The 54,051-nt window shown below is 57.2% G+C and carries 62 protein-coding genes and 1 pseudogene (2 of these 63 cut by a window edge); 19 read left to right on the forward strand and 44 right to left on the reverse strand.

Translation table 11 applies throughout. The annotated features are described in order from the left end of the window. On the forward strand, window positions 1-1,698 hold the 3' portion of the coding sequence (locus A3L02_RS08665) for a helicase-related protein (protein ID WP_237268599.1). The gene continues 1,314 nt to the left of window position 1, outside the view; 1,698 of the gene's 3,012 nt are visible here — the last part of the coding sequence; the start codon falls outside the window, past its left edge; it ends in the stop codon at window positions 1,696-1,698. 111 nt (window positions 1,699-1,809) lie between these two features. Here A3L02_RS08665 and acs read toward each other — a convergent pair whose 3' ends face one another. After that, complete coding sequence (gene acs / locus A3L02_RS08670; protein WP_088863532.1) at window positions 1,810-3,204, reverse strand: acetate--CoA ligase alpha subunit; 1,395 nt, start codon at window positions 3,202-3,204, stop codon at window positions 1,810-1,812. Window positions 3,205-3,448: 244 nt separating this feature from the next. On the opposite strand from acs, the gene fen reads away from it, so the two are divergent. Then, window positions 3,449-4,474, forward strand: a complete 1,026-nt coding sequence (fen, locus tag A3L02_RS08675) for a flap endonuclease-1 (protein ID WP_088863533.1) — start codon at window positions 3,449-3,451, stop codon at window positions 4,472-4,474. Between the two features lie 40 nt (window positions 4,475-4,514). On the opposite strand, the pseudogene A3L02_RS08680 reads toward fen, so the two are convergent. The 5 genes and pseudogenes from A3L02_RS08680 to A3L02_RS08700 all read right to left on the reverse strand — a co-directional run bounded on the left by A3L02_RS08680 (window position 4,515) and on the right by A3L02_RS08700 (window position 7,052). Beyond that, a pseudogene (locus A3L02_RS08680) lies at window positions 4,515-5,413 on the reverse strand (transcription initiation factor IIB). 38 nt (window positions 5,414-5,451) lie between these two features. Then, the gene (locus tag A3L02_RS08685) at window positions 5,452-5,730 is read right to left on the reverse strand and encodes a hypothetical protein (RefSeq protein ID WP_088863534.1); all 279 of its coding nucleotides are present in this window, start codon (window positions 5,728-5,730) and stop codon (window positions 5,452-5,454) included. Window positions 5,731-5,745: 15 nt separating this feature from the next. After that, window positions 5,746-6,084: a DNA-binding protein gene (locus tag A3L02_RS08690; RefSeq protein ID WP_088863535.1), complete on the reverse strand. Its 339-nt coding sequence runs from the start codon at window positions 6,082-6,084 to the stop codon at window positions 5,746-5,748. Window positions 6,085-6,180: 96 nt separating this feature from the next. Continuing rightward, window positions 6,181-6,633: a 30S ribosomal protein S19e gene (locus A3L02_RS08695; RefSeq protein WP_088863874.1), complete on the reverse strand. Its 453-nt coding sequence runs from the start codon at window positions 6,631-6,633 to the stop codon at window positions 6,181-6,183. A gap of 2 nt (window positions 6,634-6,635) precedes the next feature. Then, window positions 6,636-7,052: a YhbY family RNA-binding protein gene (locus tag A3L02_RS08700; protein ID WP_088863536.1), complete on the reverse strand. Its 417-nt coding sequence runs from the start codon at window positions 7,050-7,052 to the stop codon at window positions 6,636-6,638. An 89-nt stretch (window positions 7,053-7,141) separates the two neighbouring features. Here A3L02_RS08700 and A3L02_RS08705 point away from each other — a divergent pair, with 89 nt between their 5' ends. Further along, entirely contained in the window at window positions 7,142-7,738 is a 597-nt protein-coding gene (locus A3L02_RS08705; RefSeq protein WP_088863537.1) for a DUF7411 family protein, read from the forward strand. A gap of 66 nt (window positions 7,739-7,804) precedes the next feature. Here the strand turns inward: A3L02_RS08705 and rpl18a are convergent, their stop codons facing one another. The 8 genes from rpl18a to A3L02_RS08745 all read right to left on the reverse strand — a co-directional run bounded on the left by rpl18a (window position 7,805) and on the right by A3L02_RS08745 (window position 14,970). Beyond that, window positions 7,805-8,035 (reverse strand): 50S ribosomal protein L18Ae, encoded by a 231-nt coding sequence (gene rpl18a, locus A3L02_RS08710; RefSeq protein WP_054833898.1) that lies wholly within the window; start codon window positions 8,033-8,035, stop codon window positions 7,805-7,807. Window positions 8,036-8,051: 16 nt separating this feature from the next. Next, on the reverse strand, window positions 8,052-8,738 hold the full coding sequence (locus A3L02_RS08715; RefSeq protein ID WP_088863538.1) for a translation initiation factor IF-6: 687 nt from the start codon (window positions 8,736-8,738) through the stop codon (window positions 8,052-8,054). 25 nt (window positions 8,739-8,763) lie between these two features. Further along, window positions 8,764-9,033, reverse strand: a complete 270-nt coding sequence (locus A3L02_RS08720) for a 50S ribosomal protein L31e (RefSeq protein ID WP_088863539.1) — start codon at window positions 9,031-9,033, stop codon at window positions 8,764-8,766. A gap of 10 nt (window positions 9,034-9,043) precedes the next feature. Then, a complete protein-coding gene (locus A3L02_RS08725; RefSeq protein WP_088863540.1) occupies window positions 9,044-9,199 on the reverse strand; it encodes a 50S ribosomal protein L39e in 156 nt (51 codons plus the stop codon). Window positions 9,200-9,306: 107 nt separating this feature from the next. Next, window positions 9,307-10,995 carry an acyl-CoA mutase large subunit family protein gene (locus tag A3L02_RS08730; protein WP_088863541.1) on the reverse strand — a complete coding sequence of 563 codons (1,689 nt, stop codon included), beginning with the start codon at window positions 10,993-10,995 and terminating at the stop codon, window positions 9,307-9,309. A gap of 89 nt (window positions 10,996-11,084) precedes the next feature. Then, window positions 11,085-13,244, reverse strand: a complete 2,160-nt coding sequence (locus A3L02_RS08735) for a COG1470 family protein (RefSeq protein ID WP_088863542.1) — start codon at window positions 13,242-13,244, stop codon at window positions 11,085-11,087. Between the two features lie 2 nt (window positions 13,245-13,246). Then, window positions 13,247-14,035, reverse strand: a complete 789-nt coding sequence (locus A3L02_RS08740) for an ABC transporter permease (protein ID WP_088863543.1) — start codon at window positions 14,033-14,035, stop codon at window positions 13,247-13,249. Further along, the gene (locus A3L02_RS08745; protein ID WP_088863544.1) at window positions 14,032-14,970 is read right to left on the reverse strand and encodes an ABC transporter ATP-binding protein; all 939 of its coding nucleotides are present in this window, start codon (window positions 14,968-14,970) and stop codon (window positions 14,032-14,034) included. The genes A3L02_RS08740 and A3L02_RS08745 overlap by 4 nt, the downstream gene beginning before the upstream one ends. 65 nt (window positions 14,971-15,035) lie before the next feature. Here A3L02_RS08745 and A3L02_RS08750 point away from each other — a divergent pair, with 65 nt between their 5' ends. From A3L02_RS08750 to A3L02_RS08765, 4 genes are all read left to right on the forward strand, one after another. Next, window positions 15,036-15,902 (forward strand): MBL fold metallo-hydrolase, encoded by an 867-nt coding sequence (locus tag A3L02_RS08750; RefSeq protein WP_088863545.1) that lies wholly within the window; start codon window positions 15,036-15,038, stop codon window positions 15,900-15,902. A gap of 259 nt (window positions 15,903-16,161) precedes the next feature. After that, window positions 16,162-16,446 (forward strand): hypothetical protein, encoded by a 285-nt coding sequence (locus A3L02_RS08755; RefSeq protein ID WP_088863546.1) that lies wholly within the window; start codon window positions 16,162-16,164, stop codon window positions 16,444-16,446. A gap of 113 nt (window positions 16,447-16,559) precedes the next feature. Beyond that, on the forward strand, window positions 16,560-17,045 hold the full coding sequence (locus A3L02_RS08760; RefSeq protein ID WP_088863547.1) for an Hsp20/alpha crystallin family protein: 486 nt from the start codon (window positions 16,560-16,562) through the stop codon (window positions 17,043-17,045). Window positions 17,046-17,149: 104 nt separating this feature from the next. Next, the gene (locus A3L02_RS08765) at window positions 17,150-19,540 is read left to right on the forward strand and encodes a CDC48 family AAA ATPase (RefSeq protein ID WP_088863548.1); all 2,391 of its coding nucleotides are present in this window, start codon (window positions 17,150-17,152) and stop codon (window positions 19,538-19,540) included. Window positions 19,541-19,649: 109 nt separating this feature from the next. On the opposite strand, the gene A3L02_RS10260 is transcribed toward A3L02_RS08765, so the two are convergent. After that, window positions 19,650-19,805, reverse strand: a complete 156-nt coding sequence (locus tag A3L02_RS10260) for a hypothetical protein (RefSeq protein WP_157895758.1) — start codon at window positions 19,803-19,805, stop codon at window positions 19,650-19,652. A gap of 189 nt (window positions 19,806-19,994) precedes the next feature. Then, window positions 19,995-20,144 carry a hypothetical protein gene (locus tag A3L02_RS10355; RefSeq protein WP_204247192.1) on the reverse strand — a complete coding sequence of 50 codons (150 nt, stop codon included), beginning with the start codon at window positions 20,142-20,144 and terminating at the stop codon, window positions 19,995-19,997. Window positions 20,145-20,208: 64 nt separating this feature from the next. Between A3L02_RS10355 and A3L02_RS08770 the strand changes: the two genes are divergently transcribed. Then, window positions 20,209-20,628: a M67 family metallopeptidase gene (locus A3L02_RS08770; protein ID WP_088863549.1), complete on the forward strand. Its 420-nt coding sequence runs from the start codon at window positions 20,209-20,211 to the stop codon at window positions 20,626-20,628. A 265-nt stretch (window positions 20,629-20,893) separates the two neighbouring features. Here the strand turns inward: A3L02_RS08770 and mobB are convergent, their stop codons facing one another. Continuing rightward, window positions 20,894-21,628, reverse strand: coding sequence for a molybdopterin-guanine dinucleotide biosynthesis protein B (gene mobB / locus A3L02_RS08780; protein WP_088863551.1), 735 nt, complete (start codon window positions 21,626-21,628; stop codon window positions 20,894-20,896). Window positions 21,629-21,637: 9 nt separating this feature from the next. Next, window positions 21,638-21,853 carry an LSm family protein gene (locus tag A3L02_RS08785; protein WP_088863552.1) on the reverse strand — a complete coding sequence of 72 codons (216 nt, stop codon included), beginning with the start codon at window positions 21,851-21,853 and terminating at the stop codon, window positions 21,638-21,640. A 63-nt stretch (window positions 21,854-21,916) separates the two neighbouring features. On the opposite strand from A3L02_RS08785, the gene A3L02_RS08790 reads away from it, so the two are divergent. Beyond that, on the forward strand, window positions 21,917-22,744 hold the full coding sequence (locus A3L02_RS08790; protein ID WP_088863553.1) for a hypothetical protein: 828 nt from the start codon (window positions 21,917-21,919) through the stop codon (window positions 22,742-22,744). Here A3L02_RS08790 and A3L02_RS08795 read toward each other — a convergent pair. After that, entirely contained in the window at window positions 22,728-23,435 is a 708-nt protein-coding gene (locus A3L02_RS08795) for a 6-hydroxymethylpterin diphosphokinase MptE-like protein (protein ID WP_088863554.1), read from the reverse strand. The genes A3L02_RS08790 and A3L02_RS08795 overlap by 17 nt on opposite strands. 14 nt (window positions 23,436-23,449) lie before the next feature. Next, window positions 23,450-23,911 (reverse strand): Mut7-C RNAse domain-containing protein, encoded by a 462-nt coding sequence (locus tag A3L02_RS08800; protein ID WP_088863555.1) that lies wholly within the window; start codon window positions 23,909-23,911, stop codon window positions 23,450-23,452. Between the two features lie 66 nt (window positions 23,912-23,977). Between A3L02_RS08800 and A3L02_RS08805 the strand changes: the two genes are divergently transcribed. From A3L02_RS08805 to A3L02_RS08820, 3 genes are all read left to right on the forward strand, one after another. After that, window positions 23,978-24,244 (forward strand): HEPN domain-containing protein, encoded by a 267-nt coding sequence (locus A3L02_RS08805; protein WP_257789357.1) that lies wholly within the window; start codon window positions 23,978-23,980, stop codon window positions 24,242-24,244. 164 nt (window positions 24,245-24,408) lie between these two features. After that, window positions 24,409-25,158: an MBL fold metallo-hydrolase gene (locus A3L02_RS08815; RefSeq protein ID WP_088863557.1), complete on the forward strand. Its 750-nt coding sequence runs from the start codon at window positions 24,409-24,411 to the stop codon at window positions 25,156-25,158. 41 nt (window positions 25,159-25,199) lie between these two features. Beyond that, the gene (locus A3L02_RS08820; protein WP_088863558.1) at window positions 25,200-25,763 is read left to right on the forward strand and encodes a nitroreductase family protein; all 564 of its coding nucleotides are present in this window, start codon (window positions 25,200-25,202) and stop codon (window positions 25,761-25,763) included. Here A3L02_RS08820 and A3L02_RS08825 read toward each other — a convergent pair. Both A3L02_RS08825 and A3L02_RS08830 read right to left on the reverse strand, forming a co-directional pair. Then, entirely contained in the window at window positions 25,750-26,202 is a 453-nt protein-coding gene (locus A3L02_RS08825; RefSeq protein WP_204247193.1) for a protein-tyrosine phosphatase family protein, read from the reverse strand. The genes A3L02_RS08820 and A3L02_RS08825 overlap by 14 nt on opposite strands. Before the next feature lie 4 nt (window positions 26,203-26,206). Continuing rightward, a complete protein-coding gene (locus A3L02_RS08830; RefSeq protein WP_088863560.1) occupies window positions 26,207-26,878 on the reverse strand; it encodes a carbon-nitrogen hydrolase family protein in 672 nt (223 codons plus the stop codon). 355 nt (window positions 26,879-27,233) lie between these two features. Between A3L02_RS08830 and A3L02_RS08835 the strand changes: the two genes are divergently transcribed. Continuing rightward, on the forward strand, window positions 27,234-28,043 hold the full coding sequence (locus A3L02_RS08835) for a GNAT family N-acetyltransferase (RefSeq protein WP_088863561.1): 810 nt from the start codon (window positions 27,234-27,236) through the stop codon (window positions 28,041-28,043). Window positions 28,044-28,358: 315 nt separating this feature from the next. Here A3L02_RS08835 and A3L02_RS08840 read toward each other — a convergent pair whose 3' ends face one another. From A3L02_RS08840 to A3L02_RS08855, 4 genes are all read right to left on the reverse strand, one after another. Beyond that, entirely contained in the window at window positions 28,359-30,107 is a 1,749-nt protein-coding gene (locus A3L02_RS08840; RefSeq protein WP_394335146.1) for an ABC transporter ATP-binding protein, read from the reverse strand. Continuing rightward, on the reverse strand, window positions 30,091-31,833 hold the full coding sequence (locus A3L02_RS08845) for an ABC transporter ATP-binding protein (protein ID WP_088863563.1): 1,743 nt from the start codon (window positions 31,831-31,833) through the stop codon (window positions 30,091-30,093). The genes A3L02_RS08840 and A3L02_RS08845 overlap by 17 nt, the downstream gene beginning before the upstream one ends. A gap of 91 nt (window positions 31,834-31,924) precedes the next feature. Further along, entirely contained in the window at window positions 31,925-32,485 is a 561-nt protein-coding gene (locus tag A3L02_RS08850) for a nicotinamide-nucleotide adenylyltransferase (RefSeq protein ID WP_088863564.1), read from the reverse strand. 18 nt (window positions 32,486-32,503) lie between these two features. Beyond that, window positions 32,504-33,277 carry an SAM hydrolase/SAM-dependent halogenase family protein gene (locus A3L02_RS08855; protein WP_088863565.1) on the reverse strand — a complete coding sequence of 258 codons (774 nt, stop codon included), beginning with the start codon at window positions 33,275-33,277 and terminating at the stop codon, window positions 32,504-32,506. Between the two features lie 49 nt (window positions 33,278-33,326). On the opposite strand from A3L02_RS08855, the gene A3L02_RS08860 reads away from it, so the two are divergent. From A3L02_RS08860 to pgsA, 3 genes are read left to right on the forward strand one after another with little or no spacing between them, the layout of a single operon-like run. Beyond that, complete coding sequence (locus A3L02_RS08860) at window positions 33,327-34,928, forward strand: transglutaminase domain-containing protein (protein ID WP_088863566.1); 1,602 nt, start codon at window positions 33,327-33,329, stop codon at window positions 34,926-34,928. Continuing rightward, window positions 34,928-35,461, forward strand: coding sequence for a tRNA (cytidine(56)-2'-O)-methyltransferase (locus A3L02_RS08865; protein WP_088863567.1), 534 nt, complete (start codon window positions 34,928-34,930; stop codon window positions 35,459-35,461). The genes A3L02_RS08860 and A3L02_RS08865 overlap by 1 nt, the downstream gene beginning before the upstream one ends. Before the next feature lie 5 nt (window positions 35,462-35,466). After that, window positions 35,467-36,033: an archaetidylinositol phosphate synthase gene (pgsA, locus tag A3L02_RS08870; RefSeq protein ID WP_088863568.1), complete on the forward strand. Its 567-nt coding sequence runs from the start codon at window positions 35,467-35,469 to the stop codon at window positions 36,031-36,033. Window positions 36,034-36,102: 69 nt separating this feature from the next. Here pgsA and A3L02_RS08875 read toward each other — a convergent pair whose 3' ends face one another. Then, entirely contained in the window at window positions 36,103-36,810 is a 708-nt protein-coding gene (locus tag A3L02_RS08875) for a TIGR02253 family HAD-type hydrolase (RefSeq protein ID WP_088863569.1), read from the reverse strand. A 150-nt stretch (window positions 36,811-36,960) separates the two neighbouring features. Here A3L02_RS08875 and A3L02_RS08880 point away from each other — a divergent pair, with 150 nt between their 5' ends. After that, window positions 36,961-37,230, forward strand: coding sequence for a hypothetical protein (locus A3L02_RS08880; protein WP_237268600.1), 270 nt, complete (start codon window positions 36,961-36,963; stop codon window positions 37,228-37,230). Here the strand turns inward: A3L02_RS08880 and A3L02_RS08885 are convergent. Both A3L02_RS08885 and A3L02_RS08890 read right to left on the reverse strand, forming a co-directional pair. After that, entirely contained in the window at window positions 37,211-37,780 is a 570-nt protein-coding gene (locus A3L02_RS08885; RefSeq protein ID WP_088863570.1) for an ASCH domain-containing protein, read from the reverse strand. The two genes, A3L02_RS08880 and A3L02_RS08885, sit on opposite strands and share 20 nt — an antisense overlap. Next, entirely contained in the window at window positions 37,777-38,115 is a 339-nt protein-coding gene (locus A3L02_RS08890) for an ASCH domain-containing protein (protein ID WP_088863876.1), read from the reverse strand. Before A3L02_RS08890 ends, A3L02_RS08885 begins: the two co-directional genes overlap by 4 nt. 92 nt (window positions 38,116-38,207) lie before the next feature. On the opposite strand from A3L02_RS08890, the gene A3L02_RS08895 reads away from it, so the two are divergent. Then, entirely contained in the window at window positions 38,208-38,372 is a 165-nt protein-coding gene (locus A3L02_RS08895) for a class III signal peptide-containing protein (RefSeq protein ID WP_088863571.1), read from the forward strand. A gap of 9 nt (window positions 38,373-38,381) precedes the next feature. Continuing rightward, window positions 38,382-39,599 carry an A24 family peptidase C-terminal domain-containing protein gene (locus A3L02_RS08900; protein ID WP_088863572.1) on the forward strand — a complete coding sequence of 406 codons (1,218 nt, stop codon included), beginning with the start codon at window positions 38,382-38,384 and terminating at the stop codon, window positions 39,597-39,599. Between the two features lie 139 nt (window positions 39,600-39,738). On the opposite strand, the gene A3L02_RS08905 is transcribed toward A3L02_RS08900, so the two are convergent. The 15 genes from A3L02_RS08905 to A3L02_RS08975 all read right to left on the reverse strand — a co-directional run. Continuing rightward, window positions 39,739-40,374, reverse strand: a complete 636-nt coding sequence (locus tag A3L02_RS08905; protein ID WP_088863573.1) for an HAD-IB family phosphatase — start codon at window positions 40,372-40,374, stop codon at window positions 39,739-39,741. Between the two features lie 39 nt (window positions 40,375-40,413). Beyond that, window positions 40,414-41,067, reverse strand: coding sequence for a protein-L-isoaspartate(D-aspartate) O-methyltransferase (locus A3L02_RS08910; protein ID WP_088863574.1), 654 nt, complete (start codon window positions 41,065-41,067; stop codon window positions 40,414-40,416). A gap of 48 nt (window positions 41,068-41,115) precedes the next feature. After that, window positions 41,116-43,077: a COG1470 family protein gene (locus tag A3L02_RS08915; protein ID WP_088863575.1), complete on the reverse strand. Its 1,962-nt coding sequence runs from the start codon at window positions 43,075-43,077 to the stop codon at window positions 41,116-41,118. Further along, window positions 43,074-44,804, reverse strand: coding sequence for an archaellar assembly protein FlaJ (gene flaJ, locus A3L02_RS08920; RefSeq protein ID WP_088863576.1), 1,731 nt, complete (start codon window positions 44,802-44,804; stop codon window positions 43,074-43,076). Before flaJ ends, A3L02_RS08915 begins: the two co-directional genes overlap by 4 nt. A gap of 12 nt (window positions 44,805-44,816) precedes the next feature. Continuing rightward, window positions 44,817-46,460, reverse strand: coding sequence for a type II/IV secretion system ATPase subunit (locus A3L02_RS08925; RefSeq protein ID WP_088863577.1), 1,644 nt, complete (start codon window positions 46,458-46,460; stop codon window positions 44,817-44,819). A 1-nt stretch (window position 46,461) separates the two neighbouring features. Then, window positions 46,462-47,160, reverse strand: a complete 699-nt coding sequence (locus A3L02_RS08930) for an ATPase domain-containing protein (RefSeq protein ID WP_088863578.1) — start codon at window positions 47,158-47,160, stop codon at window positions 46,462-46,464. A 51-nt stretch (window positions 47,161-47,211) separates the two neighbouring features. Next, window positions 47,212-47,691 (reverse strand): flagellar protein G, encoded by a 480-nt coding sequence (locus A3L02_RS08935; RefSeq protein WP_088863579.1) that lies wholly within the window; start codon window positions 47,689-47,691, stop codon window positions 47,212-47,214. Continuing rightward, entirely contained in the window at window positions 47,691-48,164 is a 474-nt protein-coding gene (locus A3L02_RS08940; protein WP_088863580.1) for a flagellar protein, read from the reverse strand. Before A3L02_RS08940 ends, A3L02_RS08935 begins: the two co-directional genes overlap by 1 nt. A gap of 32 nt (window positions 48,165-48,196) precedes the next feature. Next, entirely contained in the window at window positions 48,197-49,627 is a 1,431-nt protein-coding gene (locus tag A3L02_RS08945) for a FlaD/FlaE family flagellar protein (RefSeq protein WP_088863581.1), read from the reverse strand. Between the two features lie 3 nt (window positions 49,628-49,630). After that, the gene (locus A3L02_RS08950; RefSeq protein ID WP_088863582.1) at window positions 49,631-50,107 is read right to left on the reverse strand and encodes a flagella accessory protein C; all 477 of its coding nucleotides are present in this window, start codon (window positions 50,105-50,107) and stop codon (window positions 49,631-49,633) included. A 13-nt stretch (window positions 50,108-50,120) separates the two neighbouring features. Further along, window positions 50,121-50,909 (reverse strand): flagellin, encoded by a 789-nt coding sequence (locus A3L02_RS08955; protein WP_088863583.1) that lies wholly within the window; start codon window positions 50,907-50,909, stop codon window positions 50,121-50,123. A gap of 9 nt (window positions 50,910-50,918) precedes the next feature. Further along, window positions 50,919-51,581 (reverse strand): flagellin, encoded by a 663-nt coding sequence (locus A3L02_RS08960; protein WP_088863584.1) that lies wholly within the window; start codon window positions 51,579-51,581, stop codon window positions 50,919-50,921. A gap of 54 nt (window positions 51,582-51,635) precedes the next feature. Beyond that, on the reverse strand, window positions 51,636-52,343 hold the full coding sequence (locus A3L02_RS08965; protein ID WP_088863585.1) for a flagellin: 708 nt from the start codon (window positions 52,341-52,343) through the stop codon (window positions 51,636-51,638). Between the two features lie 10 nt (window positions 52,344-52,353). Further along, window positions 52,354-53,037, reverse strand: a complete 684-nt coding sequence (locus A3L02_RS08970) for a flagellin (protein WP_088863586.1) — start codon at window positions 53,035-53,037, stop codon at window positions 52,354-52,356. Between the two features lie 221 nt (window positions 53,038-53,258). Next, on the reverse strand, window positions 53,259-54,051 hold the 3' portion of the coding sequence (locus A3L02_RS08975) for a class I SAM-dependent methyltransferase (RefSeq protein WP_088863587.1). The gene runs 161 nt beyond the window's last position; the window shows 793 of its 954 coding nt (coding positions 162-954); its start codon lies off the right edge, out of view; it ends in the stop codon at window positions 53,259-53,261.

Raw genomic sequence — 54,051 nt, forward strand, 5'->3', positions numbered from 1 at the left:
CACCTTTCAAGGGAGGATATCTCTTTTCTTCACGGGGGGATGAGCAGTAATGACATCGAGGAAGGGATGGCCCGGTTTGAGAAGAGAGGAAAGCTCCTCATCTCGACGGACGTGGCCTCTGAGGGGCTGAACCTTCAGGTTGCGAGCGTTCTCATAAACTACGAGGCCCCATGGAGCCCTATAAAGCTGGAGCAGAGGGTGGGGAGGATATGGCGGCTGAGCCAGCCACGGGAAACAACGGCTTACACGTTCTTCCTCGCTGCCGAAACCGACCTGTACGTTCTTGAAAACCTCTACCAGAAGATAATGAACATAGCGGACGCACTCGGAAGTGGACCTAAGCTGGGTAGGCCCATCTTTGGCCAGAGAATGCTCTCCGGGGACTTTGAACACCTCTGGAAGGAGGAACCGGTGGAAGGGACGTTTGAACGGGAGAAACCCTCTGAGTACGAGCTGGTACTCGCCTCGATTAAAAGGGAGCTGAGCGGATACGCGGGGGCGATAATAAACACCCTGAAGTCTTTAAGACAGAATATCGAGAAGGTCGTCCCACCAGACACCGCCGATCAGGTTCGGAAAGGGCTCGAAAGCATTCTCTCACCCCGGGACTTTGACTCAAACTTTATTTACGAGGTTCTCGAGGGGTACCTGGAGATAGTCCTCAAAAAGCCCAGCGTTCCGGAGATTCGACCGTTACTTTACAGAATCTTGGAAAACGGAAAGGACGTTGAGACCCCCCTCAGGATTGGGGTTAACAAGAAAGTGGGAGAATACCGGCTTTACTCCATCCGGCTTGTGGACTCGGAGAGCGGAGAGGAGTTGCACAGGTATCCCGTTCTCGTCAAAACGGGTAAAAGCGGCATTAAAAAGGTCTTCTATGGGACGGAATTACTTATGGAAATCACGAAGATACTCTCAAATGAACACCTCATACTGGGGCCCCTTCGTAGAGACGACCCGAACGGAATTCATATAGAAGGAAAGTTAATGACACTCGCAAGGGATAGATTTTACAACATCAAATCAAAGTACAGGGATTATGATACGCAACTCAGAAGGAAGTTGAGGAAGAGGCCACTTTTTAAGGAGACGAAAATCCTGGTCAAAGAGCTCGTAAGGATAGAAGGCATAACCGAGGGTAGATTCGCCATATTGAAGCACGTCCCCCAGGGCCTCATCGAGCTCTACGGTCTCGGTGAAAACGATATTGAAATTCCCACAAAAGAATATGAGAACATCGTTGAAAGAAACTTCGTTCCCCTGAAGGATATCCTCGAAAGCGAGCAGAGGGCAATGGGAATCGTTATGGAGCTTGAAAGGAGGCGCCTGGAGCAAGAATACGGGCTGAACGGTGACTGGAAGGTTGAGGACGTTTCTCTGAGGGAGCACTACGACATCAAGGTCACGGAACCTGAAAATGAGAGATACATTGAGGTCAAGGGGCATAAACCCCTAATCTTAACGGCCGAGATTACTTCCGCGGAATACGAGTTCGCAAGGGCCCACAGGGATAGGTACTGGCTTTATATCGTCGCGAATCTCGGAAAGAACCGGCCGGTGATTCTGAAGGTGTTCAGGCCCTTTGAGGATAAGAGGAAGATCTACGCGGTCTTGGAAGACGGAAGGGAGGTGGACGTAACGACCGAAGTAACGGTTCACACACGGGAAAAAACGAGGAGGGTCATCAGCCTTAAGTGATTCCCCAGCGTTTCTTACGACTTTGTTTATCTGAGCAGATAATTCTGACAGAGGCATTATGATGCAGGATGTTAGACTCAAGAACAATAACAGAGAGAATAAAGAAGGAAATCACTCCCTCTTCTGCGTGGCCTTCCACCTGCTCCACCTGTAGAGCGCCGAAAGGGACTTGATGGCCCTCTCGGGCTCGGGGTAGGCGGGTATCCCCTCCTCGTTGAGCATGTCGATGGCTTCCTTGGCCTCGATACCGCCGACTATGGCAACCACCAGGGGCTTCTTCCTGCCGCTCTCGTTGTACTCGCGGATGACTATCTTGGCGAGGTCGCGCGGATCGAGCACGGCGGTCTGGCAGTAGAGGACGGCCACCGCGTGCATGTTCGGGTTGGCGAGCGCGTCCCTCACGGCCCCCTCGTAGGCTTTGCCGTCGGCCATACCCGTGAGGTCAACCGGGTTCTTGTAGGAGCCGAAGGGCGGCATGTGCTTGGCGAAGACCTTGAGGTCGTCGAGGTTGTCGTAGAGCTTGAGGCCCTCCTCCTCGGCGGCATCGGTCGCCATAACACCTATTCCACCGCCGTTGGTGAGTATAACGACGTTCTCCCCTTCCGGCTCCGGCAGGTTGCTGAGGGTTCTCGCCCAGTCGAAGGCCTCGCCGATGGTCAGCGCCCTGAGGACGCCGCTCTGCTTGAAGGCGGCCGTGTAGATGCTGTCGGCACCGGCGAGCGAACCAGTGTGGGACGCGGCGGCCTTGGCACCGCGCTCGCTCCTCCCGGCCTTTATGATGATGATAGGCTTCTCCATGCTGACCTCCTTGGCGGTTTTCATGAACTTCCTTCCGTCCTTGACGCCCTCCATGTAGATGAGGATGGCCTTGGTGTTCTCGTCCTCCTTGAAGAACTCCAGGAGGTCGGCGTCGTCGATGTCGCTCTTGTTCCCGATGCTGACGACGGCGGAGAGACCGACCTTCTCGAGGATGGTCCAGCCCATGAGGGCTATACCGAGGGCCCCGCTCTGGCTGATGAGCGCGAGGCTTCCGGGCATGACGTCGGTCGGGCCGAAGGTAGCGTTGAGCTTCTCCGGGGTGTAGACGACGCCGAAGATGTTCGGGCCGAGTATCCTCATGCCGTACCTGTGGGCGGTCTCAACGAGTTGCTCCTCAACCTTCTTCCCCTCTTCACCGAGCTCGCCGAAGCCCGAGCTTATTATCGGGAGGACCTTGACGCCCTTCTTCCCGCAATCCTCAACCACCTGGGGGACGAACTTGGCCGGGACGACTATCACTGCCATGTCGACCTCGTCCGGAACGTCGAGGATGCTCTTGTAGGACTTGAACTTCCTTCCGTTGATCTCTATCTCGACACCCTTGATGTTGACGGGGTATATCTTACCCTCGTAGCCGTACTCCACGAGGTTCTTCATAACCGCGTAGCCTATCTTGCCCGGCTTCTCAGAAGCGCCGATGACGGCGATGCTTCTGGGCCTGAAAAGCGCCTTGATGTTCTCATCCATTTCCATCACCCCACTTCGATGAGAGTCACGATTTTACGTTCGTAAAAGAGGTTATAACCTTTCCCCTCTCTTTTCGACGATAACGGGCTCGACGGACGTTTAAAGAAGCGGATCGCCACCCGAGGATGAGAAGCCGGAAAAGTCCGCTAAGGCCTTTAAGCACTAAGATCTTCTCATCGGGCCGGGGGAAGTTCTTCAGAGAAAGGCTAAAATATTCCTTCCCCAACTCCCTCCAGGTGGTGTTATGGGCGTACAGATAGGTGAACTCGTGCCGAGGAAGGAGATAGAGCTCAACAACCTTTACGGCCGGAAGGTGGCGGTCGATGCCTTCAACGCGATTTACCAGTTCCTCTCGACGATAAGACAGCGCGACGGAACTCCCCTGATGGATTCCAAGGGGAGGATAACCTCTCACCTCAGCGGGCTCTTCTACCGCAACATCAACCTCATGGAAAATGGGATAAAGCTGGCCTACGTCTTCGATGGAAAACCGCCGGCGTTCAAAAAGAGGGAGATAGAGAAGCGCCGCGAGGTCAGGGAGGAAGCGGAGGAGAAGTGGTACGAGGCCCTTGAAAAGGGAGACCTCGAGGAGGCCAAGAAGTACGCGATGCGCGCCACCAGGGTAAACGAGGCGCTGATAAACGATGCCAAAAAGCTCCTCGAGCTGATGGGAATCCCCGTTGTCCAGGCACCGAGCGAGGGGGAGGCACAGGCCGCATACATGGCCGCCAGGGGAGAGGTCTACGCCTCCGCCAGCCAGGACTACGATTCGCTCCTCTTCGGGGCGCCGAGACTGGTGAGGAACGTAACTATAACCGGAAGGAGAAAGCTCCCGGGAAAGAACGTCTACGTCGAGGTCAGGCCCGAGCTGATAGTCCTCGAGGAGGTTCTGAAGGAGCTCGGGGTAGACCGGGAGAAGTTAGTCGAACTCGGCATCCTCGTTGGCACGGACTACAACCCCGGAGGGATAAAGGGCATCGGGCCGAAGAAGGCCCTGGCGATAGTCAAACGGGAGAAGGATCCGCTCAAAAAGTACCAGAGGGAGAGCGAGGTTGACCTCTACGCCATAAAGGAGTTCTTCCTCAACCCGCCGGTTACGGATGAATACGAGCTCAGATGGAGCGAGCCGGACGAGGAGGGGATCCTGAGGTTCCTCTGCGACGAGCACGACTTCAGCGAGGAGAGGGTGAAGAACGGTCTCGAGCGGCTGAAGAAGGCCGTGAAGGTGGGAAAACAGGCCACGCTGGAGAGCTGGTTCGGAAGGCGTTGACCCCCTGTTTTCTCTTTCCGTTAGTTTTCGGATGAAGCTCTCAAATCGGTATCTTCAGGTTGAGCTTGTCCACGAGCTCCTTGTAGCGGTTCCTGACGGTGACCTCGGTGACGCGGGCGACCTCAGCCACTTCCCTCTGGGTTCTCTTCTCGTCCTCAATCAGGCTGGCTATGTAGAGCGCCGCCCCGACGAGACCCGCCGGGCTCTTCCCGCTCGTCAATCCCTTCTCGTAGGCCTCTTCGAGGATCTTAATCGCCCTCCTCCTGACCTTTTCGCTCAGGTTCAGCTCGTCGGCGAACTTGTTGACGTAATCGGTCGGCTTGACGAAGAGCTTCTTCGGGGTCAGGTTGAGGTTCCTGGCTATGTAGCGGAAGCTCCTGCCTATTTCCTTCTTGTCGACGCGGGAGATGTCGGCTATCTCGTCGAGCGTCCTCGGAACCTTGAGGAGCCTGCAGGCCGCGTAGACGCAGGCGGCAATGACGCTCTCTATCGAGCGCCCCCGTATGAGCCCCTTCCTCACGGCCTCGCGGTAGAGCCTCGCCGCCTCCTCCTCGACGTGTCTCGGCAGTTTCAGCTGGCTGCCTATCCTGTCGAGTTGCTGAGGGCGAAGGCGAGGTTACGCTCGGCGGCGTCGCTGACCCTGAGGCGGGACTGCCACTTCCTAAGGCGGTACATCTTCTCGCGCATCAACCCCGAGAGGTTCCGGTCGATTCCAATGTCCGTTGAAAGCCCTTTATCGTGAAGAAGAATGCTCTCGGGGGCACCAACGCGGGCCCTCTTCTCCCTCTGGCCCGCGTCAAAGGCGCGCCATTCCGGCCCCTCATCCACAACGTTCTCCTCGATGACGTAACCACAGTTCTTACAAACTATCTCACCCCTACCCGGGTCGTAGATGAACTCGGTCGAGCCACAGACCGGGCAGACCCTGCGCTTGCTCACTCAAACACCCCCAACCGGCCGGCTATTTTATAAAACCCTTATAAACCTTCGCCTTTTTTCACCACATAGCGGAGTAACCAGGCGAGGTCCTCGCGCTTGAAGGTTATCCTCTCCAGAACGTGGACGTCCCAGTCTTCCTCTATCACGTTGGCGTAGATCCAGAGGAAAACCGGATCCTCCTCGGTCCCCACGTGCAGGTTCCTGTAGAGAACGTCAACGGTTCCGTCCCGGTTCTTCTTGACCGAGACGGCCCTCCAGGTCTCGAGACTAACCTCTCCCTTTTCGTCGAGTATCCTGACGATCTCGCGGGCGTCCATGGGGGCACCTTCTCGCTACCACTTGATCCTGAAGTCCCGCCTCGTCCTGGCGTCTATCTGCGCCAGAATCCTCTTCAGTTTGGCGTCGTCTATCCGTTCCGTAATCTGCCCCGCCTGGTACAGCTGAACGAGAACCAGCTGAACCTGTCTCGCGAGTTCGGGTTTGACGAGTTTGACCCTTCCGAGCCGTTCCCTCGCCTCCGGCGTCAGGATCCGCCTCATTATCGCGTCGAGCTGGGCCTCGAGCTCCATCTCCTGCTTCATGGCCTCTTCCTGCGCCTTCTGCTGTTCAAGGTACCTCTTCTGGAGCTCCATGAGCTTGCGCTTTCTGATCTCCTCTATATCCTCGGCCATTCCCTCACCCCCATGTTAAGGTTGGACGTCAGGTTAAAAATGTATTGGGCTGGACGGAACCAGAGGCAGAAACCAAATTGGAAGAGGGCCGGGCCCTCAGTACTTCTTGAGCTCGGGGAGCTGCTCCTCGAGCTCCTTTTTGAGCTCGGTGGCTATCCTATCGAGGAAGCTCTGCCCCTGCGGGGTCACGATTCTGCCCTCGCCCGGAACCTTCTGGACGAAGCCCGCGGCCTCGAGCTGCTGGAGGGCCTTCCTTATGATGCTTCCGCCGGCCTTGTAGAAGTGCTCGGGCGCGTGACCTCGGTTCTTCCTCCCGCCGTACCAGGTCCTGAGGCGCTCTATTCCAACCGGTCCGTCGATGTAGATCTTCCTGAAGATGCTGGCGACCCTGTAGTACCACCAGTCTTCCTGCTCCGGAATCCTCTCCTTGTGTCTCCCCGTCTTGACGAACGGGGCCCACTCGGGCGGTTTTATGGCCTCGACCTCTTTGAGCGCCTTTGCGGTCCTTTCAACGAGCAAATCACCGGGAACGTCGTAAACCGTCGCCACTTTCAATCCCTCCCCTTCTTGAATTTCCTCCTGAATTGAGCGATATCGAGCCTGACCTTCCTAACGGGCTTCTCCTCCCGTTTTTCCTTCGAAAGCTCCTTTCTCCCGAGCTTCCTTAAATACTTTTCCCAACCTTCCCTGGGCTTGAACAATATAAACCTTTTGCCGCGAACGTCGATTAGCTCGCTGTCCGTCGCCTCGGCCACCCTCTCGGCGAGGGTCCTCCTGTCGAGGCCCGTGGAGATGAGCGCCCCCTTCCTTATCTCGACTTTGAGGACACCGTCCTTCTCGAGCTGGGTGTTTATCTCCTCTATGACGGCCGCATCAAGCCCCCTCTTCCCTATCCACGCTCTCGGGGGGATATCGTAGTATCTCGCCCTCACCGCCCTTCTCACCTTTCCGGATAAGCGTTTCTCCATACCTCTCACCCCTCAGCCCTCGCGATGGAGGACTTAAAAAGGTTGGCCTTTTAAAGGTGTTGGCAAAGAGCATTGGAAGGTGTGAGGCCATGCTCGTCCACCATCTCTACTCCGGCGGCAAGGACTCGAGTTTGAGCGCGTGGATCCTGAAAAGACTCGGCTACGAGGTGGAACTCGTAACCGTCAGCTTCGGCACCCTCGATAACTGGCGCTTCGCCAGGGAGACCGCGGAGAGGCTCGGCTTCGAGCATCGCGTCCTTTACCTGTCGAAGGAGATCCTCGAGACGGCGGCGGAGATGGCCATCCGGGAAGGCCACCCGAACAACGCCATTCAGTTCATCCACGAGAGAGCCCTCGAGGCCCTGGCTTCCCTTCCCGAGGTCGAAAGGGTGAGCGACGGAACGAGGAGGGACGACAGGGTTCCGCTCCTCGATTTGCCGAAGGCCCGCTCGCTTGAGGACAGGTTCGGCGTCGCTTACATAAGACCACTCCTCGGCCTCGGCTACAGGACGATAAGGGAACTAACGGGAAAACTTTTCGTGGTTGAGGTAAGGGAGAGCGAGGAACTCGAGAAGGCCGATTATGAGGTCGAGCTCCGGCACCTGCTACGTGAAAGGGGAATCGACCCGCTCACGATATTTCCGAGGAGCCATTACCAGTCGAGGGTCCTCGGCTGGAAAGAATAGTCCGGCCAGTTCAGGGATCCGGATTTTGAGAGCATCCAGAGCCCAACGGGAGAATAGAAAAGGGGATCAGAGCCCGCTGAGCTTTCTGACTATCGGGTTTCTGGCCTCTTCGGGCTTTATCTCCTCGATGCTCTCGACCCATATCTTGCTCCTCGGAACGCGGTGCTTGCTACCGACTTCGGAGTAGAGTATCTCGACCACGTCCTCGGCCCTAAGGCCGCGGTACTCCCTCGTGAACCTCTCCTTCTTCCCGTTCCTCTCGAAAACGCCCTTAACGCGGAAGACCTTAACCTCCATCGCTCACACCTCCGTCTCAGTCAAGGAAGCCCAGGGCCTCCTCAATCTTCACAATCTCGGGTCCGGTTGTCAGGTGTCCGACAACGACACCGTGGGAGTTGGCCAGCATGCAGGAGCCGACGAAGGGAACGCCCATGTTGGCGGTTCCGACGTAGATATCAACCTTGAAGAGGTCGCGGAGCCACTCGAGCTCCTCGTCCGTCGCCTCGGGGTGAACGATTCCTCCCCTGTTCGTGACGACCCCGGCGCTCCCCACTGCATGGAAGTCGCCTATCATGCCCCTCTCGACCTCGACGCCGAGGATGTCCTCCAGCCTCTTTGCCTCCTCGCGGCTGAACTTCGCGCTCACCAGCGCCGCCTTATCGTTCGCCAGGATGAGGTTGCCGAGGGCCGTGAGGGTGCTCTGGAAGGGAACCACCTCGATGTCCACGCCGTGCTCCTCGAGTCCGGCCTTTATCCTCTCCAGCTCCGCGTCCCAGACGTACCACGGGACGACCATCGCGTTGGAGTTGCCGGCCGTGAATATTCCAACTATGCGGGACTTCATCACGCTCGTCTCGATGAGCGGAACCTTGAGAACCTCCCGGAGAACCTCGAGCTTCTTCTCGCCGAGGCCCTCCCTGATAAGGCCTACCTTATCCGTGGCGATACCGTAGACGCCAAGGTAGGGGGAGTTCTCAAAATCGAGCCTCTCTATGTGCATCTCGTCACCTCTTCAAATTAAAAGATCAGGCGAGGGAGACCTTCGCGATCCTCTTCCCTTCGCTCTCCTCGACGATGACCTTGACGCGGAGCTTGTTGGGCGGCTTCTCGGCCCCGCGCTCCCAGAGTTTCTCGTTGACGTCGGTGCCGATGAGCACCTCGTCGGCCTTGGCGTGCCTCGCTATCCACTCGCGGACAAAGCGGGCGGCCCTCGGTGCCCTCTTCCAGCGCGGAACGCGCTTCTTTATCTTCCTGATGGGAACGACGAATATGACCTCTTCTCCCGGCTTTATCATTCAAACCACCTCACTCCTTGAGCTTGGTCCTCCTCCACATCCTCCTCTTCGGGTGGGTCATTACTTCCCTGTTGGTTTTGACGATGACCCATACCGGAACGCGCCTGTTCTGCTTGGCGGCCTTGGCAAGTCTGAGCTTCTTCGCAAGCGGCTTGTTTCTCGCCATAACTACACCTCCCGGGGTTATCATGATGCCCGTTGATGCTTTGGCTATCCTTTTTTAAGCTTTTTCGTGGGGCCGAAGGGGAGACGAAAAGGGGAAGAAGAACGGCATCAGAACACCAGCGGGGCCCTGTACTCGCCCCAGACCTCACGAAGGACGTCGGTGACCTCCCCGAGGGTGGCGAGGTGGCGGTGGGCCTCGATGATGTAGGGCATGAGGTTCTCGTCCTCGGTCTCCGCCGCTTTCCTGAGCCTGTCGAGAACCTCCTCCACCTTTTTGTTGTCCCTCTCGGAGCGGAGCTTCTTTAACCTCTCGATTTGCTTGTCCCTGATGCTCGGGTCGACCTTCAGTATCTCGACGTCGAGGGGCTCGTCAACGACGAACTCGTTCACACCGACGATGATGCGCTTCTTCTCCTCTATCTCCTTCTGGACTTTGTAGGCACTCTCGGCTATCTCCTTCTGGATGTAGCCGCGCTCTATAGCGCGCATCATTCCGCCCATCTTCTTTATCTTCTCGATGTACTTGAGGGCCTCGTCGTATATGTGGTCTGTGAGCCACTCGATGTAGTATGAACCGCCGAGCGGGTCTATCGTGTCAACGACGCCGCTCTCGTAGGCTATTATCTGCTGGGTCCTCAGGGCAATCCTAACGCTCTTCTCCGTCGGCAGGGAGAGGGCCTCGTCGTAGCTGTTGGTGTGGAGGCTCTGGGTTCCGCCAAGGACCGCTGCCAGGGCCTGGATGGCGACGCGGACGATGTTGTTCTCCGGCTGCTGGGCGGTTAACGTGGAGCCGGCCGTCTGGGTGTGGAAGCGCAGGAGCATGCTCCTCGGGTTCTTTGCGTTGAACCACTCCTTCATTATGTAAGCCCAGAGCCTCCTGGCGGCCCTGAACTTGGCTATCTCCTCCAGGAAGTTGTTGTGGGCGTTGAAGAAGAAGCTCAGCCTCGGGGCGAACTTGTCGACGTCCATACCCCTGTCTATGACGGCCTTGACGTACTCGATGCCGTCCGCCAGGGTGAAGGCGACCTCCTGAACGGCGTTGGCACCGGCCTCCCTGATGTGGTAGCCGCTTATGCTTATCGGGTTCCACTTGGGGACGTTCTCGGCGCAGTACATGATGATGTCGGTGGTGAGGCGCATGCTCGGCTGGGGCGGGAAGATGTATGTGCCGCGAGCGATGTACTCCTTCAGGATGTCGTTCTGGACAGTTCCGCGGAGCTTATCGGGGGTAACGCCCTGCTCCTCCGCCACGAGGATGTACATGGCCAGCAGGTTCGCCGCGGTCGAGTTTATGGTCATGCTCGTCGAAACCTTGTCCAGCGGAATCCCGTCGAAGAGTATCCTCATGTCCCAGAGGGAGTCTATCGCAACTCCGACCTTCCCGACCTCGCCCTCGCTCATCGGGTGGTCGCTGTCGTAGCCTATCTGGGTCGGCAGGTCGAAGGCGACGCTCAACCCGGTCTGTCCCTGTGAAAGCAGGTACTTGTAGCGCTTGTTGGACTCCTCAGCGGTTCCAAACCCAGCGTACTGCCTCATAGTCCAGAACCTGCCGCGGTACATCGTCGCGTAAACGCCGCGGGTGAAGGGATACTCACCGGGAAAACCGAGCCTCTCGAGGTAGTCCCAGTCTTCACCGAGATCGGCGGGGGTGTAGAGACGCTTTATCTCGAAGCCATCGTCCGTGGTGAACTTCTCCTTTCTCTCGGGTCTCCTTTCAATGAACTTTTTAACGGTCGTGTCCTCCCAGCGCTTTTCTTCCTCCCTAATCTTCTCGAGCTTCTCCTTATCGAAGGTCATGAGTACCACCTACCACTATTTGGGCGCGGCCATATAAAAAGCTTTTACATAACTCAAGGGCGAGCTTGACTTTGGATAAATTATCCACCTCACCCGATTCTCCTCTCGAGCCATACGGCCGCGAGTAGGAGCAACAGAAGCCCGAGAACCGCCAGGTAAGCCGCCTTTGAGCTCACCTCGCCGACCCCGAGCTCACCACCCACCACGTTGAATTTCATCGTGACGTTTCCCTCCCCTATCACGGCGACCGCTACGAAATCCTCGTAGCTCCTCACCCCGATCTCTCCCTCTATCTTCCGCCCGCTGCCCCTGAAGGCCCCTTTAAAGCTCGCTGAGAGCGGGTCAAAGTCCTCCTTCTCCCTGTTGAGGGTGAAGTGATAGGCCCTGACCTCCACATCCCCGCTGGAGTTCACGAGGATTTTGAGCGTTTTGCCCCTCAGGGGGCTGGCGTTTATTACGAAAGTCCTCAGGCCCTCCCCAAATTCCTTCCTCCTGAGTTCAAACGTGATGTTCATCGGCCTCTCGAGGTAGTCCGCCACGAGGAGGATCGAGTTGAAGTAGCCACTCCCCTCCACCATGAGCATGAAATCGCTCTGGTTGAATACCAGGTAGTCGCTCTTCCCCTTCTCCTGGGTTGAGGAGGCCACTATCCTCCCTGAGGTGTCGAGGAGGTGCAGGCTCAGGTCCTTTCCCCTCCCCACGTAGTCCCCGTAGAGCACGGCGATTTTCTCCCCTTCCGAGGGCTCGAACACGAAGGGCGGGGTCAGGTCCCTCCCGACAACCCGGTAGGGCAGGCCAACGTGGTGATGCTCGCTCGTGTAGTTCATCTTCGCGAGCCAGTTGTCGCCGTAGACGGGCAGGATTCCGATCCCGCCCACCTCAAGTTTTAAGGGTGTTTTAATCCCGTTGACCGTGACGTTGAAGGTCAGCGGCACGTTAAGCGTGAAGCCCCGGGGCAAGTTGGGAAGCCGGAGGAGGAGCGTGACCTGGGCGCTCTTGACCACGTTAAGTTCCTTAACCTCGGCCCCGTTGTAGTAGAACGAAGCCCCTATGGAATCGGGGAGTCCCTCAACCCCCAGCGTGACGTCTCCGTCTCCGCTTATGAGGAGCGTGTAGCTGGCCGTTCCCCCCAGGATTCCCTTTGAGTAGGAATTGAGCGCCCGGACATCGAGCGTGCCCTTTAACTGTATCGGGAACGTCAGGGAGTACGTCCCGGAGCTGACGGCTATGGTCAGAAATTCCGCGTCCCGGGGGATCCTGAACTCAACGAGAGCTTCTTCATCCGGGTTAACCTCGACGCTCCTGTAGTAGGGCTCACCGACTATGAAGCCGTTCTGGTAGACGCTCACCTTCCCCGCGAATTTCCCTTTGCCCTCGTTTTTGAGCCATACCCCGAGCTTATCCCCTACCCTTTCAACCTTTGTAAGCGAGATTGTGGGGGCCTCGAAGTAAAAGCTTTCCTGTCTGGTAACCCCCCCGTACTCGATGAGGAGGGCCCCCTGATTTATGTCACTCTCAAAGGAGACCTCCTTTTCCTCTCCCCTCCCCATGGTTATCGTCATTTTCTCTACGGTCAGGCCGTTGAGGAGAAGCTTAATGGTAACGTTGGTCGCGTCGCCGTGGTTCCTGAGCCTGACGTGGAGTCCTTCATCCTTCCGGATTTCGTCCACGGAGACGAGCTCTTCGAAGGACCCCACAGTAACGGTTCTGGATATCCCGCTCCCCTCGGCCGTCACGGTTATCCCGCCGGAGGGGGCCCTTACCTTCAGGGTGGTGGACTCTCCCCTCCTCAGAAAAATCGAGCGCTCCTCCAGGGGCACCCCCTGGGACGAGACGAGCAGGGTATCGTTGAGGTCGTAGTAACCCGTGTTGGTGACCCTGAGCTTCACGTAGGCGTCGAAGGCCTCCAGGACCTCAACCTTAAAGTCCCTCTTCTTCAAAACTTCCGTTTTGGAGTAGTTCCCGCTCAGATGCAGCGTCAGAACCATCCTCGTGGGATCCAGCCGCCCCACGGTGTAGTTAACTCCCCCGGTGTAGAGGCTCTCCCCGAAGGTCAGCCCCTTCAAAACGCTCCCGTTCGGGGTCTCCACCATCAGAAAGACCAGGCCGGGATTGTTCTGGGCCACGTCGAAGCTTACCGTGCTGTTATCAACGATGAGTACCTCGTCTATTCCCAGGTCAACGGACAGGGCGGACGCGTTTCCCGCAAGGATGAGCAGGATTATGGGGATGACCGCTATCCACTTCATATTCATCCCTCGTACTCCTTTCTGTAGAGCCCCAGGAGCGTGAGGATAAGACTCACCAGAATCACGCTCAGGAAAAAGAGGGCGCTCATGCCGGGGTCGCCCTTGTAGCTATCGAGCCCGGTGTTGAGTGTGAACCCCTTCTTCAGGAGGACCCCTATTTGATAGCTCAGGTTAAAACGCTCCGGGTCGTCAAAGAAGGGCAGCTGTGGGAGTATGAACTGCGCGGTAAAGACCAGTCCAAAGCTCGCCAGAGAAGCGTATAGAGGCCTGGATAGTATAACGGAGAGAAGCATTGAAACGGCCCCCAGGCTTCCAAGCACGAGCAGTGTGATACCGGTTGCAAAAAGGAGGTCGTCGAACGTCGTCCTGAACCCCTCAAAGCCCGACTTGTAGAGGAGGACCATGTAGACCTGCATGATTAGGTAAGGAACCCCGAATATGACGGCGATTGCAGTGATGCCGGAGAGGAACTTGCCGAGGACTATCTCGCTTTTCCTTATCGGCTTTGTGAGGAGTATCCTTATGGTACCCCTGTCTATCTCGCTCGCCAGCAGGTCGCTCATGATTATGATGACCACGAGCTGACCTATAACACTCCCCCAGAAGTCTATCAGGGCCCCTGAGATGTTTATCTGGAAGGATATCTCCAAAGCCCTCGCACCGTATTCGGTTATCTCCTCATGGGTGAAGAAGTAAACCACAACCGGGAGGAGCATCAGGAGGAGCATGACCTTGAGCCTGCGGGACCTCAGGAGCCTGTAGGTCTCGTTTTGATAGAGGACGCCGATCACTCCGCCTCACCCACGTTAAACTTCTCCATCAGGATCCTCTCAAGCGGACTCGTGTGGGGTTTGAAGAGCTTTAAACGAATGCCCTGCGAGCTCAGATACCTCGGGAACTGCAGGAAAAACTCGTCCAGAAACCTCGGATCCACCCTGACCCTGAGCGTTCCCTCCTCCTCCCAGGACTCCCTGACGTAGGGCTTTTCCCTCAGGAACTCGAGTGCCCTTGCGTTATCGGACGTCAGAACATCGTATTCGCTCTCCTCCACCCCCGTGAGCTCGCTTATCCTGCCCTGGGCTATCAAACGGCCCTGATTGATCAGGCCAACGTAGTTGCACATCTTCTCGACCTCGCTGACTATGTGGGAGCTCACGAAAATCGTCTTTCCCTCCTTTGCGAGGGATACGATCTTGCCCGTGAACTCGATTCTCCCCAGGGGGTCGAGGTTCGCCGTGGGCTCGTCGAGTATCAGGAGCTCCGGGTTCCCGATTAAGGCCGCCGCGAAGGTAACCCTCTGCTTCTGCCCGGAGGAAAGCTCCTTTATTTTGTTCAGGGCCAGCCTGCCAACCCCGACGTACCTCATCAGCTCCTTTGCACTTTCCCTCGCCTCATCCTTTTCGAGCCCCGAGAGCCTCCCCATGTACGTCAGAAACTCAAAGATGGTCATATCCTCATAGGCTATGGGCGCTTCGGGCATGTAGCCAAGGCTTTTCATGATCTCAACCCTTTTTTGGGGCATCTCCATCCCGAAAATCCTTATCTCTCCATAGGTGGGTCTCAACGCCCCGGTGAGCATCTTTATGGTGGTGGTCTTTCCTGCACCGTTGGGGCCGAGAAAGCCGTAAACAACGCCTTTGGGGACTTTGAGGTTTAAGTGGTAGACTATGTTCCTCTTTCCGAAGAACTTTGTGAGGTCCCGTGTCTCGATGATGTAGGTGGACATCTCAACACCAAGAGGAACATCGAAACGAAGCTAATAAAAGTTTTGGTGACATTGTGTTTACTATAATGATAGTAGGTAACGTCGGCCTCGATAGCTCGGCCCGCTTTGCCTTCCAGAGCCACGCCCACACCGACCACTTCGTCAGCGGGGAGATCATCTTCGCCACCAGGCCCACGAAGTTCCTCAGCCACCTCAGGAAGGGCGGCTTTTACAGGGAGGTCAGGTTTGGAAGGAGGTTCTACCTCGGCGACTTTAAGGCGAGGCTCTACCCGGCCGGCCACATGCTCGGCTCCGCAGGGATAAAGCTGTGGCTCGATAACGGGACGGTATTCTACACGGGCGACACCAAGTGGTTCAGGCTGAGAACGGCCGAGAAGAGTCGCTTTCCCAGGGCGGACGTTCTCATCATAGAGGCGACCTTCGGGGTCCCGAGCTTCACGTTTCCCTCCCCCAGGGAAGCCGAGAAGAGACTGGTGGCCTTCGTTGAGGAGGCGCTGGATAGGGGAAAGAGGCCCGTCCTCTACGTCAACCAGACGGGAAAGGCCCAGGAGGTCATGAAGATACTCGACGTCCATGGCTACACCGTCAAAGTCCCTCGAGAGGCTCTGAAGGTGGCGCGCGTTTACTCGAAGTTCGGGGTCTCGTTTGACAACGTCTCCCCCGATGGCGACGTCGTCCTGCGCTCCCACCGCTCCCCCCGCGTTGAGAACTCGCTCTCCCCCTGGGAGCTGACGGTTTCCGGTTTTGGCGACCTGAAGCTCAGCAACCACGCGGACTTCTGGGAGCTGATGAGGATAGTTGAAAAAGTAGATCCCGAACGGGTTTTCACGGTTTACGGTTTTGCCCGGGAGTTCGCCAGAATTCTACGGGGGCTCGGCTACGATGCCCGGCCCCTGTCCCGGGATTCCGCCCTGAGGTCAGCGGACATATGACAAAAACTTAACCCGAACCCGACAAAAGCTCAAACTTTTCCGTTTTAATGCACATAAACGTGTAAATCTTCCAAAAAGTTAGCCGAAAAACTAATATTTTTCAAAGCCGTAGGCACCGATGAAACTCACGGTAAGGGGCGATAGCAGGGCGTGGTGTACCCTGAGCTTGTCCCGAAAAATAGGCAGATCGTACCAATAAGCCAAAGGGGCAGTATCCGGGCTCCCTTTTCCTTTCCCATTACTCCAAGGGGGTGAATCCATGGAGGTAGTAACCAGACGGAGGTTTCGCCCAAAGTGGGTAACTGGATTAAGGCCCAGACTTGAGGCGATATTGAATGGGGGTGCCGGCAGGGGGTCCCTTCTTGGAAGGGGGCGGATAGTCAGCGATATGCTCGAGGTTACGGAGCTCATCTTGGTACAAGAGCCAAAGGAGAGGGAAATCAGGGTGAAAGGAAAGGAAGTTGAATTCATCTACCCTCTCCGAGGAAACGAGAGCTTTGATGAAATTTATTACCCGCTCGTCCGCATGCTGAGCAACCTTTGACTTTTCCTGTTATTTTTAAATTTTAGTCACCAATGCACATTAAAAGACACAAAACTTTTTAAACCCTTCTGTTTTAGTTACTACTAGTAACCAAAAGGTCGGGGGTGATGGGAATGGTCTGGAGGAGGGACCGCTACTGGGACCCCTTCGACCTGATGAGGGAGATCCAGGAGGAGATCGACGCCATCTTCAGGGAAGCCTTCAGGGGTCCGAGACTCTGGAGCTACCGCGAGCCCGGCGAACGCTACGAGTTCACGAGCGAGACATGGAGGGAGCCCTTCGCCGACATCTTCGACCGCGGCGACAGGTTCGTCATAACCGTCGAGCTTCCAGGTGTCAGGAAGGAGGACATCAAGCTCCGCGTTACGGAGGACACCGTCTACATCGAGGCCCAGATGAGGCGCGAGAAGGAGCTCGAGGAAGAGGGAGCCATAAGGGTCGAGCGCTACTACAGCGGTTACAGGAGGGCCATAAGACTGCCCGAGGAGGTCATCCCTGAGAAGACCAAGGCGAGGTACAACAACGGCGTCCTCGAGATAGAGATCCCGAAGAAGTCCCCGAAGAAGGAGAAGGGGGGCTTCGACGTCAAGATCGAGTGACCCTTTCGTTGTTTCCCTCTGTTTACCGCTGGCTTTATTTTTGGCCCCGGATAAAATCAGAATCTCGCAATCATCGGTCATGAAAATTATGGAGGTGGTGAAAAATGGCCGAAAGGAGGGAGATCAAGCTCAAGGTTGCCTCTGCCTACCAGCGCGATGTGGGCAGGGGAATAGTTAGGATAGACAGGAAATCCATGCGCGAGATAGGTGCCCAGAGCGGTGATATCATCGAGATAATAGGGACCAAGAACACCGCCGCCGTCGTCTGGCCGGCCTATCCGGAGGACGAGGGGCTTGGAATCATCAGGATGGACGGAACCCTCAGGAAGAACGCCGGCGTTGGCCTCGGGGACGAGGTCACGGTGAGGAAGGCGGAGGTCAAGGAGGCGAAGAAGGTAATCGTCGCCCCGACCGAGCCGATCCGCTTCGGGCACGACTTCGTGGAGTGGTTCCACAGCAGGCTCATAGGCAGACCCGTCGTCAGGGGTGACTACATCAAGGTCGGCATACTCGGTCAGGAGCTGACCTTCGTGGTAACCGCGACGACCCCCGCGGGTATAGTCCAGATAACGGAGTTCACGGACTTCCAGGTCAGCGAGAAGCCCGTCAAGGAGGTCAGCAAGACCGCCGCTTTAGGGGTTACCTACGAGGACATCGGTGGCCTCAAGGACGTTATCCAGAAGGTCAGGGAGATGATAGAGCTCCCGCTCAAGCACCCGGAGATATTCGAGAAGCTCGGCATCGAGCCGCCGAAGGGGGTGCTCCTCTACGGTCCGCCTGGAACGGGTAAGACGCTCTTAGCCAAGGCAGTCGCGAACGAGGCTAACGCCCACTTCATAGCCATCAACGGGCCCGAGATAATGAGCAAGTTCTACGGAGAGAGCGAGGAGAGGCTTAGGGAGGTCTTCAAGGAGGCCGAGGAGAACGCTCCAAGTATAATCTTCATCGACGAGATTGATGCGATAGCCCCGAAGAGGGAGGAGGTTTCCGGGGAGGTCGAGAAGCGCGTCGTTTCGCAGTTGCTCACGCTGATGGACGGCCTCAAGAGCCGCGGAAAGGTGGTCGTCATAGGCGCTACCAACAGGCCGGACGCGATAGACCCAGCTTTGAGGAGGCCCGGAAGGTTCGACAGGGAGCTTGAGGTCGGCGTTCCGGACAAAGCCGGCAGGAAGGAGATACTCCAGATACACACGAGGGGAATGCCAATCGAGCCGGAGTTCAGGAAGGGCAAGGTCATCGAGATACTCGAGAGGCTCGAGATGAACGACGCCTACCGCGAGGGCGCAGAGAGGGCGCTGATGAAGGTCAAGAAGGCCAGGGACGAGGAGATACCGGAGATACTGAGGAACACCGACGAGAAACTCTACGAGGAGGTCAAGGCGAGGCTCATCGACGACCTGCTCGAGGAGCTGGCGGAGGTCACCCACGGTTTCGTCGGTGCCGACCTTGCGGCGCTCGCCAGGGAGGCGGCCATGGCGGCCCTCAGGAGGCTCATCAACGAGGGCAGGATAGACTTCGAGGCCGAGCACATACCCAAGGAGGTCCTCGAGGAACTGAAGGTAACGAGGAGGGACTTCTACGAGGCGCTCAAGATGGTGGAGCCGAGCGCCCTCAGGGAGGTCCTGCTCGAGGTTCCGAACGTCCACTGGGACGACGTCGGCGGCCTCGAAGAAGTGAAGGAGGAGCTCCGCGAGGCGGTGGAGTGGCCGCTCAAGTACCCAGAGGCCTTCCTCGGACTCGGCATAACCCCGCCCAAGGGAATACTGCTCTACGGTCCTCCAGGAACGGGTAAGACGCTCCTGGCTAAGGCCGTTGCCAACGAGAGTGAGGCGAACTTCATAGCCATCAAGGGTCCGGAGGTGCTGAGCAAGTGGGTCGGTGAGAGCGAGAAGAACATCAGGGAGATCTTCAGGAAGGCGAGGCAGGCGGCGCCGACGGTGATATTCATCGACGAGATCGACGCAATAGCCCCGAGGAGGGGCACGGACGTGAACCGCGTCACGGACAGGCTCATCAATCAACTGCTGACGGAGATGGATGGAATACAGGAGAACAGCGGGGTCGTCATCATAGGCGCCACCAACAGGCCGGACATCATAGACCCTGCCCTGCTGAGGCCTGGAAGATTCGACAGGCTGATACTGGTTCCGGCTCCGGACGAGAAGGCGAGGCTGGAGATACTCAAGGTGCACACGAGACGCGTCCCCCTGGCGGACGACGTAAAGCTCGAGGAACTCGCCAGGAAGACCGAGGGTTACACGGGAGCTGACATCGAGGCCGTGGTCAGGGAGGCCGCGATGCTGGCAATGAGGAGGGCACTCCAGGAGGGCATCATAAGGCCCGGCATGAAGGCCGACGAGATAAGGAGCAAAGTGAAGGTGACGATGAGGGACTTCGAGGAGGCGATGAAGAAGATCGGGCCCAGCGTAAGCAAAGAAACCATGGAGTACTACAGGAGGATCCAGGAGCAGTTCAAGCAGTCGCGCGGGGCATGATGCCCTGCGTTCCCCCCAATTTTTGACCCATGGTCCTCAGCATCGACGGGATCCTTCCGTTTTGGTTCACGTTTCCATGAAGATGGGTGGCAAAAACCGAAAGCGAACTTCACGCCACCCACTCGACCTCGTACTCCCTGGCGCCGAGTCTCTTTACCTCTTCCTCCGCTATTCTCTCGGCCTTTTTGATGTCGTTCGTCACGACTATGCGCTCCTCAGGAAGGGTGTTCTCGAAGTAGTACACGACACGCACGAGCATTCCCAACACCTCCCTTGTGTATCACCGGCAGTGATTATAAGGGGCTTAAAAACATTAATGTTCACAGAAATCCATTGATGAACATAAGTAATCGTACAGGAAAGTCCATCAGTGAACATTAACTCGAGCAACCCTCAGAATTGACCATTACACGGAGGGGGAGTGAGCGTAAAGGGATGGAAGAATGGAAAGCAATCACTCAAGCTTCTCGAGTTCAAAGACCATCGCGTCCTTCCGCTTAAGCTCCTGAAGGGCGAACATCCTTGCTTCGTCCGCCGTTTCGGTCTCGAAGACCACCGTTTCGCCGTGGTGTTCCCCGCCGTGGAGGGTGAGGGCCCACTTCATCCTACCACCGACGGGCTTTCGTCATATCTCCAAACTTTATAAGTCTAACGGGGGAGTTTTAAGCATGAAACTGATAATTCGACTGGAGGATTTAAAGGCGATTATCAAAACGGCAAAAAGGAGCGCCGTTGAGATCTGTGGTTTCCTCTTCGGGAGGCGAAAAAGGGACGGGTTCATCGTCGAGGAGGTTCGCTTCGTTCCCAACAGGCTGAACTCCCCGATGGCCTTCGAGATGGAGCCGGTTGAGATGGTCAAGGCCATAGACGAGGCCGAGGAGAGAGCCCTTGAGGTCGTCGGAATATTCCACTCACACGTTGGATGCCCGCCGGTTCCGAGTGGAAGGGATCTGAAGGGGATGCGGCTCTGGCCGGTCGTCTGGCTGATAGTCGACGATAACGGCAACTACGGAGCCTACGTGCTGGAAGATGGAAAGGTGAGGAGGATTCCCGTAGGTTTCAATGTGGAGTCCACTTTAGATGGCTAAAGAGGAGAGCTCACCAAATGGGTTCAGGGGAGTAAATTCATACCACAACTTGGTGAGGGCATGGAGGATACCAGTTAATTGGAGGGCTGGACAATGGGGGTCCTCCGGGAACTGCTCGAGGTCGAGGAAGTGAGGAGGGAAATAAAAGAACCCTCCAAGACCGTGAGGAGGGGATGTTCGGCAATGGGAGAACGAAGAGTTAAGAGCACTCAGGGCAGAGGCATCAGAAACATGGTGAAACCGTACCGGAGGCCTTCTGGAAACTTCAGTCGTCCCTGATTACTATCTCTATCATCCTTCCCTCGCGGTAGCCCTTCATCGCGGAGAGCATGCCCTTCACGGTCTTCTCTACCAGCTCCTGCACCCAGTCCTTCATCGGCAGAATCTCTCCGTCTATCTTCACCGTAACCCTCGGCTTCGAGCTGAGGACGACGCAGTCCCTGAGCGTTTTCTCACCCCCCACTATCATCCTCGTCATCTCGGCGCAGTTGAAGCCGCAGAGGCCACAGTCTATGTTCGGGAGCATGAAGGCGCGCTTCTCTACGAGGTCCGCCAGTTCCTCCGGGTTCTCCACGGCGTTGATGACCGGCAGGCCGCCCACCTCCTCGACTCCCGTTGACGCTATTACCCCGCTCACCGCTACGGCCCGCCCATCGTTGAGCTCCCTAACATCCTCCTCGTTTCTCGCGCATATCACCTTCGGGACGTGCGTTATCGATTTGAACCCCTCTATCAGGAGGAAGTCCGCCGAGACCATTGAGAAGAGGGCGTTGATGTCCTTTGCCTTGAAGAGGAGCGCGTCTGTGTCGTTCGCCCTCACGAGAACCTCGTCGGCGACCATTGAGAACCTCCACGTGTCGCTCCCCTCCCTGTCGAAATCGGCGTGCATGCTCTTGGCCACCGCAACGCGGTAGCCCCTCTCCTTCAAAACCCGAGCAACGGCCTCGAGGGTGGTGGTCTTTCCGCTCTTCTTGTAGCCCACGAACGCAACGCCCCTCATACCACCACCTCAGAGCAGCATTATCCAGTTGAGGTCGTCTATCTTGACCATGAGCGCCTTCGCCCTGTTCCCCACTATGTCAAGTACGTCGCGAACGACTATGACCTCCTCGTCGAAGTCCTCGAGGATCCCGGTGAACGATTGCTCGCTGCTGACCGCGAGGGCCACCCTCTTCCCCTTCCACGCCTCAAGGGTTCTGTCGAGGAGATATGCCTTCTCTCCCATCCTTCCACCTCCGGAGACCAAAAACCTATAAGGCTTTTAACCCTTTCCGGTTCGGGTGATCGAATGCGGTTCGTGACGAAGAGCGAAGAGGTGAGAAGGGCGCTTCTTGAGGGCCTGAAGAAGGCTGGAATAAAGTTCGAGCTTAGCGAGAGACCCGGTTACGAGGCCTTCGTGGGTTACATGCTCGAGGGAACGCTCGAGGAGATAGGCGCGCAGATAGGCGTCATCGAGGGCGCCGATAGGGACGCCCTTAAAGAGGGGTTCCTCTCGTTCAAGGAGAGCCTCAACCACCTCCTGGAGCACCTCAAGGTCGGGGAAAAGGTCGAAATTTTAATCCGGGAGGGTCCGTGGGTGGCCGAGCTCCTCGACCAGCTGGCGAGAAACGGGGCGATAGAGCAGGACGGTGATGTCCTCAAGCTCAGGGAGGGGGTTGACGTTACGAAGCTACGCTTCGAGTTCAAGTTCCCGTTCAACCTCGTCCACAGCCCCGAGAGCACCGAGAAGATCGCCAGGCAGTTCGTGCTCACAGACCTGACGATGGAGTACGAGTTCGAGATACTGGAGCTCGACATAGGCAAGATAAACACCCTCGGAAAGATAGCGGCGCCCTACTTCCCGGAGGACTACCTGTTGAGGGTCTACTTCGCGCTGATAGGACGTTCGATTCTCGCGGGAGAGATCCTCAAGGCCCTCGGGGACAAAAGGGTTCCCGAGGAGGACCTGATAAACGGATTCATCCGGGTGGCGCCGATATCCATACCCACGGAGAAGGGGACCCTCGTCATTAATTACTCAAGGGAGGCCATCGAGGAGACCCTGCGCTTCCTAAAGAGGATGGGCTACGTCGAGGTAAAGGCCGGGAAGGTCAAGAAGCTCAGGGATCTGGTCTAAAGCGGGTTATCCTCGCCCTCCCATTTTTCTCGAGCCAGTCGAGGAGCTCCTTCGCGAACTCGAACTTCTTCCTCTTGCTCTCCCAGACCGGCGAGTGCTCCTTAAGGCGCGGTTTGCTCCACCTGCCCACGACCGTTCCGAAGTCGAACCCGACCAGAGTTATCTCCCTCGCACCGAGCTCCTCTGCGAGAAACGCCGCCCTGTCGCCGTCCGTGAAGCCACCGAAGTTGTAGACCACGTCCAGGGGCTCGGTCTGACACGTTCCAAGGATCCTCGAGAACATGGGCACGTAAACGGATATCTTTTTCACGTTGTCCCCGTGGGCGTGGACGGCCAGAAAAGCCCCCCTATCGTTGGCCAGCTTTATGTCCGAAATCCTGCCGTCGAGGTCGGTGACGATGATGTCCGGGACGAGGCCTGCCGCGAGGAGAGCCGAGGTCGCCCCGTCGGCCGCTATCAGCGTCCCATCCGAGAAGTCGCCTTCCCTCAAAGCGTTCTCAAGGCTCGGACCGGCGCCGAAGACGTAGACCTTTCTCCCGACGACGGCCGCTAACTCGTCCCTCAGGATGTACTCATCTCCCTCGAGGAGCAACGCCCTCAACAGCTCCGCGGCTTTTCTGTCCTCCTCGACCGAGTAGCCCATCTCGCGGACGATTCGCGTGTAGAACGGCTTCCAATCTTCCCATCTCATGTCCACACCCACCGTTAGGCCTTTCTCAGCTTTTTATCGATTTTTACCATCTCCTTCCACTGTCTCCCCGGCCAGTAGACCTGACCGCAGTTCTCGCAGATGTAGAACTCGTCGTACCTCCGATAGACGCCCTCTGGAACTCTGCCCCTGACGTCCTCTTTGAGGACGGGCCTTATCCGTCCGTTGCACTTCGGACAGCGGGCGTTCGCCGGAAAGAGCTCCCTGAACTCAATTCCGTGTTTTCTTAGTTCCCCAACCTGCCCCTCGAGGGAGTTCGAGCCGAGCAGTATTACGGCAACGCCGAGCTTTTTGGCCCTACCCGCCAGTCCCGCGTCCCGGGTGAGGATGACCCGCCCATCCCTCCTGGCAACTTCGAGTATCTCGTCGTCGTCCTCGATGCCGTAGAGCGTGTCGTAGCCGTACAGGCGAAGCCACCTCGCGAGCCGGCCGAGCATCATGTCCGCTACGAACCTCATCCCCATCGAAAGGTATTAGAGGAAAGCCGTTAAAGTGCTTCCGGTGGTGGGGAGGTCAAGGTCCTGCTGAGGCGCTCGGAGGATTACCTCGAGCTGGCGAACGAGGCCTTTGAACGTGAGAAATACGAGACCGCGGTTTTCCTCGCGAAGCAGGCCCTTCAGCTTTACCTCAAGGCCATCATGGTAAAGTACTCCAATGTGAGGCTCAGAACTCATTCGATAGGGGTCCTCCTGAAGGCCGTGAGTGAGGCGCTTAACTCCAGCGAGGAGGTTGAGGGGTTTGTGAGGGAAAAGGGGAGGCTGTTAAAGGGAGAGGGCCGAGCTGGAGCTTAGGATAGAGAAGCTCGCCGGGTTGCCCGACTATCACCCCTTCGAGTTCCATATAGTGGACGAGAGGGGCTTCAAACGCTACGTCGAGGTTTGGGTGTTGAGCCCGTCAGGGTCGAGCAACTTTTATAAGGCGGGAGCTATTTTACAGTCATAAAACGGTGATGTCCGTGCTCGTCTACTTCATCGGCACCGGCGGAAGCGAGGGCATTCCCGCCCACCTCTGCACCTGCCCCACTTGCAGCGAGGCGCGGAAATTCGGCTTCGCGCAGAGAAAACCCTCAACCCTCGCCGTGATCACGGAAAACAAAAGGGCGGTTCTCTTCGACGTTGGGACGGACATAAGGGACCACCTCAACGTTCCGCTGGAGGCGATCTTCCTGACGCACTGGCACCACGACCACATCTACGGCCTCTACAAGCTCCGCTGGATGGCTATGGAAACACCCCTCTACGCCCCCTCCGGGCACGCCGACGCTCTGATCCTCCGCGAGCCCAAGAACCTCAGGCCGGGGACGATAAAACCCGGGGACACCGTTGAGATCGACACCCTGAGGATCACCGCGTTGAGGCTCAACCACGGGGTCGAGACCCTCGGGTACCTGATAGAAGAGGACGGTAGGGAAGTGGCGATCCTCTACGACACTAAGGGTTTGCCCGGGGAGACGGAGGAGCTCCTTAGATCTAAAGTCCCCCTCAGGCTGGCGATAGTGGATGCAACGTACCCACCGGAAACGGACGATCCGTACCACAACAACGTCGATGAGGCGGCGGAGATGGGCCTCAAACTGGCGGAGAGGACGGTTCTCAGCCACGTATCCCACAAGAACCTGCCCTTCCTCGAACTGACCGAGTACGTGAGGAAGAAGTGGGGGAACAGAGTCCTGGTCGCCTACGACGGCATGGTGTTCTACGTCTAAACGTTTTTATCCTTTATCGCCCAAAATCGTTCGGTGATGCCATGCGCGTTCTCGAGCTGGCGAGGAGACGAAAGACCGTCAGGGAGTTTCTGCCGGATAGACCCCCCAAGGAAGATATTCTGAAGGCGATAGAAGCCGCCAAAGAGGCCCCCTCCGGGATGAACGCCCAGCCCTGGAGGTTCGTGATCATCGACGACGACTGGATGAAGGGTAAAATACGGGAGCTCTGCGAGAGAGAGGAGGAGAAGTTCTACTCCAGAACGCGGGGCGACCTGATGGCCTGGCTGAACGCGAAGGGCTTCAGGCCTGAGAAACCCTTCCTGAGCGAGGCGCCCTACCTGATACTCATCTTTGGGCACACGAAGGCACCGTACTGGCTTCAGTCAACGTGGATAGCGGTCGGCTACCTCCTCCTGGCCCTCGAAGAACTCGGCCTCGGGACGGTGACGTACACCCCACCGAACCCCAGACCAATAGAGGAGTTCCTCAGGGCTCCCCAGGATTACAAACTCCAGACCATCCTGCCCGTCGGTTACCCAGCTGACCCCAAGCCGAAGTACGAGCGGAAGGGGCTGGAGGACGTCGTGTCATTCAACGGCTTCTGAGGAGTTTCTCCAGCTCTCTCAGAACCCCCATCTGCTCGTAGGTCTCCACGGCACCGGGCCTCAGGGAGCGGACCCTCCTCAGGGCCTCGCGCAGGGACAGCCCTTCCGAGTACATCAGCCACGCCACCGCCACCGTCCCGCTCCTCCCGAGGCCGCCCATGCAGTGTATTAAAACCTTCTTCCCTTCTCCAACCCTTTCCTCTATCCACCGGAGGATTTCGAGGAGCCGGTCAACGGAGGGGGCGGAGAAATCCGAAATGGGGCTGTGGAGAACCTCGACGCCCCTCTTCCTCCACTCCTCCAGCGGGTAGGGGAGCTCAAACTCCTCGACGAGCACAACGATGGCGTCGAAGGCCCTCGCCACCCCGTCAACCTCACTCCGCACCGGCATCCGGGAGAAGGCGACGTTCTCATCGACGAACTTCGCGGACCGCCACACGCTATCACCCTCTATCCTCCCACACAAGGAGTTCCTCCCCCGACGTTTCTGCCAGGAGTCTTCCGTCCCCATCGAAGACCCACGCCCCGCCCGGGGGATAGCTGTTCACGACGAAGGTTCCGGCCGAGAGGAGCCCGACCCTCCCAGCCATCACCTCAACGTCCTCCCCGTTTGGCTCACCGTGGTCCGGCGAGTACTCCATCGGCACGAAGACGTAATCGGGTCTTTTGCGTTTGATCCACTTCAATACGCGCTTGTTGTAGAGGTCCCCGCAGATGATTATCGCCACCCTCCCGAACTCCGTCCTCGCGGTCTTTACCGTGTTGCCCGTGCAGAAGCCCATCGGCTCCTGGAACTTGCGGTGCTTGAGGAGAACCTCGCCGTTCCTCCCGACGAGCAGGGCCGAGTTATAGACGCAACGCTTGTAGGGTTCCAGGAGGCCGAAGACCACGTAAACCCCCGCCTTTCTGGCCAGTTCACTCACCCGCTCCACTATCCCACCGTAGAGCTCCGCCCCGCTGAAGTCCCACTCGACGAAGCCCGTCAGGGAGTACTCCGGAAAGACCACGAAGTCGGGCTCGTGACTCAAAGCCTCGTTGAAGCGCCGCTGGAACTCCTCCCAGTTCGCGTTGAAGTTCCCGTCCTCAACACGCATCGGCACCAGGACTACCTTCATCCCTCAGCCTCCTCGTTGCCGAAGCCGCCGCGAGGACTGCGAAGAGCATGAAGAGCCTTAGATCCCACCTTCCGAGCCTCTCCATCAGGAGGTGGGAGAAGACGAGGGCGAAGAGGACGGACGTTACCTCGGGAAACCAGCGGGGTCCCTATCCCTCCGCGAAATAGAGCCCTGGAGATGCTCTCCCGCACACGATCCACCGAAACTAAATCGAGGCCGGACCTAAAAACTTTTTCGGATGGTAATTTCGAGAAGGGGTCTATCAGGGATAACGCGGTGAATTCCGGAGCCCAATATCTGGCCATGTCCGCAAAGGTATAAATTGGATGAACGCCAACCCTACCTCGGTGATAACATGGAACCCATTATCAGAGAGGCCAGACCCGGGGATAGGCCCTTCATCGAGGAGATAGCGAGGCTGACCTGGGGCGGGGAGGACTACCTCGCGAGGGTCTTCGATGAGTGGCTCGGCGATAACTTCTACGTCCTCGAGCTCGATGGGAAGGTCGTCGGAACGGCGAAGCTGACGCTCCTGCCAGGGGAGGTCGGCTGGCTCGAAGGCCTGAGGGTGCACCGGGACTACAGGGGAAAAGGCTACGGGAGGATGCTTCACGACTTCATGCTGGAGCTGGGCAAAAAACTCGCCCTCGAGGGAAGGATAGAGGCCCTGGAGTTCGCAACGTACTTCCTGAATAGGGAGAGCATCGCGATGGCCCGGAAAACCGGTTTCCACCTGAGGGCGAAGTTCTTCGTCCTCGGGGCGAGGAGCAGGGACTTCGAGCCCGAGGAGCCAGAGAGGGTGGAACCAACACTCGAAGACCTGCCCTTCGGCCTCATTCCGGTCGGCTGGAGGTTCGTGAGGAGGGGCGAGGATGCACTGGAGTGGATCAGGAAGAACGCGGAGTTCTACGACCTCAACGGCTTCCGCTTCCTCGTCTCAAAGGGTGGAACTACTTTCACCTCCCTCGATACAGGTCCTGCAACGCTGAGGGCCATGCTCCCGGGGATGAGCTGGGTGGCCCGGGAGAGGGGAAAAGAGGAGTTCGACGTCATGCTTCCCAGCGGGCTCAGGCCCGTTCTTCCCGGACTGAAAAGGCTCGGCCTCTTCCTGTGGGACGAAACGGAGGAGCCGAACGTGCTGGTGTTCAGGAAGGGGATGGTCTGAATTTTATTTAACTTTTTTCTTCCTTTCAAGCGGAGGAAAATTAAATAGTTTGAGCCCTAACATCCACGTGGGAAACCCCGCAATCCACCTCGACCTTAGAGACCACCGGCTCATTGTTGTACAGATACTGCATACGCGTTGCTCCGAAGGTTAAGGCGGAGAGGATCGTGGCCCACATAGACGGAGACCACCCACTCGGGAACAAAAGGGTTGTAATAAAGCCAAACGGGAAACAAAAATGCCCGAGGGAACGGCCCGTGAGTGAGCGTAACGCTGAGGACGAAGTCCGCGTCGCGGGTCCTTCGACATAGGGACCTAATCCCCCTGCATCTGGGACGCGTAGAGCCTGTAGAAGTGCCCCCCGTTCGCGAGGAGGGCATCGATGGGCCCCCTCTCCACTACCTCCCCGTTCTCGACCACCACCACCTCGTCCACGAAGCGGGTTATCGAAAGCCTGTGGGCGATTATTACGCTCGTCCTCCCCTCCATCAGCCTGAGCATCGCGTCCTGCACGAGCCTCTCGGTCTTCGGGTCAACGCTCGATAACGCCTCGTCGAGGATGACTATGTCCGGGTCTTTGAGGAGGGCCCTCGCGAGGGATATGAGCTGTCTCTCCCCTACCGAGAGGAGCTTTCCCGCCTCCCCTGCGGAGGTTTCGTAGCCCTTCGGGAGTTTCATTATGAAGTCGTGGACGCCGAGCCTTTTGCACACCCTCACCACGTCCTCCTCCGTGGCCTCGGGGTTCGCCATCAGTACGTTCTCCATCACCGTCCCGGGGAAGAGGTAAGTCTCCTGCGGAACGTAGCCGATCCGCTTCCGGAGGCTCTTCCTGCTTATCCCCCTCCCGTCCCGGCCGTCGTAGAGGATGCTTCCCTCAGTTGGGTCGTAGAACCTCATTATCAGGTTCGCGATGGTCGTTTTTCCAGCGCCCGTTCTCCCCACTATCGCCACCTTTGAACCGGGCCGTATGTGGAGGTTTACGCCCCTGAGAACCGGCCTTCCCTCTTCATACTCAAACCAGACGTCCCTGAACTCCACCTCGCCCCTTAGCCTCTCGACCTCCACCCCAGCGGTGTCCTCCACGTTCTCGTCGTCGAGCACCTCGTATATCCTCTCCAGCGCGGCGAGGGCGGATTGCAGGCTATCGTACATGCTCACCACGTTGTTTATCGGCCCCCTGAACCTCTGGGCGTACTGGATAAACGCGACGACGATGCCGATGCTCACCTCCCCGGTGTATTCCAGGTAGCCTCCGTAGCCTATAACCAGTATCACCGATAGCAGGCTGGTTATGTTCATGAGGGGCCAGAAGAACCCCATGTAAACGGCTACCCTGAGGTAGGCTTTGATGGTTTCCATCGAGACTCTGGAAAATTCTTTTTCAGCTTTTTCTTCCGTTCCGAAGGCCTTTATCGTCTCGATTCCGGCGACGCTCTCCTCGACAACGCTTGAGATCTTCGCTATCTTCCTCCTCGTCTCCCTGTAGGCCCTCCTCATTTTGGTGCCGAAGTAGAGGGCGACGAAGACCATCAGCGGAACGCTGGCGAGGGCTACGAGGGTCAGTTTGACGTCCAGGAGGAGCATGGCGACGATTATGCCGCCCAGACTCAGCAGGCTCCCCAGACCGCCCAGAAGGCCCGAGACCAGGACGTCGTTGACCACGCTGGTGTCGTTGATTATCCTGGACACCAGGTCGCCGGTGGACTTCTCCTTGAAGAAATCCAGGTTCGAGGCGAGTATCTTCTCGTGGAGCCTGTCCCTGAGGTTCCGCAGGACCTTCTGTCCGAAAACCTCCGTGTAGAACGTCTGGAGCGTTACGAAGAACCACTGGGCAACGAGGGAGAGGAAGTAGAGGAGCGCCATCAGACCGAGCTCCCCGTACCTGCCCGGGATTATGTAGCGGTCTATGACGATGCTGAGGATGTAGGGGGAGAGGAGGGTGGCGAGGGCGGAGCCAACTATACTTATCACGACTATCAGGAGGGTCCTTCTCTCGGAGAGCGCCTCCCCGATGAACCTCCTCAGGAGTGAGAGTGAAGATTTCGTGTTATTCGTCATGCACATCACCCGCCGACTCGAGCATCTTCGCGAAGGCCCCACCCTTCCTCACGAGTTCCTCCGGCTTTCCCTCCTCCACTATAGAGCCGTTCTCCATGACGATTACCCTGTCGGCGATCTTCACAGGGGAAAGCCTCTGGGACACGATTATCGCGGTTTTGTCCTGGAGGATGGTCTCGAGGTCGTTCAGAATCTCCTTTTCGGTCTCGGCGTCGAGATTTGAAAACGGATCGTCCAGGAGTATCACCTTTGGATTCAGGAGGAGGGCCCTGGCGAGTGCTACCCTCTGCCTCTGGCCCCCGGAGAGGGTTATCCCCTTCTCCCCGACGACCGTATCGTAGCCGCTGGGAAGGGATGAGATGAAGTCGTGGATTCTCGCCATCCTGGCGGCCTTTGTTATCTCGTCCATCGTGGCATCGGGCTTTGCGAGGGCTATGTTCTCCTTCAGGCTTCTGTTGAAGATGAAGGGCTCCTGCGGGACGTAGGCCACTATCCTCCTCAGACTCTTCGTTTTTATCTTTCTTACATCAACGCCGTCTATGAGGACTTTCCCCCTATCCGGCTCGTAGAACCTCGCGATGAGCTTGACGAGGGTGCTCTTTCCGGAACCCGGCGGGCCAGTCACGAGGACTTTCTCGCCGGGCGATATCTTTAAGTTAACACCTTTGAGCACGGTTCTACCGGTGTGGTACGTGAGGTGTACGTCTTTGAACTCCACCTCGCCCCTTGGATCCTCGATTTCAACGGCATCGGGGGCATCGACCGCCTCCGGGGCGGAGTCTATGACCTCGAAAAGCCTTGAAGCGGCGGCCAAGCTCCTCTGGATGTCACCTATCGTGAAGCCAAGGGCCCTTAAGGGCCACATCATGGTGAGCATGTAGGTTAAGAAGGCGACGAGCTCGCCAACGGTGAGGGTGCCCCCTATGATGCCCTTTCCGCCGTAGTAGAGCATTGCGCTCATCGCCAGCCCGAGGATGAGGAAAGAGGCGTTTCCGTAGAGGGCGGTTATCTTCGTTGCCTCGACGTTCATGGAGTATAGCCCCTCGTTCTCCCTGGAGAACTTCTCCTGCACGTTCTCCTCCACGGAGAGGGACTTTATCGTTTTCACGCCCGCTATGGTCCCGGTGGCGAGCGAGGCTATGACCCCCGTCTGATGTCTTATCCTGTCGTAGATGGGCCGGATCTTCATCGCGTAGGTTGTGTTTATTGAAACGACCACGGCTATCGTGACCAGGGCAACGAGGGCGAGGAACACGTTCATCCTGACCATGTAGTAAAGGGACACCAGTATCAGGAAGATGGAATAGACGAACATCCTCAGCCTGAAGGACAGAAAACGGGTGATCCTTTCCGTGTCGTTGGTTATCCTGCTTATCAGCTGGCCCGAGAAGGTTCTATCGAAGAACTCCATATTGTGCCGCCCAATGGCCCTGAAAACGTCCATTCTGAGGTTGTAGACCGCGTGCTGGGCGGACTTCACGAGAAGGTACCTCCCGGTGAAACTAAAGGCCCCGTTCAGAACCGCCGCTAAGAGCACAAAGAGGCCGTAACGTATCGCAAGCCCGTAATCCCCGGTGGTTATGCCCCTATCGACGGCCTCCCTTATCAGGACGGGGATCACGCCGTTGGTGTAGGACATGAGGATAACCATGGCTATGCCCGCCGAGAACTGTAGGAGGTGTCCCCTGAGGTATTCCATCAGCCGCAACAGCTGTTTCAATGAACCCTTCATGGCGGGTGTTCTTTGGGTTCACTACTATAAATATTTGTCGGTTAAGATGGACATCTACAAGGAAAAGGGAACGGGAGGGGCCAATCCCCAATCAGAATTCCGGAATCCTTATCGGCGCCTGCAGCTCCTTCTCGTTCTTCTCAAGGTTGGTCGCGAGCATCCTTATCCTCTCGACGCCCTTTATTTCACGGATGAACCTCGCCACACTCTCCGGGACCAGCTCCTCCCACGGCTGGCCCTCGACCATGCGTCTCCTTATCTCCGTCGCCGAGAGGATGTCCTTCCTGAACATCGGTTGAACCACCACCTCGTAGCCCTTCTCGCGGAAGAGCTGGGCGACGAGGGAGTTCCCGGTGAAGACGACGTCGAAGCGCGGTACCATGCTAACCACGTATGTGGCCCAGATGGCGTTGAAGTTGATGTCCGGGAGGGGGATCAGGTAATAGCGCTTGTCCATGCCGGCCTCGTTCAACGCCCTGATTAGCATCTCCATCCTCTCGCTCGTCGTGAAGGGGTTCTTCAGTGTGTGGCTCGCCTGTGCACTCCCGATTCCAATGATAACCTCATCAACCTGCGAAAAAACGAACTCGAGGGCCTTTATGTGCCCGTTGTGGACGGGCTGAAAACGTCCGACGAAGAGACCGCGTTTCATTCAACCACCTCCGACGCTTTACCGAACCAGCCTCACCCTCACCTCATCGCCGACCCTCAGGTTGAGCCTCTCGCTCGCGCTCCCCTGGTTGACGGCGATCTCGAGGTAGCCGTGGCTCCCGGGCAGGGCCAGGAGCTCACCGGGCTCCACCAGACCGTAGGTGTCGAGGTAGGGCAGTTTTAACCCCCCCTCAATCAGCTCGACCTCGCGTGGCCTTTCGTAGTCCTCGAGGTTCAGGATGAGGTTGCCGAAGTCATCCACGTAGATAACCTTCAGGACCCAGAGGTCGCCTTCCCTCCTGGGCGCGACGTCCAGCAGGGTTAAGCTTTTTAGGGGTATCTCGCTTCCGAGCTCCTCCGGCCCGACTCCCGCGTCGAGAAGGGCTCCGACCGGGCCGAAGACGTCCCTTCCGTGGAAGGTCGAGCTCACCTCCAGCTTCGTGAAGCGCTTTACCCTCTCGAGGTCTATCTCCCACGCCTTCCTTGCTTTAATATGCTTGAGGGGAAGCGTGGGCAGACCGTTGTCCGGAACGACAAGAAATTGCTCGCCCTCGATTATAACGGCCCTTCTGCTCGTCCCGACGCCCGGGTCTATGACGCCGACGTGAACCGTGCCCGCGGGGGAGTACTTAACCACTCCCTCCATCACGAACGACCCCTCGAGGATGGAATGCCGGGTTATGGAATGGCTGACGTCAACGATGACCGCCTTGGGGTTGATCCGGAGCATGGCGACCTTGGTCTCCCCCGCGTAGGGACCCCTCAGGCCGAAGTCGGTCGTCAGCGTTATCATTCCCACCACCTAAAGCTTATTAACGGTTGAGCTTTAAAGGGTTTGGAAGATGGTCATGAGGAAGCTGATTCCCCTCCTGCTGATTCTCACCGTGGTGGTCTCGGGCTGTCTCTTCAAACCGCCGGCCGAGGTGAAGTTCTCCGTCGACAGGACTGTTGTGCGGCCGGGGGAGACGATCCACGTTATGGTACTCGTTAACAACACCGGGAAGGTAGGCCTCACCGGCGCCACACTCGTCCTGAGCAACGACGATTTCAGGATACTGCAGGAGCCGAGGTTCCCGGAGACGCTCCCCGTGGGGAGGGCCGTGCAACTCGTGTGGATCCTGAAGGCACCTATGAGGCCCGGGACCTATAACCTGAAGCTGTCCCTTGAGCTCACGGACGAGCTCAAACGCTCCTGGACCGGGTTCTACGGGCAGTTCCGCATAACCGTATCAAGCGAAGTGAATCCCTCCTTGAGCGTGGATCTCGAAGTCAGGGCGCCCGAGGTCATTACCGGTGGAGAAACCGCCAACGTAACCGTGGTCATCAGGAACAGGCTCGACGTCCCCGTGGAGCTTCGCGACCTCACCTTCAACCCCCTCAACGGGATGAAGGTTGTTGGTGCCGGCGACCTCCCGGCTAAGGTTGATGGAAACGGGGAGGTCAGGGTTACTTACCGGATAGAGGCCCCCTACGCCTACAGGGTGGGGTACATCTCCGCCATTCTCAAGTACGCGGTGAATGGAAACGAGGGCAGTGCGATTAAAAGTCTCCAGATGAAGGTCGTGTGGAGGCCCTGGAACCGGAGCGAGGAAGTTCTCAAGGAGGCCTACGGCCTCAATTACCACTGGATAACCGACGGGTACATCGTCGACGGCTACTGGATGAAGACATATAACTCAACGTCCGCCTTTGACCGGGCGGAGTTCAGGGAAACAACCCTGAAAATAATCGGGGACTCCGAGTCGGAAGCCCAGGCGGCGGCGAGAATATACGACTGGATGATGGGGACGTATTCCCTGGGCGACACGACGTCCAGCCTTGACCCCTCGAACATACTCCAGCAGGACAGGATAAGCTACGCCGAGGCGCAGATACTGATAACGGCCATGCTACGTTCCGTGAACGTTCCGGCAAGGATTATAACGCTTTCAAACGGTACGGACTGCACGCTGAGACCCATGACGGAGTTCTACACCGCCGACGGGTGGTACATCGTGGACGTGAAGCACGGCTTCACCGGCTCAATGGATGAGTACATCGCCAGCCCCTACTTCCCGAGGCTCTACCAGCTCGTGACCAAGGAGGGATACAGGATAGTCGCCCAGGCGCCCGCAACACTGAGGGGACACGAGCACGTCGACGTCACGGGTGATTTCCTCGCGAACCTCGAGGACAGGCTCCTCAAGACCGTGAGCGAAAGGCTGAACCCGCGGCTCCACTCAAAGCTCATGAGGGTGATGAACGACCTCGACGAGAACCAGAGGCTCTACGCCCTCTTCCTCTTCGCCTCGGCACCCAGCAACGATGACCTGAACAGGGTGCTGGATGAATACAGCACGGAAAAGATAGAGCAAGACGTAAAAACCCTGTATGAGTTCTACAGGGACATGACGTGGAGGGAGGACTTCACCCGTTACTGGAAGGTGTTCGTGGGGGAGGTATGATGATAGCGGTTCTGAGACTCGGACACAGGCCGGAAAGGGACAAGAGGATAACGACCCACGTGGCCCTGACGTCGAGGGCGTTCGGGGCGGACAAGATAATAATAGCCGCCGAGGAGGACGAGCACGTCAGGGAGAGCGTTGAGGACGTCGTCCGGCGATGGGGAGGACCCTTCGAGATAAGCTTTGACCCGGGCTGGAGGAGGATCCTGAGGGAGTGGAAGGGAAGGGGCGTCATCGTCCACCTCACGATGTACGGGATCCACATCGACGACGCCCTGCCGGCCGTAAAGGAAGATCTGAAAGCCGGAAAAGACCTGCTGGTCGTCGTCGGCGCGGAGAAGGTTCCGAGGGAGGTCTACGAGATTGCCGATTACAACGTCGGCGTTGGTAACCAGCCCCACAGCGAGGTAGCGGCCTTGGCGGTCTTCCTCGACAGGCTCCTCGATGGAGAAGGGCTGAGAAGGGACTTCGAGAACGCGAAGCTCAGGATAATCCCCCAGGAGAGGGGCAAGAGGATAATCGAGCTGGAGTGATGGGAATGGTCCTCAACCGCTATCGGGAAAACGTTAAGGGTTACCTGGAGGCCATGGTGAGACCGCTCGCGAGAGCCGGCGTTACGCCGAATCAGATAACGGTGCTCGGCCTTCTGATAAGCCTCATCGGGGCGTACTTTTTCTACCGGGGGGAGCAGGTCGTCGCGGCGCTCGTTCTGCTCTTTGGCTCTCTCATAGACGCACTCGACGGAACCCTCGCCAGGTTAACCGGAAAGACGAGCCGGTTCGGGGCCTTCCTCGACTCCACCTCAGATAGAATAAGCGACGGAGCGATAATCTTCGGGATAGCCCTCGGAAACCTCGTGGACTGGCCCGCTGCGTTCCTGACGTTCATGGGGAGCTACCTCGTGAGCTACGAAAGGTGCAGGGCCGAACTGGCCGGCTCCGGGAAACTGGCGGTGGGAATAGCCGAGAGGGCCGAGCGGTTGCTGATAATAATAATCACCGCGCTGTTCGGCCGCGTTGACTACGGCGTTTATATGGTTGCGGTGCTGGCGTGGATAACCGTCCTCCAGAGGCTCCACGCGGCGTACGTGAGGCTCAAGGATTGAAAGGGAGGGGGATGACGAAAATTTCGCTACCCGAGGTCTCGATGAGGAGCCCTGCCGTTGCCGACCCCCTCATTTCTCCATCAGACCCTTCACTATCTCGACGACCTCGCTCAGCCTTGAAACTATGAAGTCGCAGTTGTTCCAGAGCTCCCTCTTCGCCCCCTCCGGGTCGAGTAGAACGCTTCTCATGCCGACCTTTCGGGCCCCGACGCAGTCCTTCGCCGGGTTGTCACCGACGTATAGGGCCTCCTCCGCCTTGACGCCCGCCCTCTCAAGGGCCAGCCTGAAAGGTCTCTCGTGGGGTTTGTAAAAGCCAGCGTCCTCGCTGGTGGTTATTGAATCGAAGAAACCGTAAATGCCGAGGGCCTTAAGATGCGCCTCGATGTAGTCGTTGTCCGAGTCCGTCAGTATTCCAACGTGGAGACCGAGGTCCTTGAGGCTTTTAATCGCCTCAACCGCATCGGGGAAGAGACGGCCGTACCTTTCATGCATCGCGATGCTTACCTCCCAGAAGTCGTCGGGAACCTCGAAGCCGTAACGCTTGGCAACCCTCCGCATGGCCTCCGTATCAACTTCCCGGATCTTGACGTAGGGTTTCCCCGCCAGCTCCCTGAACATCGCGGAGCTCTCCTCCTCGTACTCCCCCCACAGCTTAACGTAGTCGAGGTCTCCCCTTCCGGCCCTCTTAAGGACCTCCCTCACGATGTTCTGATGGGTAACGTTCTCCCCTTCCTTCGTTATGAGCGTGCCCACGAAATCGAAGAACACCGCCCGCATCACAGGAACCACCGAGAATGGTTGAGGGAAGGAGTTAAAACGATTGCCCGGCAGAACGACAAATCCTCCCCTAAAATCTTTCAAAAAATTGAAATGATGGCGGAAGAAGGTTAGAAAAGCTTTTATTCATCTCCATAAAGCGGTTTCGAGGTGGTGGGAATCGAGGCCATACTCCTCGTCTGGGGCGTCCGGGACGAGGTTCTGGAAAAACTTCCCGTGAAGGGCCACTGGCTCTACGGCGAGTACGACTTCATAGCGAAGGTGGACTTCCGGGACGAGTTCGAGATGGAGGAATTCATGAAGGATTTAAAGAGGATAATCCACGGTGGAACCTTCAAGCTCCTGCCCGTTCTGATATCGGGGGTCAAAACCGGAAACGGGACGAGCATCCTCGAGAGTCTCAAAGCTTCGGCCCCATGATGCCCCTTCTTTTCAGCTCTTCGTAGGCCCTCCTGAGGGCGTCTCGTATCAGATAGCGCCTGTCAAGGCCACCCAGCCTGCGGGCGGCTTTTCTCAAACTCCCGGTTTTCAGGAAGAGCTCTATAAGCTTCCTGTCCTCCCCCGGAAGGTCGAGGTACCTGAGGGCTTTCTCGGCTATCTCCAGAGGGAGGTTGCCCTCGTAGGCGTAGTCCGAGCTCATCACGGGTTTATCGAAGCGCTCAACGAGCCGAAAGACTATAACGTGGGCGGGAGAATCATCATTAACGTACCTGTAGTGGCTTTTGAGGGCGTTTATCAGTTCCTCCCTGCTTGGGAACCCATCCAGTATGGCGTCCTCGTCCGTAAGCTCACCGACCCTCTTGTCCTCGACCTTCTCCACAACCGCCCTCCCCAGGGCGTAGCCCCCGGCGTGAATCAAAACCGTATCACCGGGGTTGAGGTTGGGTCTCCTCCCGAGCCTTACCGTCGCCCGCTTTTTTCCCCTCAGTATGGCCTCTGCGTAGCGTCCGTCGAATTCGAGGTGCCTCATCTTCCCTCACCGAGGGGCTTGAACTTTATGGCCAGAACGCCGTAGCGGTCCTCCTTCCAGCGGGGGTACATGCCGTGGAACCTCCTAACCGCCCTCTCAAAGCCCGGCTCGTCCGGAAATATCTTCTTTATCGGTTCCTCCCTCAAAACCTGGCGGAAGGTCTCGTAGCGCTTGACCTCGGTGACCACCGCCGGAACGGAATCGTTGAAGATGAGCTTGTCCCCCGGTTTTATGGCCCTGAGCTGGGGGTAGGCGACCCGCACCTCTATCCGCTTTTCTCCCGACTTTATGTAACTCAGGTACTCCTCACGAACCCTCAGGTGATACACCCTCATATCCACCACGTTCCACCTTCGCGTTTTCCTTAAAAGTCTACCCGACGGAAACTTTAAATCCTTTAGCGTTCTACATAACTTAGGTGTGAGAGATGAGGCGTGCCCAGGGAGCGATTGAGTACCTCTTCATGCTGGCGGCTGTTCTTGTTCTGGTCCTCATAGCGGCCAGGGTAGTCCTTAACAGCACCAAGAACGTCAACGAAGGAATATCAAACTACGTAACGGAGATCAGAAAGGAGATCCTTGAAAATCTGTGAGGTGGAATCATGGATTACGTCCCCCTCCTCCTCGGGGTTATTATGGGTGCCGTTACCTCATATACGGATATAAAAACGGGTTTCATCTTCGACAACCACGTCTTTCCAACGCTCACCCTCATAGGGAAACTCCTCGGATGGGGGGAGGAAGAGGAGGAAGATGACCTCCCGCGCTGGGTTTCAAAGCTGATAATACCCGCCGTTGAGATCGGGATAATCTACCACCTCTACCTCGGGATTCGGGAAGGGAATCCTCTAATGGCCGCATCCGGATTTATCGGGCTCGTATTGGGCTTTTTCCTCGGTCTGCTCCTCTACTACATGGGTGCCTGGGCGAGCGGCGACGCCGTGGTACTCGCCGGGTTTTCCGCGATTCTGCCCTACGCACCTCCAACAGCGTCCGTTGTGGCCCCATACGCCCTGAACTATCCCCTTTACCCACTGGCAATACTGCTCAACAGCATCATAGCGATATTCCCTTTCATCTTCATCTACGCCCTCGGGGTGCTCCTGATCCGGAAGAAGTTCAGGGAGTTAACGGCAATATTCACGGAGGGGGCGAGGCTCACCCTTGAGGTGTCCCTCTGGACGATGGCCGCCCTCGGCCTCAGGCTGGTAATCTACAAGGCGATGGGGTTCTCGATAACCGGTCTCTGGTCGTGGCTCTTCGTAATCGCCGTGATATCCATTTTCGGAAAGTTCAGGATGGTCGGGGACGCGGTAGGGCTCCTTGTCCTTGCGTACGTGGTTTACCTCGAGCCCGCACCAGCGACGTGGGCGTTTCTCAGGCTCCTCGCCGTCCTGTACACCTTCAAGGTCTTCTTCTCCCTCGTGAAGTTCATGCGCGTCAATGTTCTGATGGAGGAGGTTCCGGTGGAGAAACTGAGGGAGTGGGACATCCTCGGGGAAACCATCTTCGAGGGGGACGGTGAGGTCCTCAGGGACAGAACCGACTCGTTCACGAGGATAAAGAACGCACTCTTGACCCTCGACCTGCGCTCCCTCCATCCGGACTACGGGAGGGTCATAGCATCTTCGACCGCCGAGGGGCTGACGGAGGAACAGATAGCCGAGCTGAAGCGCCTCGTCGAAGAGGGAAGGCTCGAGAACAGGTTTCTGAGAAAGAAGTCGATGCCCTTCGCCCCCGCCCTCTTCATTGGCTTCCTGATAAGCTACTTCTGGGGCGATATCTTCTGGTGGATAGAGCTCAAGCTCGCGGGCGCTTGAGAAAGGGATTTAAGGTCAAACTCGAAACCCCTAACGGCCCGGCGTCTGCCCGCCCCGGGGAGGATGAACCGGGGATTCCTGTCGGGCCGACAGGGGGATGACGAGCTTTTGCTTTGCCGAACCGTGACGAGCACGCCCTTCACCGACCCCCTTCCTCCAAGAGTCCCTGGATTATCTCCTTTACCTCCCACAGGCTCTCGACGTTGTGGTCGCCCTCAACGCCCTCGTGCGGGTTTATCGCTATGCTCACGTCGGCCTCCCTGAACATGCTGATATCGTTGTAGCCGTCGCCGACCGCCACCGTCAGCTCGGGTTTGAGCTCTTCCTTAAGCCCCCGCAGGATCTTTCCCTTGCCCTCGAAGTCCACCGCCGGGTTCACCTTCCCGGTCACGACGCCGTTTTCGTCGAAGATGAGCTCGTTGGCGAAGACGTAATCGACGCCGAGCTCCTTCGCTATTCTCCCGGCAAGGCACATGAGCCCGCTCGACAGTATGGCCATCCTGAAATCGTTCTCCCGGAGGAACTCGATGAGCTCCCGGGCGCCGTCCATGTACCCCACCGAGTCGGCCCACTCCATTATCTCCTCCTTCGTGTGCCCCCGCCAGAGGGAGGCGTCGAGCTCGGCCCACCTCGCGTAGTCTATCTTGCCGGAGAAGAAGAGGTCGGCGTACTCCCTCCCCGTATCCCACGTTCCAAAGCGCTTGTGGAGTTCAACCCAGCTCGATACGGATTTTACCAGCGTTCCCTCGAGGTCGAAGGCGATGAGCCTTACCATACCACCACCGGAGAAGGGAGCGAGGGAACCCTTAAAAGCCTACTCCTTCCAGCCGTGTTCCCCGATGAGGGGCACGAAGGCAACGCCTCCCCAGCTCCTCTTCCTTACCTTTCCTTCCCCCGTCTTCTCGACCACGTAGAGGTCCTGCCAGAAGTGGTAGCTTCCAACGGGGATTATGAGCCTGCCTCCGGTTTTCAACTGCTCCACGAGGGGTTCAGGGACCTTTGGGGCCCCGGCGGTGACTATTATCCTGTCGTAGGGAGCCTTGGGTGGGAAGCCCCTGCTCCCGTCCCCGGGGATGACGTGAACGTTTTTGACGCCGGCCCTCTCGAGGTTTTCCCTCGCGAACTCGACGAGCTCGGGAATCCTCTCGATGGTATAGACGTCCGTCTTCACGAGCTCCGCTATCAGGGCCGCGTTCCACCCGCTTCCGGTCCCGACCTCGAGGACGTTCATGCCCTCCTCAAGTTCGGCGAGCTCGAGCATTATCGCCACCATGTGGGGCGCGCTCACCGTCTGACCCGCGGGAATCGGAAGGGGCTCTTCAAGGTGGGCGTACTTTTTATAGCGTTCCTGAACGAAGAGGTAGCGTGGATACCTGAGAAAGGCCCGTTCGACCCCTTCACTTCGGATTATCCCTTCCCTCCTGAGTCTCTCCACGGTGCGACGCCAGAGAAAATCGGCGTCCTCCATGGACCTCACCGAAAGAAAGTTGTGAAAAAGAGGGTATTAAAGTTACCCTCAGCCCTTCCGGGCCTGGTACCAGGCAAAGGTTATGATGACGAGGACGCCCAGAACAAAGCCCAGGACGCTCCATAGGACCTTTGAGGACACCGGCGTGTAGGGAACGGGACTAATGCTGGTGGTCACGGAAGTTTTCGTCTTCGTCTCGGTTTTGGTTTCCGTGTGCGTCGTCGTGTGGGTCTCCGTTACGGTCGCGGTGCCGTTGCAGGGGGCCGTGGTGGTCTCCGTGACTGTGACCGGGGTCTCGTTTTTAGGGGAAGTTGGCGGGGTGGCTACGTGTAGGCTGAGAGCACTCGAGTTCACGACGCCGAGCGGTGTCTCGACCCTGAAGTCCAGTTCCTTTGTTCCCTCCATGTAGGGGATCACCCTCAGGCTGAGGGTGGCGTTTTCGCCGGGAAGAAGGGAGAGGGGGGCGATCATGAGGTTTCCGGCGGAGGAAAATACGCCATTTGGCTCAACGGCAACACCCTGGGGCAGGCTCACGGTGAGGTTCGCGGGAACAGAAACGTCCCCGGTGTTGGTCACCGTAATGTTGACCACGAGGGGGCGGTATATCAGAGTCCGATTGGATGACTCAACCCTCAGCCCGTAGGAGACCCTGGAGGGCTCAACGTTAACCCGGAGGTCGTTTGAGCGGAAGTTCAAAACGGTGTACCCACCGCACGCCAGTTCGAAGGGGGCGACCGCCTTGGCCTCAACGTGCCCCAGCGTGAGGTTTCCGGAGCGGTGCGGGAGGAGCTCAACCTGAAGGGTCTTTTCCTCATCGGGTTTGATCTTCGAAAGGAGCCAGCTACCCTTTGATATAAGCTCGACATCGCCCGCCGGGACGAATTTCAGGGAAACGTTTGAGAGATCCACGGTGCCGGTGTTCTTAACCCTCACACTCACGGTCATCGGGGCGTACTGCTTGCCGCCTTCCGAGGAAACGCTTATCAGGAGATTGGCCACCTTGTCAACGCGGGGTATTCTGGCCTCGTCCACGAGGGCGAAGAAAGTCGCGGTTCCGTCGGTTGTTACGCTCTCAAGCCCCACGGCAACGCCGCCGTAGTAGAGAAGGGTAGAAACGGAGGCGGTCGAAAGCCTGGCACTGCTCAACACCTTACCGCAAGGGTTGCGGAGTGATACGGTGGCCCCCTCAAAGTAATCCTCGTATTTGAGTACGTAGGGTCCGACTTTCTGGGTCTGTCCGGGAGAAAGCGTGAAGGTCATATCTGGAACCCTCTCAACGTCAACGGAGGCGCCGATGAAGTTAACCACGACCTTGGCGTAATCCACGCCTGCCAGGTCCTCAACCTTGACGTGGAAGACCCCCACGTCGGCCTCCTTCCCGACCTCAACCGGATACGTGTCGTTCTTGTAGGTGAAAATAACGGTCTCCACAAGCCCACCCGTTGTGTTCTCAACGGTGGCGTTTGAGAAGGTGAGGGTGTAACCGTAGGCACTAACGTTCCCTCCCCGCTTGAGGTATCCATCGAAGACCTTGGGGTACGCCGACACCCTAACGTGGACGTTTTTGAAGGTGAAATCCGACGAGGTGAAGTCCTTTGATTGGTTGCCCTTGCTCACCCTCAGCTTTGCCCCCGAACTGCCGATGGAGAGTAGCGAGATCCTGTAGTCCCCAAAGGTGATGTTCTGGCCGGGGAAAACGTAGGAGAAGTTGACTTTGAGGAGCACGAGCGACTCACTGTTGACGAGGAGGCGGAGGTAGGTGAGCGTAGTCCGGCCGAAGGTCAGGTTTTGCCCAGGTTTAAGGATGAGGGTGCTCGAGGAACTGCCGTTACTCAGAACCATCATCAGTGAACCGTCATCGAGGGAGACGTCCCTCAGTTCGATGGTGGTCTTTCCGAGGGTTATAAAGCCCGGGACACCGATCCAGCCACCGAAGGAGGAGGCACTCACCCCACCGGCCAGTGAAAGGGTGAAAATAATCATCACGGCGATGCCCCATAGCTTCCTCACGGTACCACCCCCAGGAGGTGGAGGATGATCTGAGCGGCTTCCCCCGTGGTGTTCAGTCCCATCATCCTCGCCATGAGGGTCTGTCCAAGGTACATCCCCACGGCGAATATCCAGGAGAGTATCACGAAGTACCTCACACTGCCAAGTATGTGGCCTCCATCGGCCAGCTTGATGACCACCGCCGAGAGGAGGGAGTGTAGCACCATCATGGCGAGCATCAGGTAGGCGAGGAACCTCATTCCCGAGGGTGGAATGACGTGGATTAGTTCGCCTATGTACTCAGTGGATATATTCATCTGGGAGAACATCTGGGTTATCGAAACCGCCACCTGAAACGAGGCCGCCAGGGAGAAGGCGAAGGCCCCTGTGAGGCCGTAGATGATGCCAACGAAGCTCGATATGCTCTGCTGTCTCTTCCTCCTCAGGCGGACCAGCCTCTCGAAGTTCCTGCTTATTACCAGGCCAACGTAATCGGGCTCGGCACCCATGCGGAGGCTCTCACGGAATATCTCCGAGAAGATTCCAACGAGCCAGCTTCCCGTTCCTGCTATGAAGAAGTCCCAGGCCCTGTCCCTGTCAACGCGGATGGCGAGGCGGCGGTAGAGGGCCTTGATATCGTCGGTGAGGGAACCGAAATCGTGGGCGCTGAGGTACTTAAGGACGAGGACGAGCGAGGCACCGCTCGCGGCGAGGGATGAGCTGAGACTCCTGATGAAGGCCGGGAAGTTCTCGTCCTTCCTGAATATTGATCTTTCTTCGTTATTGACGACGTGGCCCAGGTAGAAAAACGGGGTCAGGACCCCGGCAAGGATGAAGGGTTCCGGAATCGAGTAACGCGACCTCAGAACGGCCACGTAGAGTAGGGCCACGATTAGACTACCCAGCGCGGAGTGCATCGCCGCCTTTTTTACCCTCTTCCGGCGCGGGTCCTCTATCCCCCTGCTCTCAGCCCATAGAGGATCCTCCGGCATTCTGAACTTAACGACAAGGAGTATCCCTATCTCAGAGGCGAGGATCATCGCGATCGCGTAGAGACCCATAGTGCCCAGGTCCATCCCGGTGATTATCGGTCCGATGATGACGAAGGAAGCTATGAACACGACGGAGATGATTATGGACTCGTATATCTCCTTGAAGACGTCGAGGTCGTAGAGCGCGCCCTCATAGAAGGTCTGATAGTCGTCCATAACCGTCTGTTGTTCCTGAAAGAGGTACTCCTTCAGGTCAACACCGCTGTCGAGGGAATAGGCCAGCCTGTCGAGGAAGTCAGAGAATATAACACTCGGGCTTCTCCTCGCGAGGAAACGAAAGGCCTCGGGCATTGAGAGGTGGAGTTTGTTGACTATCGTGTGGATCTTCCTCAGCTCGTTCGCTATGGCGCCGAGCTTGGGATCGCGCGCGAGTACCGCGATGAGGTCGGCACGGCCCATCTCGCTCGTGGACAGAACCGCGAAGTACGTTATGAAGTACGGCATCTTCGAGTTTATCGATATCTTCTTTGAATCGGCCACGATGTAAGGATAAGCGGCGGCGTAGACGAGAAGGGTTATCGGGATCAAAAACAGAAGAGTCTTAACGGCTCTGGACATGGGAAAGATGGCCCCTATGACACCAACTACGAGGAAGAGAACTGCCGAGAGGGCCATGTATGGCAGGAGCACCTTCTTTAGATAGGTCATCATGTCGAGGTCTGCCTTGGTGAAGATGCTGATCTTCTCCGCCTTCATGGCCCAACCCCCTCAGATCCTAAAGCTCAGTCCCTCAATGCCGCGCTGGTAGAACGCCTTGATCTCCCTGTAAACGTCCCAGTAGTTCGTTATACCGAGCTCGACCATCCTCTGGAGGATCCTCGCACGCAGGAACAGCTCGTTGTAGATTTCCTTAGGATCCTCATAGCCCGCTATCTCGGCTATCTTCCGCTCAAGGATGTACGAGTTGTTGAAACCGCGGAAGATGTGCCTGTCCCCCACTGGGTCCCACTCGAAGACGTTCCTCGTGGCCACACCACCGAGTTCCTCGTAGTAACCCTCTATCTCAACGACACTGACGGTCCTCCTGAGGAACTTGCCCTTGAGGTAAACGGCCTGCTGGAAGACGGCTATGTTGAGGTTGTCGATGAAGGTTATCGGGACGTTGATCGGATGCCCCGTGAAACGCTGTATCATCTTCTTGATATCTCCGGCGTGGAAGGTGCTCATAACAGGGTGGCCCGTCTGCATGGCCTGGAACGCGATGGCACCCTCGGCACCACGGATCTCACCGACGATGATGTAGTTGGGCCTCGAACGGAGCGCCGCCTTCAGGAGGTCAAAGAGCGTGACCCTGCTCTCTTCCGGTCCGCGCTCACGGGTTATGAGACGCTGCCATACAGGATGCGGAACGTGGACCTCCGGCGTGTCCTCAGCACTGTATATCTTCGAGCCGGGCTTTATGAACGGGATGATCGAGTTGAGGAGGGTGGTCTTACCTGAGGCAGTCTCACCGCAGACGAAGACGCTCATGCCGTACTCGAGGGCTATCCAGAGGTAGGCCGCAACCTCGGCGCTAAGGGTTCCCCACCCTATGAGCTGGGTGATGCTTATCGGGGTCGCCGCGAACTTACGGATGGTTGCGCTCGGTCCCTTGATGGATATATCGGGTGAGTAGATTATGTTGATACGGGAACCGTCGGGCAGGGCACCGTCAACTATCGGCGTCCTGTCGCTAACCGGCCTTCCGATGCGCTCCGCCATGTTCTTAAAGTAATCCGCCAGCTTGATGTCGTCGCCGAAGGTTATGTTGGTCTGCATCATCTCGAATATCTTGTGGACGAGGGAAACGTTGTTGGCGCCTATGATGTGGATGTCCTCAATGTACGGGTCTCTGGCCAGGGGCTCGAGGGGGCCGATTCCGATGATGTCGCGCTTGATGAGGTAGCGGAACTTCTCCATCTCGTTCTTGGTGATGCTGAACTTCTGTCCCTTCCCGAAGAGCCCCCCGCCCTTACCCGACTTGACGAGGGCCAGCACGGCCTCATCGAAGAGGGCATCGAGGAAGCGTTCAAACTCCTCCTGCTCCTCTGGTATGTCCTTCGACGGTGCCATCTCGAGTATCTTGTCTCTGATCATGTTGTACTTCTGCTCTTCTTCCACACTCTGGATGCGGGGCTCTATGACTATGTACTTCTTTTCGGCGGTGGCGGGGTCGGTGAAGATGTGAACGAATATGGGGTCGCCTACCGGGTAGAGTATGTTGGGGTAGGGAATGTCCTTCATGTCCCTGCTGAGCTGGGCGTGAAACTCCGGTAGCTTACCGTATCTGCGCCTGAACTGATCGACGTACCTCCTGAGGTGGGGGTTTCTCGCCATCGCATCATCGAGGGTGTCGTTGAACGCCTGCGCCATATCACACCACCGCCGCGATTTCTACTATCAGACCGGCCTTCGGTTCCACACGGAAGGGAATAATCTTCTGAAACACGCCCTTCGCGTTGTTGTACTTGACTATGGTGGCCGAGTTCTTGAGGTCACCGCCGAAGACCTTAACGCTGAGCCTGATCAGCATGCTGGACGCTTCCTCGAGTAGGAAGAGGGAATCCCTGTCGACCTCCTCTGTGTTGGCGGTTAGTATTATCACCTTATCAAGGGAGGCCATCCTCTTCACGTACAGGAGGAAGTCCCGGACTGCCTTCGGATCCTGCTCGCGGGAGAGGAGGGATGAAAATGAGTCGATGATCATGATATTGGGCTCCCAGAGGCGAGGCTCCCCGAAGAGCCTGCTAAAAAATTTCCTCTTCTCGCTCACGCCGGTTAGTAGGGGATATAGGGAGACGAACATGAGCTTCTTCCTGATTAGAAAAGGGATCACGCTGTAACCGATGGATTCCATCTGCTTTATGTACTCCACGGTGGTGTACTGACTCGAGATGTAGCTGGCGGTGTAACCGTTCATGAGGAAACCGTAGAGGAGGCGCTGGACGAACACGGACTTACCCGTACCCCTGTCGCCCTCGATGAGCATGATGGTGCCCGCGGGGATGCCACCCCCAAGACGTCTGTGGAGCTCATCGCCCTTGAGTGCAATCTTCAGGACTTCCTCGACCAAGATGACCACCACCGTCTCACGTTATTTTACCCAAAGATGATGCTACAGGAACTACGGGGCCTTGAAGACCAGGCTGCGTTTCTTACCGTTCTCGAGGACCACCGTGATGGTGTAGTACTGACCGGATGTAAGTTTCGTGCCCCGCGTAACGTTCACTATCCCGACCTGATACGGGTTGAGGGCCGTTATCGCCTTCCCGGATACGTCCGTGAATGTAAGGTTGGAGGGCGGAACTATTTCCCCGTTGATGAACACCTGAACCGCATTGGCGGTGAACGGGATGGGCTCCTTCCCGATGTTCTTTATGTAAAACGTGTAATTGTACGGCCCGGTTCCGCTCACGGGAATGTTGTTTGGGTCGTTTATTATGGCGAAGTCGGTCCTGAGCTGATTTGCCAGTGTTGCACCCCTGTCGTTCATGCCGTGGGCTATGTCCGTGGTAACGTAAGCCAGCGCGCCGGCCACGCTACCGGCGATGATAACGGCCACGATGAACATGATGAGTTCGCTCGCTGGCCCTCCTGCCGCCATCAGCTCACCTCCGTCGGACACTGGGTTGAAATACCCGTCACATCATAGACCGAGTTGGTTGAATTGTAATAATAAGTCATCCCCCATATACATCCATTGTCAAAGGCAAGGACTAAAGTGTTAGTGGCACCGCTTTCATCGGCTCCCCCTTTGACCGTGATTGTGTAGTTATTATTGGGTATCAGGTAACCAAGGTCAACGGATGACACGTAAGTTCCGTTGTGGAGCACGACAACGTTTCCGCTGATGGTCTGACCGAGATATTCAAAAGTTATGATCACATCGGTGGAATTGTAGAGAAAACCTAAAAGCTCAACATCGAAATGAAGCTGTGAAAGCCTGAGCGAGTACCAGTCCTCACGGGCGGCCTGTACACTGGAGTAGCTGTTGTCCCAGGCAGTGTAGAGGGTGCTGGCGGCTATCAAAAAAGAAATGAAGATTATGGCCGCACTCGCCGATACGCTGAACCCCATTGGCCGCCCCCCTCTCCCTGAACTCCTGCACCTCAGATACCGTAGAACTCATCGAGGGTCTTTTCGAGCACCTTGATCTCGCGTTCGAGCCTGTCAAGGACGTCCCTGTTTATCTTGAGCCCCCTGAGCCGCTCAATGAAGAGCAGGCTTATGAGGTGGTCCTGGACGGTGAGCTTCTCGGCCGGCTTCCACTCGGGATCCCTGTGGTGCGGTCTGGTGCCCTTCGCGTAGCGCATGAGCTGGTTGAGAACCTCCTCGCTTATCCAGCCTATCTCGTAGTAGAACTCGAGCACCTTCTCAAGGTTCTGGATGCCGACCCTGTCGATGATGAACCCGAGCCACTTGAGGGCTATCATGGTGGAGATGATGTCATCGGGAAGCTTCTCAAGGCGGGCCTTCTTCGGCTCCTCCTCAAAGAGCAGGCTTGCAATTTCCTCCGGTAGCTGAACTTTCTCGGCCATTCCGACACCTCCTTCTTTGGCTTCTTCAGGGGCCATTTCAACACCACCTTTTTCCTCTTCAACCTCATGAACGGGAACCTCTTCAATCGAAACTTCCTCCACCTCGGGGGCGGCCTCAACCTCCCCGGCGACTTCTTCCTGCGGAACCTCTTCGGGGACTTCCTCCACCAGAACCTCCTCGGGAAGTTCCTCCACGGCCTCAACCTCTTCAGGCGGGACCTCGGCCTCCCCCGCCTCAAAGGCTTTCTCCTCTGGGGCGGGGAGTTCCTCAACCTCTTCGGCGGGCGTTTCGACCTCTTCTACTTCGGGGGGGACCTCCTCGGTGGGAACTTCAACTTCTTCTTCGACGGCCGGAACCTCTGCCTCCTCAGCTGGGGTCTCCGCCGCAGCCCGAGCTTCCTCAATGGCCTGCTCAGCGGCCTCGAGTTCTTCTTTACTGACTTCCTCGCCTGCTTCTATCCTGCTATGGAGCTCCTCCAGCTTCTTCTGCGCTTCCTCGAGTTTCTCGGCCGCTGTCTTAACTCCAACCTTTCCCGCAAGCTCATCGACCTTCTTGTGAAGCTCCTCGAGCTTTTCGGTGAGTTCTTCGGGAACCTCCTCTTCCTTCTCCTCCTTTTCCTCAAGGAACTCCTCGAGTTTTCCGATTTTCTCATGAACCTCCTCAACCTTCTGGGAAACCTTCTCTGCCTTCTTCTCCTGAACCTCCAGCTTCGCGGACTCGAGGGTCTCAACGAGTCTACTCAGCTGAAGGCTCAGGTTGGTGAGCCTCTCACCCAGCTCATCGACGCGCTTACTTATCTGTTCGTACTTCGTGGCCTGGCTCCCGTAGGTGTCGAGGATCCGTTGGACTATCTTCTCGAGCTGTTCGTAGGTGAGGCTGTCCTTGCGCGCCATGAGCTTCTCGCGAAGGTCGTTGATGATGACCGTTGGAACCTTGCCCTTGAGCTCCGCGAGCTTGGCGTTGATGTCTGCCTCTGTGACGAGCCTGTTAACCTCCTCCATGCCTCACACCTCCGCAAGCACCTCGTAGATTATCGAGTCAAGGTCGACCCCATACCCTGAGAGTACCTTGATGTCGTTCTTTATCTGTGCTATCTCCAGCTTCAAGTCTTCCAGTTCCTTCTTGAGCTCGTTTATCTCGTTGGCGAGCGGGTTTTCCTGAGCGGTCTGGTCCTTGAAGGGGTTTATCTCCTGGCTGATGACCTCGTAGAGCATCATGACGTCCTTGATGGTCTTGTCGAGCCTGTCGATGTCGTCGCGGAGCTCCTGCATCTGCTTCTTTATCGTGTCTATGCTTATCTTTATCCTCGGGATGTCGTTCTCTATCTCGTTTATACGCTCCATGATCTGAGTTAGCTGCTCGTTCTCCTCCCTGTTCTCGACGTTCTCTTCAAGTTCTTCTTCCAGGACCGGCTCCTCCTGAGGGGGGGCTTCCTCCTTCGGCTTCTTCTTGAACAAAGACGAAAGGAAGTCAAGGGCCATGGGAGCCACCCCCTCACTGGAGCTCCATCAGGTTGTTAGTGTAGGTACTCGGTGTGGTGAAGTCGATGACTCCACCCGCGCCGTTCTCGGGTATGACCTTACCTGTGACCTTGGTGTTGGGCGGGAGACCGTAGCCGTTGGCAACGTTGTTGTCATCGTCAAAGGGTATCGTCCAGAGGGCTATGGCCGCTTTGTCGCCCCAGCTGAGAACCGGATGTTCTGGGCTTCCGTTGAGGCTCCCGTCATCGTCGGCGACGGCGATGATGCCGAAGAATATCCTCGGGGTTGCGTTCGTGTTGTAGTAGTACAGGTTCTTCCACAGGGCCGTTAGGTTGGCGGTGGCGTCCTGGGGTATGCCGGCGAGATTACTAACACCACCTGTCGCGTTCTCACCGACGTCGGCGAATACGTTGCTCACGTCACCGTAGTAGAGGAAGTAGCTCGCATCAATGCCGTTGTCCCTGCTTGGGTCGTAGTACCTGTAGACCGCCATCCTCCTGCCGTCGCTGAGGACGATCCTGACGTGGGCGAGGTCTATGCCGCCGGAGCCGGCGTTGGGGGCGACGTAAATCACCATCCTCGTTACGTTACCGCTTCCAGGTGGGTCTGCGGGGGTGTAACCGTAGACGTTCATCACCTGTATTCCGCTGGCGACCTGCTGGGTCGTCTCCCTGCCGGTGGCCATCGCCTTCTGCTGGAGGTAGCCCGAGGTGCTTATGAGCACCCCCGCGGCCACAGCCGCCACGAGCACCATTGCTATGAAAACGATGAGCGTTCCAATACCTATGGCACCGCGTCTCATGCTATCACCTCACTGGAGCACCATCACGTTGTGGTTGTACGTCGCGGGGGTGGTGAAGTCTATAACTCCCGCGGCGCCCACCTCGGGTATGACCTTACCGACCATCTTGGTCGCAGGGCCTATTCCCTTCTCGCTCCCGTTACCGAACACCGTGGTCTTTATGAGGAGCGCCACCATGTCCCCCCACTCGAGGCTCGGGTGCCTGGCGTCCATCTCGCTGGCACCGTCCTGGATAACCGCCACCGCGAAGTTGGTCTCGGCAAAGCTGGCGTTGTTCCACACCATGCTGCTTATGCTCGTGCCGTTGAAGAGGTCGTCCACGACGCCCGTGTAAAGGATCCCGCTGTAGTTGTAGACGACGAGCTTCATCCCGTCGCTCAGGACTATCTTGACGTTGCTCAGGTCGACGCCCTCGTTTCCGGAGTTGGGGGCCACGAATATCGCCATCCTGCTTATCGTCCCCTTGCTCGGCGGGGTAGCGTTGGTGTAGCCGTACACGTTGACGACCTTGAGACCGCTCGCAACCTCCTGCGTGGTCTGCCTTCCAGCGGCCTGGGCCTTCTGCTGGAGGTATCCGGCCGTACCTATGATTACCCCTGCCGCCACTGCCGCCACGAGCACCATTGCGATGAAGACTATCAGCGTGCCGATGCCTATTGCCCCTCTACGCATAGCACCACCTCCTGAAAGTTTTCAAAAAACGAAAGATGAGAGAAGCGGTGGGGGTCACTGGAGCTCCATGACGCTCTGGGTGTAGGTCGATGGGGTGGTGAACTCGATGACGCCCGGCGCGCCGAACTCGGGGACGACCTGCCCGCTGATCTTGGTGTTGGGCGGGATACCACCTGAGAACACGTTGGCGGTGTTGACCGCGAGCACCACTATGTCACCCTTGGTGAGGGTCGGGTACTGGTACTGAACACTATTGTCGGCATCCTGAAGGACTATGATACCGAAATCCGTGGGGCCAAGGGCGCTCCAGTTTATTGTGCTGTCCGGAGTAGTGGTATCATTAGTAGTATCATCCTCAAAGATATTTGAGGTGGGGCCAATGGCATAGGTATCGGCGCTGAGGTTGTTTAGTTGATAGAGCTTGTACTTAAGGGTGGCCTCTGTGGTGCCATCCTTCAGTATTAGGGTAACCTTCCTCAGGTCAATCCCCGAGCTCCCGGCGTTTGGGGTAACGTAGATGGCGAGCTTTTCGATGTTACCATAGGCACCGCCGCTCTGGGGGGCGTACCCAACGACGCTCGTGACCTGTATTCCGCTGGCGACCTGCTGGGTCGTCTCCCTGCCCGTGCTGGAGGCCTTCTGCTGCAGGAAGCCGCTGGTGTTTATGAGCACTGCCGCGGCAACAGCCGCGACAAGCACCATGGCTATGAAAACTATAAGGGTGCCGATACCAACCGCACCCTTCCTCCTCCTACCGAACATTCACACCACCTCACTGCAGGTCCATAACGGACTCGGTGTAGGTGCTTGGGGTAACGAACTCTATGACACCCGGGGCACCGAACTCCGGAACGACTTCTCCGCTGATCTTCTCGCCTGGGCCTATCCCTGCGCCGAAGACACCATTGTCTGAGCCAAGGTCTCCGACGAGGAGCGTGAGAACGGCGAGGTCCCCCTTGTTGAGGGTCGGGTGCTCCGACGTCAGGGAGCCGTCAGCGTCCTGAAGTACTATGATACCGAACTCTCTGGTAGTATTTCCTGCCAGACTAGCCCAAGCGGCAAGTGAGACATTGAAGATGTCACTGACAACCGTACTCGTGAAAGCCGCGTGGGTGGGGTCGTACTTAAGAATGGCCTCGGTACTCTCATTTTTCAGAATGATTTTTGTATTGCTGAGGTCTATGCCGGAGCTTCCGGCGTTCGGGGTAACGTAGATGGCAAGCTGCTGAATGTACTGAGTGGTGGGGAGGCCATTAGCCTTACCTACGACCCTCTCGACCTGTATTCCGCTGGCGACCTGCTGGGTCGTCTCCCTGCCCGTGCTGGAGGCCTTCTGCTGCAGGAAGCCGCTGGTGTTTATGAGCACTGCCGCGGCAACAGCCGCGACAAGCACCATGGCTATGAAAACTATAAGGGTGCCAATACCCACGGCACCTCTCCTGGTCCTGACCTTCATTCTCCATGCACCCCCTGGGGTTGTTTGCGTAGGGAGTTACGTTACACAAATATAAAGCCCTTTTTTGTTCTTAGTAGTGTAGGAGGTTATGTAGGTACACATGTAGGTACCCGGGAGAAGATCCAATGAAGGATGGAAGACGGGAGATGGATAATAAATCGAAAAAACATCATTGGAAACGGTCCAAAACCAGGCAATAAAAGCGGGAACAAAAACAAAGGTCACATCTTTTTAACCACCAGCATGCTCCTCGCCGGCCGGTCTATCTCGACGTCGAAGCCCTCCCTCAGGATGGCGTCCTTAACCTCCCGAGCCGATGGGAAGCCTATGAAGTCCCTGTTGAGGGCCTCGAAGAACTCCAGGGCAGGGACGTGCTGGAAGGCATCCACAAAGGGCTCGAGGATAACCATCCTGCCGCCCGACTTGAGGGCTTCCATGGCGCGCTTGAGAACCTCTGGAACGTCATCGACGTACTCGAGGACGAAACTGAGGAAAACAACGTCGTACTCGTTAATGGGCCGTATGAGCTTCGCGTCCATCTCCTTGAGCTCCACGGGCAGGTTCTTGCTTTCAACGCGTGCGCGGGCTATCTCAAGGAGCGCCGGGGAGTAATCCACGCCGAGGTAGTATCCGTTGTATCCCACCGCCTCCCCGAACTGGAACGGGGAATACGATCCACAGCCAACGTCGAGAACGTGCATTCCGGGCCTGAGGTCGGCAACCCGGGCCATGGCCTTGCGGTAGAGACGGGAGAACCCGGTACTCATGCGTATGTCCCAGAAGTCGGCGTCCTTGTCGAAGTCCATGAGAACGTGGGGATGGACGGGGGTTATCAAGGCGTAGTCCACCATGCGGTAGATCTCCTCCTGAACGGAAATCCAGTCCGGAACGAGGAGGTCGTACCTTTCGTCGGGAACGTTGATGGTGTGCGAGAAGCCGTTGAGGTACAGCCTACCGTTCTTCTCCTCCACTATCCTGAGGTTCTTCAGGGTGTCCACGAAACTAAGGAGAAGG

Source organism: Thermococcus celer Vu 13 = JCM 8558, from assembly GCF_002214365.1.
In the GTDB taxonomy this organism is placed as follows: Archaea; Methanobacteriota_B; Thermococci; order Thermococcales; family Thermococcaceae; genus Thermococcus; species Thermococcus celer.

Bases quoted from the DNA above. Each gene is read 5' to 3' on its own strand.
- acs (WP_088863532.1), bottom strand. From the start codon at position 3,204: ATGGATGAGAACATCAAGGCGCTTTTCAGGCCCAGAAGCATCGCCGTC.
- fen (WP_088863533.1), top strand. From the start codon at position 3,449: ATGGGCGTACAGATAGGTGAACTCGTGCCGAGGAAGGAGATAGAGCTC.
- A3L02_RS08685 (WP_088863534.1), bottom strand. From the start codon at position 5,730: ATGGACGCCCGCGAGATCGTCAGGATACTCGACGAAAAGGGAGAGGTT.
- A3L02_RS08690 (WP_088863535.1), bottom strand. From the start codon at position 6,084: ATGGCCGAGGATATAGAGGAGATCAGAAAGCGCAAGCTCATGGAGCTC.
- A3L02_RS08700 (WP_088863536.1), bottom strand. From the start codon at position 7,052: ATGGAGAAACGCTTATCCGGAAAGGTGAGAAGGGCGGTGAGGGCGAGA.
- A3L02_RS08705 (WP_088863537.1), top strand. From the start codon at position 7,142: ATGCTCGTCCACCATCTCTACTCCGGCGGCAAGGACTCGAGTTTGAGC.
- rpl18a (WP_054833898.1), bottom strand. From the start codon at position 8,035: ATGGAGGTTAAGGTCTTCCGCGTTAAGGGCGTTTTCGAGAGGAACGGG.
- A3L02_RS08715 (WP_088863538.1), bottom strand. From the start codon at position 8,738: ATGCACATAGAGAGGCTCGATTTTGAGAACTCCCCCTACCTTGGCGTC.
- A3L02_RS08720 (WP_088863539.1), bottom strand. From the start codon at position 9,033: ATGATAAAGCCGGGAGAAGAGGTCATATTCGTCGTTCCCATCAGGAAG.
- A3L02_RS08725 (WP_088863540.1), bottom strand. From the start codon at position 9,199: ATGGCGAGAAACAAGCCGCTTGCGAAGAAGCTCAGACTTGCCAAGGCC.
- A3L02_RS08730 (WP_088863541.1), bottom strand. From the start codon at position 10,995: ATGACCTTCGATAAGGAGAAGCTCGAGAAGATTAGGGAGGAAGAAAAG.
- A3L02_RS08735 (WP_088863542.1), bottom strand. From the start codon at position 13,244: ATGAAGTGGATAGCGGTCATCCCCATAATCCTGCTCATCCTTGCGGGA.
- A3L02_RS08745 (WP_088863544.1), bottom strand. From the start codon at position 14,970: ATGTCCACCTACATCATCGAGACACGGGACCTCACAAAGTTCTTCGGA.
- A3L02_RS08750 (WP_088863545.1), top strand. From the start codon at position 15,036: ATGATAGTAGGTAACGTCGGCCTCGATAGCTCGGCCCGCTTTGCCTTC.
- A3L02_RS08755 (WP_088863546.1), top strand. From the start codon at position 16,162: ATGGAGGTAGTAACCAGACGGAGGTTTCGCCCAAAGTGGGTAACTGGA.
- A3L02_RS08760 (WP_088863547.1), top strand. From the start codon at position 16,560: ATGGTCTGGAGGAGGGACCGCTACTGGGACCCCTTCGACCTGATGAGG.
- A3L02_RS08765 (WP_088863548.1), top strand. From the start codon at position 17,150: ATGGCCGAAAGGAGGGAGATCAAGCTCAAGGTTGCCTCTGCCTACCAG.
- A3L02_RS10355 (WP_204247192.1), bottom strand. From the start codon at position 20,144: ATGAAGTGGGCCCTCACCCTCCACGGCGGGGAACACCACGGCGAAACG.
- A3L02_RS08770 (WP_088863549.1), top strand. From the start codon at position 20,209: ATGAAACTGATAATTCGACTGGAGGATTTAAAGGCGATTATCAAAACG.
- mobB (WP_088863551.1), bottom strand. From the start codon at position 21,628: ATGAGGGGCGTTGCGTTCGTGGGCTACAAGAAGAGCGGAAAGACCACC.
- A3L02_RS08785 (WP_088863552.1), bottom strand. From the start codon at position 21,853: ATGGGAGAGAAGGCATATCTCCTCGACAGAACCCTTGAGGCGTGGAAG.
- A3L02_RS08790 (WP_088863553.1), top strand. From the start codon at position 21,917: ATGCGGTTCGTGACGAAGAGCGAAGAGGTGAGAAGGGCGCTTCTTGAG.
- A3L02_RS08795 (WP_088863554.1), bottom strand. From the start codon at position 23,435: ATGAGATGGGAAGATTGGAAGCCGTTCTACACGCGAATCGTCCGCGAG.
- A3L02_RS08800 (WP_088863555.1), bottom strand. From the start codon at position 23,911: ATGAGGTTCGTAGCGGACATGATGCTCGGCCGGCTCGCGAGGTGGCTT.
- A3L02_RS08820 (WP_088863558.1), top strand. From the start codon at position 25,200: ATGCGCGTTCTCGAGCTGGCGAGGAGACGAAAGACCGTCAGGGAGTTT.
- A3L02_RS08830 (WP_088863560.1), bottom strand. From the start codon at position 26,878: ATGAAGGTAGTCCTGGTGCCGATGCGTGTTGAGGACGGGAACTTCAAC.
- A3L02_RS08835 (WP_088863561.1), top strand. From the start codon at position 27,234: ATGGAACCCATTATCAGAGAGGCCAGACCCGGGGATAGGCCCTTCATC.
- A3L02_RS08840 (WP_394335146.1), bottom strand. From the start codon at position 30,107: ATGTGCATGACGAATAACACGAAATCTTCACTCTCACTCCTGAGGAGG.
- A3L02_RS08845 (WP_088863563.1), bottom strand. From the start codon at position 31,833: ATGAAGGGTTCATTGAAACAGCTGTTGCGGCTGATGGAATACCTCAGG.
- A3L02_RS08850 (WP_088863564.1), bottom strand. From the start codon at position 32,485: ATGAAACGCGGTCTCTTCGTCGGACGTTTTCAGCCCGTCCACAACGGG.
- A3L02_RS08855 (WP_088863565.1), bottom strand. From the start codon at position 33,277: ATGATAACGCTGACGACCGACTTCGGCCTGAGGGGTCCCTACGCGGGG.
- A3L02_RS08860 (WP_088863566.1), top strand. From the start codon at position 33,327: ATGGTCATGAGGAAGCTGATTCCCCTCCTGCTGATTCTCACCGTGGTG.
- A3L02_RS08865 (WP_088863567.1), top strand. From the start codon at position 34,928: ATGATAGCGGTTCTGAGACTCGGACACAGGCCGGAAAGGGACAAGAGG.
- pgsA (WP_088863568.1), top strand. From the start codon at position 35,467: ATGGTCCTCAACCGCTATCGGGAAAACGTTAAGGGTTACCTGGAGGCC.
- A3L02_RS08875 (WP_088863569.1), bottom strand. From the start codon at position 36,810: ATGCGGGCGGTGTTCTTCGATTTCGTGGGCACGCTCATAACGAAGGAA.
- A3L02_RS08885 (WP_088863570.1), bottom strand. From the start codon at position 37,780: ATGAGGCACCTCGAATTCGACGGACGCTACGCAGAGGCCATACTGAGG.
- A3L02_RS08890 (WP_088863876.1), bottom strand. From the start codon at position 38,115: ATGAGGGTGTATCACCTGAGGGTTCGTGAGGAGTACCTGAGTTACATA.
- A3L02_RS08895 (WP_088863571.1), top strand. From the start codon at position 38,208: ATGAGGCGTGCCCAGGGAGCGATTGAGTACCTCTTCATGCTGGCGGCT.
- A3L02_RS08900 (WP_088863572.1), top strand. From the start codon at position 38,382: ATGGATTACGTCCCCCTCCTCCTCGGGGTTATTATGGGTGCCGTTACC.
- A3L02_RS08905 (WP_088863573.1), bottom strand. From the start codon at position 40,374: ATGGTAAGGCTCATCGCCTTCGACCTCGAGGGAACGCTGGTAAAATCC.
- A3L02_RS08910 (WP_088863574.1), bottom strand. From the start codon at position 41,067: ATGGAGGACGCCGATTTTCTCTGGCGTCGCACCGTGGAGAGACTCAGG.
- flaJ (WP_088863576.1), bottom strand. From the start codon at position 44,804: ATGAAGGCGGAGAAGATCAGCATCTTCACCAAGGCAGACCTCGACATG.
- A3L02_RS08925 (WP_088863577.1), bottom strand. From the start codon at position 46,460: ATGGCGCAGGCGTTCAACGACACCCTCGATGATGCGATGGCGAGAAAC.
- A3L02_RS08935 (WP_088863579.1), bottom strand. From the start codon at position 47,691: ATGGCGGCAGGAGGGCCAGCGAGCGAACTCATCATGTTCATCGTGGCC.
- A3L02_RS08940 (WP_088863580.1), bottom strand. From the start codon at position 48,164: ATGGGGTTCAGCGTATCGGCGAGTGCGGCCATAATCTTCATTTCTTTT.
- A3L02_RS08945 (WP_088863581.1), bottom strand. From the start codon at position 49,627: ATGGAGGAGGTTAACAGGCTCGTCACAGAGGCAGACATCAACGCCAAG.
- A3L02_RS08950 (WP_088863582.1), bottom strand. From the start codon at position 50,107: ATGGCCCTTGACTTCCTTTCGTCTTTGTTCAAGAAGAAGCCGAAGGAG.
- A3L02_RS08955 (WP_088863583.1), bottom strand. From the start codon at position 50,909: ATGAGACGCGGTGCCATAGGTATTGGAACGCTCATCGTTTTCATAGCA.
- A3L02_RS08960 (WP_088863584.1), bottom strand. From the start codon at position 51,581: ATGCGTAGAGGGGCAATAGGCATCGGCACGCTGATAGTCTTCATCGCA.
- A3L02_RS08965 (WP_088863585.1), bottom strand. From the start codon at position 52,343: ATGTTCGGTAGGAGGAGGAAGGGTGCGGTTGGTATCGGCACCCTTATA.
- A3L02_RS08970 (WP_088863586.1), bottom strand. From the start codon at position 53,037: ATGAAGGTCAGGACCAGGAGAGGTGCCGTGGGTATTGGCACCCTTATA.